This window comes from Vibrio sp. 10N.222.51.C5 (genome assembly GCF_041474575.1).
Taxonomy (GTDB): Bacteria; Pseudomonadota; Gammaproteobacteria; order Enterobacterales; family Vibrionaceae; genus Vibrio; species Vibrio crassostreae_C.
Genome location: NZ_JBFRUJ010000059.1, coordinates 3,760 through 61,430, shown reverse-complemented (window position 1 = coordinate 61,430; position 57,671 = coordinate 3,760). Strand labels below are relative to the sequence as shown.

Annotated in this window: 42 protein-coding genes and 1 pseudogene (1 of these 43 running past the window's edge); 28 read left to right on the top strand and 15 right to left on the bottom strand. The window is 44.8% G+C overall.

Going from position 1 to position 57,671, the window contains the following annotated elements; all coding sequences use genetic code 11:
- A protein-coding gene (locus tag AB4558_RS18400) for a M14-type cytosolic carboxypeptidase (protein ID WP_065583887.1) crosses the window boundary here: on the bottom strand, positions 1 to 985 show its 5' portion. 140 nt of this gene lie to the left of the window's left edge; 985 of the gene's 1,125 nt are visible here — the first part of the coding sequence; its start codon is at positions 983 to 985; its stop codon lies beyond the left edge, outside the window.
- 135 nt (positions 986 to 1,120) lie between these two features.
- A complete protein-coding gene (locus AB4558_RS18395) occupies positions 1,121 to 1,396 on the bottom strand; it encodes a nitrogenase-stabilizing/protective protein NifW (protein ID WP_017060331.1) in 276 nt (91 codons plus the stop codon).
- A gap of 307 nt (positions 1,397 to 1,703) precedes the next feature.
- Between AB4558_RS18395 and AB4558_RS18390 the strand changes: the two genes are divergently transcribed.
- The 3 genes from AB4558_RS18390 (at position 1,704) to AB4558_RS18380 (ending at position 5,622) form a co-directional block, all read left to right on the top strand.
- Positions 1,704 to 2,798: a NapC/NirT family cytochrome c gene (locus AB4558_RS18390; RefSeq protein ID WP_017060332.1), complete on the top strand. Its 1,095-nt coding sequence runs from the start codon at positions 1,704 to 1,706 to the stop codon at positions 2,796 to 2,798.
- Positions 2,799 to 2,820: 22 nt separating this feature from the next.
- On the top strand, positions 2,821 to 5,268 hold the full coding sequence (locus AB4558_RS18385; RefSeq protein ID WP_017060333.1) for a molybdopterin guanine dinucleotide-containing S/N-oxide reductase: 2,448 nt from the start codon (positions 2,821 to 2,823) through the stop codon (positions 5,266 to 5,268).
- A 141-nt stretch (positions 5,269 to 5,409) separates the two neighbouring features.
- Complete coding sequence (locus AB4558_RS18380) at positions 5,410 to 5,622, top strand: TIGR02450 family Trp-rich protein (RefSeq protein ID WP_029236446.1); 213 nt, start codon at positions 5,410 to 5,412, stop codon at positions 5,620 to 5,622.
- Positions 5,623 to 5,671: 49 nt separating this feature from the next.
- Here AB4558_RS18380 and AB4558_RS18375 read toward each other — a convergent pair whose 3' ends face one another.
- Positions 5,672 to 6,409 carry an HAD-IIB family hydrolase gene (locus AB4558_RS18375; RefSeq protein ID WP_017060335.1) on the bottom strand — a complete coding sequence of 246 codons (738 nt, stop codon included), beginning with the start codon at positions 6,407 to 6,409 and terminating at the stop codon, positions 5,672 to 5,674.
- A gap of 639 nt (positions 6,410 to 7,048) precedes the next feature.
- On the opposite strand from AB4558_RS18375, the gene proV reads away from it, so the two are divergent.
- Genes proV through proX form a run of 3 tightly spaced genes read left to right on the top strand, consistent with a single transcriptional unit; the run spans position 7,049 to position 10,334 of the window.
- A complete protein-coding gene (proV, locus tag AB4558_RS18370; RefSeq protein ID WP_017067805.1) occupies positions 7,049 to 8,236 on the top strand; it encodes a glycine betaine/L-proline ABC transporter ATP-binding protein ProV in 1,188 nt (395 codons plus the stop codon).
- 3 nt (positions 8,237 to 8,239) lie between these two features.
- Positions 8,240 to 9,334: a glycine betaine/L-proline ABC transporter permease ProW gene (gene proW, locus AB4558_RS18365; protein ID WP_372158979.1), complete on the top strand. Its 1,095-nt coding sequence runs from the start codon at positions 8,240 to 8,242 to the stop codon at positions 9,332 to 9,334.
- A complete protein-coding gene (gene proX / locus AB4558_RS18360; protein ID WP_017065955.1) occupies positions 9,327 to 10,334 on the top strand; it encodes a glycine betaine/L-proline ABC transporter substrate-binding protein ProX in 1,008 nt (335 codons plus the stop codon). Before proW ends, proX begins: the two co-directional genes overlap by 8 nt.
- Before the next feature lie 204 nt (positions 10,335 to 10,538).
- Here proX and AB4558_RS18355 read toward each other — a convergent pair whose 3' ends face one another.
- Entirely contained in the window at positions 10,539 to 10,913 is a 375-nt protein-coding gene (locus AB4558_RS18355; protein ID WP_017060338.1) for a nuclear transport factor 2 family protein, read from the bottom strand.
- A 141-nt stretch (positions 10,914 to 11,054) separates the two neighbouring features.
- Here AB4558_RS18355 and AB4558_RS18350 point away from each other — a divergent pair, with 141 nt between their 5' ends.
- Positions 11,055 to 11,921 (top strand): LysR family transcriptional regulator, encoded by an 867-nt coding sequence (locus tag AB4558_RS18350; RefSeq protein ID WP_372111049.1) that lies wholly within the window; start codon positions 11,055 to 11,057, stop codon positions 11,919 to 11,921.
- Between the two features lie 28 nt (positions 11,922 to 11,949).
- Here AB4558_RS18350 and AB4558_RS18345 read toward each other — a convergent pair whose 3' ends face one another.
- Entirely contained in the window at positions 11,950 to 13,809 is a 1,860-nt protein-coding gene (locus tag AB4558_RS18345) for a helix-turn-helix domain-containing protein (protein ID WP_372158978.1), read from the bottom strand.
- A gap of 306 nt (positions 13,810 to 14,115) precedes the next feature.
- Between AB4558_RS18345 and AB4558_RS18340 the strand changes: the two genes are divergently transcribed.
- From AB4558_RS18340 to AB4558_RS18330, 3 genes are read left to right on the top strand one after another with little or no spacing between them, the layout of a single operon-like run.
- Positions 14,116 to 24,510: a hypothetical protein gene (locus AB4558_RS18340; protein WP_372158977.1), complete on the top strand. Its 10,395-nt coding sequence runs from the start codon at positions 14,116 to 14,118 to the stop codon at positions 24,508 to 24,510.
- A gap of 27 nt (positions 24,511 to 24,537) precedes the next feature.
- On the top strand, positions 24,538 to 28,053 hold the full coding sequence (locus AB4558_RS18335; protein WP_372158976.1) for a hypothetical protein: 3,516 nt from the start codon (positions 24,538 to 24,540) through the stop codon (positions 28,051 to 28,053).
- A gap of 60 nt (positions 28,054 to 28,113) precedes the next feature.
- Complete coding sequence (locus tag AB4558_RS18330; protein WP_371722140.1) at positions 28,114 to 29,064, top strand: OmpA family protein; 951 nt, start codon at positions 28,114 to 28,116, stop codon at positions 29,062 to 29,064.
- A gap of 106 nt (positions 29,065 to 29,170) precedes the next feature.
- Here AB4558_RS18330 and AB4558_RS18325 read toward each other — a convergent pair whose 3' ends face one another.
- Together AB4558_RS18325 and AB4558_RS18320 are read right to left on the bottom strand one after the other, a co-directional pair.
- The gene (locus tag AB4558_RS18325; protein ID WP_017067227.1) at positions 29,171 to 29,590 is read right to left on the bottom strand and encodes a BLUF domain-containing protein; all 420 of its coding nucleotides are present in this window, start codon (positions 29,588 to 29,590) and stop codon (positions 29,171 to 29,173) included.
- Between the two features lie 206 nt (positions 29,591 to 29,796).
- On the bottom strand, positions 29,797 to 29,988 hold the full coding sequence (locus AB4558_RS18320; RefSeq protein WP_017065380.1) for a hypothetical protein: 192 nt from the start codon (positions 29,986 to 29,988) through the stop codon (positions 29,797 to 29,799).
- 528 nt (positions 29,989 to 30,516) lie between these two features.
- Between AB4558_RS18320 and AB4558_RS18315 the strand changes: the two are divergent.
- The 7 genes and pseudogenes from AB4558_RS18315 (at position 30,517) to AB4558_RS18285 (ending at position 34,639) form a co-directional block, all read left to right on the top strand.
- A pseudogene (locus AB4558_RS18315) lies at positions 30,517 to 30,962 on the top strand (hypothetical protein).
- Between the two features lie 218 nt (positions 30,963 to 31,180).
- Positions 31,181 to 31,993 (top strand): hypothetical protein, encoded by an 813-nt coding sequence (locus AB4558_RS18310; protein WP_372158974.1) that lies wholly within the window; start codon positions 31,181 to 31,183, stop codon positions 31,991 to 31,993.
- 123 nt (positions 31,994 to 32,116) lie between these two features.
- On the top strand, positions 32,117 to 32,368 hold the full coding sequence (locus AB4558_RS18305; protein ID WP_017091136.1) for a TIGR03643 family protein: 252 nt from the start codon (positions 32,117 to 32,119) through the stop codon (positions 32,366 to 32,368).
- 58 nt (positions 32,369 to 32,426) lie between these two features.
- A complete protein-coding gene (locus tag AB4558_RS18300) occupies positions 32,427 to 32,822 on the top strand; it encodes a DUF3465 domain-containing protein (protein WP_372158973.1) in 396 nt (131 codons plus the stop codon).
- Between the two features lie 50 nt (positions 32,823 to 32,872).
- Positions 32,873 to 33,409: a GNAT family N-acetyltransferase gene (locus AB4558_RS18295; protein ID WP_372058829.1), complete on the top strand. Its 537-nt coding sequence runs from the start codon at positions 32,873 to 32,875 to the stop codon at positions 33,407 to 33,409.
- A gap of 14 nt (positions 33,410 to 33,423) precedes the next feature.
- The gene (locus AB4558_RS18290) at positions 33,424 to 34,185 is read left to right on the top strand and encodes a nucleotidyltransferase domain-containing protein (protein WP_372074192.1); all 762 of its coding nucleotides are present in this window, start codon (positions 33,424 to 33,426) and stop codon (positions 34,183 to 34,185) included.
- 61 nt (positions 34,186 to 34,246) lie between these two features.
- Positions 34,247 to 34,639 (top strand): NUDIX hydrolase, encoded by a 393-nt coding sequence (locus tag AB4558_RS18285; RefSeq protein WP_017060354.1) that lies wholly within the window; start codon positions 34,247 to 34,249, stop codon positions 34,637 to 34,639.
- 167 nt (positions 34,640 to 34,806) lie between these two features.
- Here AB4558_RS18285 and rplY read toward each other — a convergent pair whose 3' ends face one another.
- Complete coding sequence (gene rplY / locus AB4558_RS18280) at positions 34,807 to 35,085, bottom strand: 50S ribosomal protein L25 (RefSeq protein WP_048658383.1); 279 nt, start codon at positions 35,083 to 35,085, stop codon at positions 34,807 to 34,809.
- A gap of 367 nt (positions 35,086 to 35,452) precedes the next feature.
- On the opposite strand from rplY, the gene AB4558_RS18275 reads away from it, so the two are divergent.
- Both AB4558_RS18275 and AB4558_RS18270 read left to right on the top strand, forming a co-directional pair.
- Complete coding sequence (locus tag AB4558_RS18275) at positions 35,453 to 36,181, top strand: glycosyltransferase (protein WP_017060374.1); 729 nt, start codon at positions 35,453 to 35,455, stop codon at positions 36,179 to 36,181.
- 14 nt (positions 36,182 to 36,195) lie between these two features.
- On the top strand, positions 36,196 to 37,503 hold the full coding sequence (locus tag AB4558_RS18270; protein WP_017070602.1) for an LssY C-terminal domain-containing protein: 1,308 nt from the start codon (positions 36,196 to 36,198) through the stop codon (positions 37,501 to 37,503).
- A gap of 77 nt (positions 37,504 to 37,580) precedes the next feature.
- Here AB4558_RS18270 and AB4558_RS18265 read toward each other — a convergent pair whose 3' ends face one another.
- The 4 genes from AB4558_RS18265 to AB4558_RS18250 all read right to left on the bottom strand — a co-directional run bounded on the left by AB4558_RS18265 (position 37,581) and on the right by AB4558_RS18250 (position 42,074).
- Positions 37,581 to 38,927, bottom strand: a complete 1,347-nt coding sequence (locus AB4558_RS18265) for an ATP-binding protein (protein ID WP_017068035.1) — start codon at positions 38,925 to 38,927, stop codon at positions 37,581 to 37,583.
- A gap of 104 nt (positions 38,928 to 39,031) precedes the next feature.
- The gene (locus AB4558_RS18260) at positions 39,032 to 39,691 is read right to left on the bottom strand and encodes a response regulator transcription factor (protein ID WP_017060377.1); all 660 of its coding nucleotides are present in this window, start codon (positions 39,689 to 39,691) and stop codon (positions 39,032 to 39,034) included.
- Positions 39,692 to 39,752: 61 nt separating this feature from the next.
- Positions 39,753 to 40,151, bottom strand: a complete 399-nt coding sequence (locus AB4558_RS18255; protein ID WP_017066076.1) for a PepSY domain-containing protein — start codon at positions 40,149 to 40,151, stop codon at positions 39,753 to 39,755.
- Positions 40,152 to 40,331: 180 nt separating this feature from the next.
- Positions 40,332 to 42,074: a DEAD/DEAH box helicase gene (locus AB4558_RS18250; RefSeq protein ID WP_372158972.1), complete on the bottom strand. Its 1,743-nt coding sequence runs from the start codon at positions 42,072 to 42,074 to the stop codon at positions 40,332 to 40,334.
- 97 nt (positions 42,075 to 42,171) lie between these two features.
- On the opposite strand from AB4558_RS18250, the gene rsuA reads away from it, so the two are divergent.
- The 3 genes from rsuA (at position 42,172) to AB4558_RS18235 (ending at position 44,944) form a co-directional block, all read left to right on the top strand.
- The gene (gene rsuA / locus AB4558_RS18245; protein WP_017060380.1) at positions 42,172 to 42,867 is read left to right on the top strand and encodes a 16S rRNA pseudouridine(516) synthase RsuA; all 696 of its coding nucleotides are present in this window, start codon (positions 42,172 to 42,174) and stop codon (positions 42,865 to 42,867) included.
- 200 nt (positions 42,868 to 43,067) lie between these two features.
- Positions 43,068 to 44,285, top strand: coding sequence for a Bcr/CflA family multidrug efflux MFS transporter (locus AB4558_RS18240; RefSeq protein WP_372158971.1), 1,218 nt, complete (start codon positions 43,068 to 43,070; stop codon positions 44,283 to 44,285).
- A complete protein-coding gene (locus tag AB4558_RS18235) occupies positions 44,285 to 44,944 on the top strand; it encodes a DUF2913 family protein (RefSeq protein WP_017060382.1) in 660 nt (219 codons plus the stop codon). Before AB4558_RS18240 ends, AB4558_RS18235 begins: the two co-directional genes overlap by 1 nt.
- A 125-nt stretch (positions 44,945 to 45,069) precedes the next feature.
- Here the strand turns inward: AB4558_RS18235 and AB4558_RS18230 are convergent, their stop codons facing one another.
- Positions 45,070 to 46,500: a DUF2867 domain-containing protein gene (locus tag AB4558_RS18230; protein ID WP_372158970.1), complete on the bottom strand. Its 1,431-nt coding sequence runs from the start codon at positions 46,498 to 46,500 to the stop codon at positions 45,070 to 45,072.
- Between the two features lie 98 nt (positions 46,501 to 46,598).
- Between AB4558_RS18230 and AB4558_RS18225 the strand changes: the two genes are divergently transcribed.
- The 5 genes from AB4558_RS18225 (at position 46,599) to nhaA (ending at position 53,780) form a co-directional block, all read left to right on the top strand.
- Positions 46,599 to 47,972: an MATE family efflux transporter gene (locus tag AB4558_RS18225; protein ID WP_017060384.1), complete on the top strand. Its 1,374-nt coding sequence runs from the start codon at positions 46,599 to 46,601 to the stop codon at positions 47,970 to 47,972.
- Positions 47,973 to 48,094: 122 nt separating this feature from the next.
- A complete protein-coding gene (locus tag AB4558_RS18220; protein ID WP_017060385.1) occupies positions 48,095 to 48,766 on the top strand; it encodes an ABC transporter ATP-binding protein in 672 nt (223 codons plus the stop codon).
- A complete protein-coding gene (locus AB4558_RS18215; protein WP_372158969.1) occupies positions 48,747 to 51,200 on the top strand; it encodes an ABC transporter permease in 2,454 nt (817 codons plus the stop codon). Before AB4558_RS18220 ends, AB4558_RS18215 begins: the two co-directional genes overlap by 20 nt.
- Entirely contained in the window at positions 51,190 to 52,338 is a 1,149-nt protein-coding gene (locus tag AB4558_RS18210) for a lipocalin-like domain-containing protein (RefSeq protein ID WP_372158968.1), read from the top strand. Before AB4558_RS18215 ends, AB4558_RS18210 begins: the two co-directional genes overlap by 11 nt.
- A 275-nt stretch (positions 52,339 to 52,613) precedes the next feature.
- On the top strand, positions 52,614 to 53,780 hold the full coding sequence (nhaA, locus tag AB4558_RS18205; protein WP_010441484.1) for a Na+/H+ antiporter NhaA: 1,167 nt from the start codon (positions 52,614 to 52,616) through the stop codon (positions 53,778 to 53,780).
- Positions 53,781 to 54,000: 220 nt separating this feature from the next.
- On the opposite strand, the gene AB4558_RS18200 is transcribed toward nhaA, so the two are convergent.
- Both AB4558_RS18200 and AB4558_RS18195 read right to left on the bottom strand, forming a co-directional pair.
- Positions 54,001 to 54,612, bottom strand: a complete 612-nt coding sequence (locus tag AB4558_RS18200; RefSeq protein ID WP_372074203.1) for an OmpA family protein — start codon at positions 54,610 to 54,612, stop codon at positions 54,001 to 54,003.
- Positions 54,612 to 55,919, bottom strand: coding sequence for a TolC family outer membrane protein (locus AB4558_RS18195; RefSeq protein ID WP_372074205.1), 1,308 nt, complete (start codon positions 55,917 to 55,919; stop codon positions 54,612 to 54,614). The genes AB4558_RS18200 and AB4558_RS18195 overlap by 1 nt, the downstream gene beginning before the upstream one ends.
- Positions 55,920 to 56,220: 301 nt before the next feature.
- Here AB4558_RS18195 and AB4558_RS18190 point away from each other — a divergent pair.
- Positions 56,221 to 57,671 (top strand): VCBS domain-containing protein (locus tag AB4558_RS18190; protein ID WP_372074207.1); only part of this gene is annotated, 1,451 nt, incomplete at its 3' end.

The following is a 57,671-nucleotide window of genomic DNA, read 5'->3' as shown; positions in this document are numbered from 1 at the left end:
ACTTGAATTGCTCACCAATCCAGTTTGTGCCAACTGTCATGTTTGCTTTGCCTGGTTCGTCTTTATCGTAACCAAATTCATCTTGGAACTCTGGCGTGATAGTCAGCAGTGCTTGCTTGAAGTGGCTCTCTAGCTTCGCGATGCGCTCGTTGTATGAAGGCGTGCCTTCGCTGCCTGCTACAAAGTTATATGGAATCGCTTCATCGCCATGAATATCTAGGCACAGGTCAACGCCCGTTTCTAGCATACGCTCGCGAACAAGGAATACCTCTGGGCTGCGTTCCATAGAAGGTGATTGCCATTCGCGGTTCAGGTTAACACCAATCGCGTTAGTACGCAGGTGACCGCGGATGCTGCCATCTGGGTTCATGTTTGGTACAACGCGGAACACAACGCTGTCTAGAAGAGAGCGACCGACCGTATCTGTTTCATCAAGCAGGCGTTGTAGCAGACCTTCGATTAGCCATTCAGCCATCGTCTCGCCTGGATGTTGGCGACCGATAACCCAGATATTTTTCTTCTCTTCACTTGGCTCGCCGATAGTTAGCAAAGTGATGTCGTTGTTGTCTAGCGTGTGACCTAGAGTTTCAAGCTTACAAGCTGGGTGCGTTTGAGCACTGTGCAGAAGATCTTGGTGACGATCGTATGAGTACGGTGCGAAATACGCGAAGTACATTGAATCGTGTTCAGGGATGATATCGAAGCTTAATGTATCGCCATCGAACTGAGATGGGATACGGAACCACTCTTCACGGTCGTAGGATGCAACCACATCGTAATCTTTCCAGCCTTCAGGGTAGGCAGATGTTGCCAATTGACCGATTTCAAAGTGGTGAGCTTGTTGAGCCTCACTTTCTAAGCGGAAGTGAAACCACTGAGAGATTTCAGTTTGGTAGTCTGCTGGGATAGTCAGTTGAATGTTTTGTGGTGAATCTGCAGAAACGACGTGAATGTTGCCGCTTTCGAAATTGCTGAAAATTTTCATTGTAGTTTTTATCTCGTAGTTGAGTTGCCGTAAGACTAGCACACTTTTTTTCGAGCAAACCACTAACTAAATCGTAATGAGATGTTATTTCAACTATCTACTTTTTAGTTCTCTACTTTGAGCAGTACTTCCTATCTATCGACGCTGACAAGTTGTACACCCACGACAGGCTGAACGTGTGTGGCGATCTAACTTGCTGCGTTGAACCTTACAATAAGCGTTTTTCAGCGCTCTTCGTCCAGAGAACCAATCATCGGGTTTTGACAGGATCAGATAACCATTAAAGCGTTTCATAAGCTCGACTCTATTTTGGTTGATGAACTTGCTATCAAACCCAATTTCGAAGTAATCAAGCGCTTGTTCAATCGAGGTGAAACTCGCCATTTTTTGTTGGAATTCTGTTTGGTTCATTGAGTGAGGAGTTTATGAAAAATAGATAGCCAATATTGTAATAGATTTACAATTTACTTCTTTGACTTAGAAAGCCGTTTTGTCTCGTTGATGTTAGATTAATCAATAATAGATATTTAACCGTCGATTCTTATTTGGTGGGTGCTTGTATCTGGTGGGGAATAATTTCGTGAAGTGCCCTTGGGTTCTCATAAAGGTTCAATTTTTGTTCCTCAGAATGCGATTTATGATCCAAATCAAACTGATCTACCCCTAAAGTACTATTCTGATCTTAATTGTAACCAATTGTTGAAGATGATTAAGAATTATGACAATAAAAAAACGTTATATCGCACTAATAGCGGCGGTTGGTATAGGTATTGGTTGGTTAACCTTAGGGGGAACTGCAGCCGTTATGCACTATACATCGAGCACTGAGTTTTGTGTTTCTTGCCACACAATGGAAGCACCCCACAAAGAATACCAAGGTTCTGTACACTTCAGTAACGCAAAAGGCATTCGAGCTGAATGTGCCGATTGCCACATTCCAACTGATCCGATTGACTACGTGATCACCAAAGTAAGAGCGTCCAAAGACATCTACCACGAATTTATTTCAGGTAAGATAGACACGCCTGAGAAATATGAAGCACACCGTGAAGAGATGGCTGAGACAGTTTGGGCTCAATTCCGCGAGAATGACTCAGCGACTTGTCGCTCTTGTCACGAATTCGATGCAATGGAAGAGTTCGAGCAATCTCGTGATGCAGCAAAAATGCATGCTTATGGTCGTGAAAATAACCAAACGTGTATCGATTGTCACAAAGGCGTTGCACATTTTGCTCCTGAAGCTCAGCTAGATAGCAAAGCGTTCGATACCCTGATCGCATTTACGAAAAACACGCCAGCAGATGCGAAAGTGGTTTACCCAGTAACCGATATCGCAATGGGTGACTTCGGCAGTGTAAACCCAACAGCAGAACTGCAAGTGGTCAAGGCTGAAGGCGACAACCGTACTGTGACTTTGAATGCATTCCAAATGAAAGGTGCAGAGCAAGTGCTTTACTTCGGTGAAGGCCAACGTGCAATCGTTGCGACATTGACAGACAAAGGTCAAGAAGCACTGACTACTGGTGACTATAAAGCCGATGCTTACGGTAACGAGTGGCGTTCAGTTGCGCTAACGGGTGATATCACTTCTCCAGTTGTCGATAAACTAGACCCAATCTGGTCTTACGCAGAAGAGTTGGACAACGTTTACTGTGCAACGTGTCACGCGAAAATTCCTTCAAACCACTTCACTGTGAATGCTTGGGGACCTGTTGCGAAAAGTATGGGCGACCGTACAGACATTTCTGAGCAAAACCTTGAGCTGCTGACTAAGTACTTCCAAAACCACGCGAAAGACGTTGTTGGTCACTAAAGAGAATTAGAAGGATAAAATTATGACTAATATGACACGTCGTGGATTTATGAAAGGCACAGGTATTACAGCTGGTGCGTTGGCATTCACATCTTTGACGCCGATGAGCGCAATTGCTTCGGACAAACGTGGTTCTGGTGTTCTAACATCAGGTCGTATGGGACCAATGCTGTGTGAAGTGAAAGATGGCAAGTTAGTGTCGACGACGAATGCACTGGCACAAACGGTTCCAAATAGCCTGCAGACCACAGGCCCTGATCAAGTACACACCAAAGCGCGTGTTAAGTACCCTATGGTTCGTAAAGGCTACTTGGCTAACCCATCTGCACCTGAAGGTGTACGTGGTAGTGATGAATTTGTTCGTATCTCTTGGGATGAAGTGTACAAATTGATTCACCAACAACACTCACGTATTCGTCAAGAGCACGGTGCGGAATCTGTATTCGCAGGCTCTTATGGCTGGCGTTCAAGTGGTGTTCTGCACAAAGCGCAAACGCTTCTACAACGTTACATGAGCATGGCTGGTGGTTACTCTGGTCACTTAGGTGATTACTCAACAGGTGCTGCGCAAGTTATCATGCCGCACGTTGTGGGTTCGATTGAGGTGTATGAACAGCAGACGACTTACCCAGTTATCCTTGAGCACAGTGATGTGGTGGTACTTTGGGGCCTAAACCCAATTAACACCTTGAAGATCGCTTGGAGCTCAACCGACTGTGCAGGTCTTGAGTTCTTCCACCAGTTGAAGAAGTCGGGCAAGACAGTGATTGCGATTGACCCAATGCGCTCTGAGACTATCGAGTTTTTTGGTGACAACGCAGAGTGGATTGCTCCTCACCCAATGACTGACGTAGCCATGATGATGGGTATCGCACACACGTTAGTGAAACAGGGCAAGCACGATAAAGAATTCTTGGGTAAATACACAACAGGTTACGACGTATTCGAAGCTTACTTGATGGGTAAGGAAGACGGCGTAGAAAAATCTGCTGAGTGGGCGTCTGAGATCTGTGGTGTGCCAGTGAAGCAGCTTGAGCTACTTGCGGATATCTTCAGTAAGAACCGTACTATGCTGATGTCTGGCTGGGGTATGCAGCGTCAACAATACGGTGAACAACGTCACTGGATGTTGGTTACGCTAGCGACAATGCTAGGTCAAGTTGGCTTGCCTGGTGGTGGTTTCGGTCTTTCTTACCACTACTCAAACGGTGGTAACCCTGCTCGTGATGCAGGCGTACTTCCTGCGATTTCAGCGTCACTTGGCGGTGGTTCTTCGGCGGGTAACGATTGGGCTGTTTCAGGATCTGTGAACGCATTCCCTGTAGCGCGTATTGTTGAAGCGCTAGAAAACCCGGGTTCAAGCTACCATCACAATGGTCACAACCTAACGTTCCCAGAGATCAAAATGATCTGGTGGGCAGGCGGTGCGAACTTTACTCACCACCAAGATACCAACCGCTTGATCAAAGCTTGGCAAAAGCCTGAGCTGATTGTTATCTCAGAACCTTACTGGACAGCAGCAGCTAAGCACGCGGATATTGTTCTGCCAATTACTACATCGTTTGAACGTAATGATATGACGATGACGGGTGACTACAGTAACCAACACTTAGTGCCAATGAAGAAAGTGGTTGAGCCACAAGGTGAAGCTCGTAACGATTTCGATGTATTTGCGGACATGTCTGAGTTACTTGCTCCGGGTGGTCGTGATGTGTACACCGAAGGCAAGACCGAGATGGAATGGCTGTATGGTTTCTACAAAACCGCACAGCAAGGTGGTCGTGGTCAGCGTATCGTAATGCCTAACTTCAGCAAGTTCTGGGAAGATAATCAGTTGATCGAGATGAAGTGGAACGAGAAGAACGCACAGTTTGTTCGTTACGCTGATTTTCGTGAGAACCCAATCATGAACCCACTAGGTACACCAAGTGGCAAGTTCGAGATATTCTCAAGAACCATTGAAGGTTACCAACTAGATGATTGCCCAGCACACCCAACTTGGTTAGAACCAACAGAGTACACAGGCAACGCTAAAGATGGCGAACTGCAACTGATGACAGCGCACGCCGCGCACCGTCTGCATAGCCAGTTCAACTACGCGAAGATCCGCGAAGAGTATGCGATTGCAGACCGTGAGCCGATTTCAATTCACCCTGAAGATGCGAAAGCTCGAGGCATTAAAACGGGTGACTTGGTTCGTGCACATAATGGTCGTGGACAAGTATTGGTGGGTGCATTAGTGACGGATGGCATCAAACAAGGCTCTGTATGTATCCATGAAGGCGGTTGGCCTGATTTAGATAAAGACACAGGTCTATGTAAAAACGGTGGCTGTAACGTGCTTACGTTGGATATCCCGACTTCTCGTTTGGCGAATGGCTGTGCTGCAAACTCTGCGCTTGTGAAGATTGAAAAATACACAGGTCCAGTATTAGAACTCACGGCATTTGATCCACCTAAAAACGGCTAATCTTTAACAAGTAATAGCTAACTGAATGAAGCCAGCCTAATCGCTGGCTTTTTTTGATCCTTTTCTTGCGACGAAGACTATTACTCAGTGTCGGCTAGACAATCCATAATAATCAATGACATCTAAGCGAGAAATAAACTCATGAATCGAATCAATCCAAAGAAACTACTTCGCAGTAAATGGACGGCCGTTAGCCCTGTAAAGAAAGAAAAACACTTTATGGTCACAGAGGTAGAGTTTGAAGAAGGGGAGGTTATTCGTTGTTTGATAGAAGCGGTGATGACCAAACGAGAAGAAGACATCAATTGGCGAGAGCTTACTGATAATCAAAATTGGCTCCCAGGCTGGAAGTAGGGCTAGAAGCCTGTTTGATCAGAATCTGTTGTTCATGGTGAACTGCTGTTTATCGGATACTCGACGACTTCTGTTGCCAATATCTGAGCCCTTCAAGAACACCTTCCGCATGGGTTGCTCTACTGGTATACACATTGTCTCGGTCAGAAAGGTGCGCTACTTCAGGGTAATGGTTTGCTACCAAAATCGAGTTAACGCCTTCTATTGTCAACATTGAGGTGTCGTTAGCTGAATCACCGGCAACGCAAACCTGGTCAATGCTCAAGTCGTGTTGCTTCAAAAGATGGTGGATAGCGGTTGCTTTGTTGACTCCCTTTGGTGTGATGTCTAGATACCAGTCGTGTGAATACGTTAGGTGGACATCTAAGCCGTGTGACTGTAAGTGAGATTCGATCAATGCATGTTGTGGCTCAGACAGCTTACCTTCAAACGTCATCTTGTAATCACCTTGATGATTCTCTATACGCTCGCCCATAAAGTCGAGTGGTGCGAGTGCGGACTCTACTTTTGACTTATTCCATGAAGCCTCGAGTTGTTGGTGCCAGATATGGTCGGGCTTTTGAGAATGGTTATGATGAATCCTGGTGCCAACATCGCTGATAATACTGTGTGGTTCCGGGTAGTTGTTTGATGCTAAGCCGTCTTGAATAGAGGGTAACGTTCTTCCTGTTGCGATGATAAAGCGGATATCAGGTTGCTCGGTAAGGTAATCGAAGAATTGGTTAACTCCATGAGAAGAGCCTCCATCCAGCGTTCCGTCAAAGTCACACACCAGCATTTTTATCATTCGAATTCCTTGTCTTTTTCTCTCACTCATCGCGGGGAAATATCTATTTCTTTTATAAAGAATGGCTCAGCAGTGAGCACTCTACAAGTTGAATTCCAGCTTAGGTAATCGCCAATTGAGAGTTTGCAGCAAGTATCACAGTTGGTGTGACGTATTAAAATTCTTGGTTGAAAAGGTTGATTTCAACTCGCTGACTTTAGCCGGTTGACCTTTGGTTTTTAGGTAGAGATTGAGAGTTGATCTTATATTTTTTACCGAGCGAACTTTCGCCTCGGAAACATCATGAAAGCTTAATAAATGGTTCGTACTCGAATTGTTTGTGCACGAACTAATTATGGCTTTTGTTGGTTCATTCAGCCTATTAATCACTCTAATGTAAAATTAATATTCAATAATCTACGACTACGTAATACATAATATTGGCCGTACGCTTATCTAATTTATCCCTTTTATTATCAGTAGCTTGCTTTGTTTTTGCTTATTTTTGGTCTTGTTGTTGCTGGTCTGGTTTCAGTCTGTTGCCTTGTTTTACCGAACGAAGAACCTTGATTTACACGTGTCAATTACTTAGAGTGCTAATTGTTTTTCGGGTTTAAATAACCAATTTAAGTTTAAATAACTGATAAAGGATTAGATTACATGGATCCCATACTGGAAGTTAAGGGACTGTACAAGGTGTTTGGTGAAGACACCGACCGTGCTTTTACAATGATTAATGAAGGCGCAAATAAAGATAAAGTTTTCGAAGAAACAGGGCTAACGATCGGCGTTAACGATGTTTCTCTTAGTATTCAAGAAGGCGAGATTTTCGTCATAATGGGACTGTCAGGATCTGGCAAATCAACCCTAGTACGCCTTCTTAACCGCTTGATCGAACCTACCAAAGGCAATGTGCTTCTTCGAGGCAAAGACATTGCCCACATCTCAGAAGATGAACTCCGCGAAGTTCGCCGCAACAACATCTCCATGGTTTTCCAAAATTTCGCTTTGATGCCGCATATGACGGTTATCGAGAATGCCGCGTTTGGTCTAGAGCTTGCGGGTGTTGAAGTTGAACAACGAAAGCAATCAGCACTTGAAGCACTTGAACGTGTTGGCCTTGGCGCATATTCAGAATCTTACCCAGATGAACTATCTGGTGGTATGAAGCAGCGTGTTGGTTTGGCTCGTGCACTAGCATGTGACCCAGATATCTTGTTGATGGACGAAGCGTTCTCGGCGCTCGATCCTTTGATTCGTACTGAAATGCAAGATGAGCTTATTCGCCTTCAAAATGACGATAAACGAACCATTGTTTTTATCTCGCATGATTTGGATGAAGCGATGCGTATCGGTGACCGAATTGCGATTATGCAAAATGGCGAAGTGGTTCAAGTCGGTACTCCAGACGATATTCTTAGTAACCCAGCGAATGATTATGTCGAAGCTTTCTTCCGTGGTGTGAACGTAGCAAGCGTACTTACTGTGAAAGACATTGCGCGTAAGAAGCCAGCTGCGGTATTTAAAAAATCAGAACACGATGGCCCAGCGTCCGCTCTACAAATTTTGATGGATAACGACCGCGAGTACGGCATCGTAGTTGAGAAGAGCAGCCGTTACTCCGGCATTGTCTCTATCGACTCGCTTCGTAAAGCCCACAAAGAGAACAAATCACTCATCAGCGCACAGCTCGATGATGGACTAACGCTGAACCCTGATTTACCAATCAATGATGTGCTTGGCCTAGTTGGTGGTGTGCCTTACTCAGTGCCTGTTGTGGATGAGCAAGGTAATTACTTTGGCGTGGTGACTAAGTCACGACTGTTACAAACATTGGATAAGGGGTAGATCATGTCGTCTGAACAAACAAATAATGACCCATGGTCACAGTCTGCTCCTGCCGTTCAGCCATCAAGTGATCCTTGGGGTCAAGCCGCTGACACTTCACCATCGGCAGGTTGGCTAAGCAGTGAAACCGTAGAAACCATTCCTTTTGATCCTCTTAATCCTTTTGCAGAGGCAGTTTTGCCTGTTGATACGTGGGTTGAGTCTGGATTGAATTGGCTAGTTGAACACGGACGACCATTGTTTCAAGCAATTCGTGTACCTATCGATTTCATTCTAAGTTCATTTGAAACGGCATTGGTGTCTACGCCAGCCCCATTTATGCTCATCATTTTGTTCTTGGTGGCATGGCAGTTTTCAAACCTGAAACTGGGTGTTGCTACGGCAGTATCTCTTACTATGATTGGTTTGATTGGCGCTTGGTCTGAAGCGATGACCACGCTTTCACTGGTGATGACATCTGTATTCTTCTGCCTGTTGATAGGTTTACCTATGGGGATATGGCTCGCCCGAAGTAACACGGCGGCTAAATTCGTTCGCCCAATTCTGGATGCTATGCAAACAACGCCAGCCTTCGTTTACTTAGTACCCATCGTAATGTTGTTTGGTATCGGTAACGTTCCAGGTGTGGTGGTGACCATTATATTCGCACTGCCACCGGTGGTACGTTTAACCATTCTGGGTATTCAGCAAGTACCGGAAGATTTGATCGAAGCGGGTCATTCATTCGGTGCAAGCAAAAAGCAGATGCTTTACCGAATTCAACTGCCACTTGCATTACCAACCATTATGGCGGGCGTGAACCAAACACTGATGTTGTCGTTATCGATGGTGGTTATCGCATCAATGATTGCGGTAGGTGGTTTAGGTCAAATGGTACTGAGAGGTATTGGCCGTTTGGATATGGGACTGGCCGCTGTTGGTGGTTTAGGCATCGTTATCTTAGCCATCTTATTAGACAGAATCACCCAAGTACTGGGTGTCAATGCTGGTAATACAAAATTACGCTGGTATCGCATGGGACCTGTTTCCCTTGTACTGAATGTACTTAATCGCGGTAACAAATCAGAACTTCAATTAAGGAAAAACACCAATGAATAATTCATGGAAGAGTAAACTCGCAGTAAGCATCGTTTCTACATTAGCGGTATCGACTAACGTGTGGGCAGCAAGCCTACCGGGTGATGGCGTATCAGTTCAGCCTGTTCAATCGTCTGTAGCGGAAGAGACATTCCAAACATTGATCGTTAACCGTGCTCTAGAAGAACTGGGTTATGACGTGAAATCAACTCAAGAAGTGGATTACAACGTAGGTTACACTTCAATTGCAAAGGGTGATGCAACGTTCCTAACAGTAGGTTGGTTCCCGCTTCATGCTGACAAATACACAATGGCTGGTGGTGATGAGAAATTCTACCGTGAAGGCCAATATGTAAGCGGCGCTGCTCAAGGTTACCTAATTGATAAGAAAACGGCTGAAAAGTACAACATCACTAACATTGGTCAATTAACCGATCCAAAAATCGCGAAGCTGTTTGATGCGGACGGTGATGGTAAAGCAGATCTAACAGGCTGTAACCCAGGTTGGGGTTGTGAGATGGTGATTGAACATCAACTTTCAGCGTTCAAACTGGACGATACGGTGACTCACAACCAAGGTAACTACGCTGCAATCATCGCAGACACGATTTCTCGTTACCAAAAGGGTGAATCAATCCTTTACTACACATGGACACCTTACTGGGTAAGTGGCGTACTGGTGCCTAACGAAGATGTGGTTTGGTTAGAAGTACCTTTCTCAGCACTTCCTGGCGAACGTTCGAACGTGGATACGACGTTATCTAACGGTAAAAACTACGGCTTCGAAATGAACTCAATGCGCATCATTGCGAACAAAGAGTTTGCTAAGAACAACCCATCAGCAGCGAAGCTTTTCGAAATCATCAAACTTAACATCAATGATGTAAGTGCTCAGAACATGATGATGAGTAAAGGTAAGAACAGCTCTGCGGATATCGAAGCGCACGTAAACGGTTGGATCAAAGCGAACCAAAGCACGTTCGATGGTTGGATTACAGAAGCGAAGAAAGCTGCACTGTAACTTAGACTTGGATTTGTTCTGTCTTACCAGACATTTTGATTTGAAATGATGAGCGTGTTGAGTGATTGTGTAGAGTCACTCAATCACCTTCAAACCAAGTGAAAGGGCGACAAGAGTGAACATTATAAAGCCAGCAGTCCATTTGGATTGCTGGCTTTTTGTTTTCTGTTTCTATTTTTGAGCTTCTAGCTGTTAATTACAGCTCTAGCGTTCGCCTTGAACTTCGAAGTTGTCGCTGACTAAGCGAGCGCAGCCATCGGCTTCAAGTGCCCAGTGTTCATGATGTACAACGCCAAACGCTTTGTTCATTGTCCAACTCGCGGTAAGAATGTAACCGCCGTCTGGGTGCTCTTCCCATTTTACATCGGTGTAATCAACGTCTTTGAAACCTTGGTCGATGATGTTTTGCCAAAATGCTTGAATCGCTTCATGACCTTCAAAAGTACCAAATGGACGCGCTTCCATTACACAGCTTTTAGTATATTGATCGGCACAACCTTTCGCATCTTGGTTGTTGAAAGCCTTTTGCCACGCGTTAATGCCTTGCTTACATGCTTCTAAAATTTGGTTGTCTAACATTGTCTTTCTCCATAACAGTCTTGTTTCGAGCACTGTCTTTTTTATTTGGTATTTCGATAAGTTGAATTGAGTTTAGTCTTGGAAATTGATTTTAAAAACAGAGATAATAGAAAATACTGTTTGTAAAAAGAGAACAATAAAATGAGTAAGCTAAAGCAGATGTCGATTTTCGCTCATATCGTGGAACAAGGCTCAGTATCGGCCGCGGCTGAAAAACTAGAGTTGTCTAAATCTGTTGTCAGTCAGCATCTAAAAATTTTAGAGCAAGAGCTCGGTGCTTCGCTTCTTAAACGAACAACGCGAAGACAAACCTTGACCAGTATGGGGGAACGTTTCTATCTAAGCTGTAAGGATATTAATGTAATCGCCGAATCGGCATGGGATATGGCGAAAGCTGAGTTGGAAGAACCCCAAGGTCGGATTCGTATTACTGCTCCAAATGCACTGATGGACTTGTTGGTTGCGCCTGTTATTGCGGATTTAATGAAGCAATACCCGAAACTAAAGCCTGAGCTGATCAGTGATGATCAACACTTGGATTTCATGGATCACGATATTGATCTCGCGGTACGAGTGGGTAGCTCGCGCGACAGTAATCTTAAGCAGAAACGGTTAGGCGAGTTTAAAGACGTGTTGTGCGGCGTAGAAAGCATGCGAGAGCGTGAACTTGAATCAATTCCTTATATTGCTAACTCATGGCAGGGAAAACAGGTGACTCATCATTTTAGTTCTCAAACTGAGCAGGACTTTGTCTACCAACAGCAAGCTAGTTGCGTCACCAATTCGTTCCACAGTTGCCTTGCACTGATTAAATCAGGTGTTGGTATCGGTGTGATTCCAGATTTCTGCATTCCTCAGTTATTTGGTGATGTTGTCGACGTGCTGCCAAGCTTTGAATTACCCACCAACACGGTTTATGCGCTAAACCCATTTGCTTCAAATACGCCTATCGCCATCAAGCTGTGTATCCAAGCGTTGGAAGAAAAGCTTAAGCAGAATTTAGTATAAGCTTTCTATCGTTGGTAAAATCCGGTGCTTAACCATATTTACTAATAAAAGAAATAACATGTTTATTACTCAGTAATTCGATCTTGTCGATAGTCAGTACGCAATAGCGGTAGTTTTTGTTTTTGAAGGTGATGTTCGACTTTTGTTCTGTTGGTTCTGAAAACTTCCATATTTCAAATCCGATGTTCTTCATAAGTTCCAATGCACTTGGGTTCTTTATGATCATGGAATACTTTTTAATCTTAGTATTGCTTGCAAGAAGCTTCATATCGGAAATCAGGTTCGCAATAGATTGTTCACGCTTCTCAGAGTGACCGCTAACCACAATGTAATTTAAGTTATGATTAGAATCTAAAGAGCAGGCTTGCTTAATATGTAGATGTTTATTTTGGTATTGCTCGAACACCTCTTCGTTGAAGAAAAAACCTAGGCTATGACTAACAATATCGCCATTAACATCGACCATTTTTCTGCCATGCGCCTTTTTTTCACTGCAATAGAGAAACAGGTCGATGGTATCAAGGGCTGAAGGATCCATCTTTGTATATTGTGAAATCAGCTTTATTCTATCTATTACTGCTTTGTCATTCTGATCTGTCATTAGTGGCATGATCTGACAGTCGCAGCCTTCTTCTATTTCCCCTTTAGAGATAGACGATATTCGGCTTTGAAACGAAAAGAACCTCTCACGAAGGAAGTCTTCAAGTAATGCACTGTCTTCGTTATCTTCTGAATCAAAGGATTTCAACGTTGTATACAAGTCCAGACCAAGGCAGTCCAATAGCTTTAGGGCTTTGTAATTACTTGGTTTTACTTTGCTATTTTCCCATCGATTTATCGTTACGACATCTACAGAGCTGAATTCATCATCTAAGTGATTAATGTATGCCGCAAAATCCTTTTGCGTTAACTTCAATTTCTTGCGCGCTTCGCGCAGTAATTGCGGAAATTTCATCATGGTAGAATATTCATCTTTGATTAGTGACATTACGTTCCGATTAGTCAGATAGTCTATTTTATCAATCGTTAATATACAGTAGCTATAATATTTATTTTTGAATGTAATATTACATTTTTTAGCAGAAGGTTCTGAAAATTTAAATACTTCAAACCCCACACTCTTCAAGAGTCTCATCATATTGGGGTCTTTTACTAAAACAGAATATTTTTTAATGTTTTTGTTCTGAGAAAGTAACTGTATATCTGAAACTATATGCTCAATAACATGATCTTTTGTCTCTGAGTGTGAGCTTATATTAAAATAATTTATGCTTTTGCTTGAATTTAAAGAGCAGGCCATTCTTAGATCTAGCTCTTGAGTTTTTAATGTCTCAAATTGATGGTCTTCAAAGAAAAAGCCTACGTTGTGACTCACAATGTCGCCATCTACATTGATCAGTTTGTGACCATGTGCTTTTTTCTCACAGTAGTAGAGATATAAATCAATTTGGTCCAATGGCGAAATATCGACTTTTGTGAATTTAGAAAGTAGTTTGATTCTGTCGATAACGCCAGTGTCACACGGCTCTGACATTAAAGGCAGTGACTTAAAGTTGCGTTCGCCTTGTTGTTGATTCAGGCCTGATAGAGCTGAAATTCTACTTTGAAATGAGCCATAGGATTCGTTTAAAAACAGTTCGATTAGTGTGTCTTTTTGTTCGGACTTAAAGCTCTTTATTGTCTCAAACAAATCTCCGCCAAGGTGCTGTAAGATCTTGAGTGCTTTGTATGTACTAGGCTTTACCTTACTGTTTTCCCAACGATTTATCGTTACGACGTCAACCGCATTAAACTCATCGTCCAGCTGATTTAAGTAGGTTGCAAACTCTGTTTGTGTAAATTGAAGTTCCTTTCTGAAGTTACGTAACAACTGTGAAAACTCACTCATTAAAACATTAACCTTCTGATAATTAACTCAATGTCTTGATTCTAGTTTAGACATCGGATTCTCTATTTAACATCTTCAGTAATTTGTTTTTTACGGATGTTAATTGTTCGGATTATTTGAACTGTATGTTGCGCATGTCCCTAACAGGCTAAGTGCCAAATTAGTGACGTCAAATCTATGGCTTTTTGCCTAGACACTTGTCAATCTACTGTGAAGTGCGCGTTAATGTTCAGATACAATCTTGCCTTTTTCTTATCCATTCTATTGTTTCCATTTGCCTCCTATGCGGATACAACGGGTCTTGTTATGGATCTGTCTATTGACAGCGTGTCTTACGACAACGACCAAGAGGTGGCTTATACGCTTGTTTTAACGAATGAGTCGGATAAAGCTATCGCTGAGTTGGACGTTAAAGATGAGCTGTTAAATATCTTAACGACAGATGACCAAGGGAATAATGTCAGCGCGTTCTCGCAAGTCTCGACTCAAGCGCAATCCTCCTTCCTGTCATCTCCAGGTGATTACAGTCGCTTCGGAAACTTAGATGCATCAGGTGTGCGTATTGCGGCTGGTGGGTCGGTGACCTACACCATGGTCGCCACCGTTTCTGCTGACGCAGCCGGTACGATTGATAACGTCGCAAGTGCGAGCACTGGACTATTGGATGCTGTTGAATCAAATACAGAATCCATTCAGCGTGGTGTGTACCAACATGATGTTGTTGTTTCAGTCGATAAGACGAACTATCAACTCAATAACAAACTCACCTACAAGATTAAGGTTTCGAACACTGGCGATACGTTTATTCAGACGATCGACGTTCAAGATGTCATTTCAGACATAAAGGCACTCAATATTGAAGGGGCTTTGCAACAAGCCTTTACTGACAACGTTAACTCAGTAAGCAAGGTTGAAGGCAGCAAAAGCGATCCAGGCACCTTCGCCGAATCAGGGGACTTATCAGTAAGTGCTGCGTCGATTGATATAGGTGGGTCAGTGACTTACGAAATTCAAGCGACCGTTGCCGACAATTTAGTCGGCGACATTGTTAATGACGGTATAACCGCTGAAACACGCGATGACTTGGTCACAGTTGATGAGGTTATCACTCCACCCACTGAGCCTAGTATCACCCTGACACATACCTTGAACCAATCGGATAACTACCTAGTCGACGATGAGTTTTCCTATACGGTCACGGTTGCTAACCAAGCAAACACTGGTATCGCGTACCATTATTCGGTTCAGCAGTTTCTTGCGGATCTTGAAACCGATCTAGGCAACGATGTCAGCAACGAAAAGAACGCAACTGACACGGTTGGTAACCCTTACGATTTTTGGACCAATGAAGTGACCTCGATCGGTTCTAATAGCCTTTCTGAACTCAATGTATCTGGAAAGGAGTCCAACAAGTCACTAGAAGACAAAGTGTCTATCTATCCCGGTGAGCAGATTGTTTATTCCGTTGTAGTGGACGTTAGCCCTGTGTCTATTGGTCAAATTCCCCAAGTTGCAGCCCGAGTGGTTGATGCTGATGGCCTCGCAGATTCTGGCGATGCTTTGGCTAATATTCTTGATTCGAAAGGCGTTCTGACGACGTCATCAAGTCAAATTACACGTAATAAGAACACCACAGATACGACTTATGTTCCGGGGATAGTCGGTGATAACGAAGTGGTCTATGACATTGTTATTTCTAACAAGGACACAGAGTTCTTCGCCAACGATATCGAAGTTGTCGATAAATTTGCTTGTATCGTGACAGAGCAAGCGGATGGCTCTAATGCTTCAGCATTTTCCGAGTGGAAGCTTGAAGTCGCTGATAGAAGTGGTGAAGGATCGAATTATGGTTCATTTAATTACAATACTTGGACAACAAACGACATCAATTTGAAAGTCGACCTCGCACCTGAGGGCTTCGTTCATTATAAGCTGACCGCAAAAGTGGCAGATACCAGTGTGGGGCAGATTGTTGATGATGGTACCGATGCCGGCTTGTGCTTAGGGGATAACTTAGGCGAGTCGGGTTCTGGCGTCCAAATGCCAAACTCGAAATTAAAGGTCCAAAAGGAAGTGGATTCTCGTTACTACTCAGCTGGCGGTACCCTGAACTACGACATCACGGTAGAGAATAACGGTGACGGCTATGCGATTGATATACCGGTTTATGATGATTTAGTCTCTGTCATGACTCAGTCTATTAATGATACACCGACTAAAGCGTATTTGAGCTGGATTATTACTGCGAAATCTTATGCCTCTGACGGCTCAATTTCGACAAACAGTGATCCCGGCTTTACTGATGACATAGAAGGTAATCAGAAGAATCAAAAGATCTTAGATGTGAAGGCAAAGCTAGCTCCACACGATAAGATCGTTTATAGCATTGCCGCGATCGTAAACCCCATTGCCGATGATGAAATCCGTAATGAAGTGACGGTTGACAGCGTACTTTATTCCGATAGAGGCTCATACCCACGAGATTACTACTTAGTATTGGATAAGCGTGTTGATGGTCATGACGAACAAAACGCGTATACCGACACCACCAATACTGTCACTTATACGATCAGCATTACCAACCCAGCAGGGAACGGTTTCGCCTCTAACATCAATGTTAAAGATGAAATCAGTACCATAGAAGCAGAGTTACTTCACGAGCCGGGTGAAACCAAGCCCGTGTTCTCTTCGTGGACGATCAGTGCAGAAAGAGAGGCAGACTCCCCGTGGGTGAAAGCCGTGACTGACCCTGGATCGTTCTCGGATAACAATGATCTGGATGCCACCGCTCAGATCCCGCCAGGTGCGACGATTACTTATACCATTGTTGGGACACTCGATCGCAGTGTCGACAGTGAGATTCTTTGGGGAGCATTCACCAATACCGCAACAGTGACGGGACCAGATACTAATCTATCGGATACGGTACGTACCTATCCTAGCGAGCCGAATCTTGTAGTCGCTAAGACCGCTCAAAATACCGACTTTGTTGTAGGTGAGCGCGCTACGTTCGATATTTATATCTATAACCGCGGTGTTGGCTATGCAAATGACGCAACGGTACAAGATAGTATTTCAGCGCTTAACTTCTTTAATAGTTGGACAATTGTAGGTTCGACCAACACAGATAAACCGGGTTCTCGTTACGGTGACATTGCTAACGACACTGACATCGATACCGACGTTGATATCACTCCCGGAGGGTGGGTTCACTATGAGGTGAGCGGCATTGTTAAGTCTGACTATGAAGAAGAACAAGTATCGAACCGTGTTGATGTTTACGATCCTATTACAGACCGTGACCACAGCTCTTCCGCTCAAATAGATAACTCACACAGTACCTATGACATCAATGTTTCATTAGCCAAAACGACCGATGTTGTCCGCTACACGCCGGGTGAAGATCTCACCTACACCATCGTTATTGGCAATAACAGCGACACTGATGAGACCGATCTTATCTTCATGGATCGCCTGAGTGAGATCACTACTACGCTAGCGAATGATAAAGATGGTGAAGTAGAAGATGTTCTTAATCAAAACCCGTTTGACTATTGGTCTGTTGATACTGGCTCTGGTTTCGGCCCTCAAACGACTGAAGATGTGGAGTTCCCAGTTTCAATTCCGGCCAAAGACTTTGTCACGGTGCGTATTAAGGCGCATGTCAAAGACAATGCGGTATCTAACGGTGTAGCGGACAGAGACGGCGGCATAATCCGCAACGAAGCCGTGCTGATTCATGATGATAATGCCGGTTGTACTGACGATTGTGAGTATGCCAAACGTGCCGTGGCTGAAAACCATCAGGTACATAATAACGGCGGCGTTGTTCGCACTACTAACATTAACCGCTACTCTCCGGGAGATGAGTTGACTTATACCATTAGGTACAACTCTCAAGATGGACATGGTTATCGAAACAACGTAGACGTTAACGAACTGATTAATGACATATCAGTGGAGCTACAAGATGGCAATTCAGGTAATCCATTTTTCGATGATTCGGTAGGTTCAAACAAGTTTACGGTGGCGGTTGCTAAGAGCGATCCTGCGAACGCGGGTACAACAGATGGTACCAAAGACGGTGATGTTGCGAACGACACTGACATCGTAACCTCGATTGATATCGATGCTGGCGAAGACGTGACTTACACAGTAACAGGTACCGTAAGACCGGATGCGGTCGGTGATATTCATTATCGAGATACCGTCGTGATTCCCGATGACTACCATTTAGATTTTGATAAAACGACTGATGAAGCGGTGTACGAGCCCGCTCAAACCGTGACCTATCACTTAGTGATTGAGAATGACGGCAAAGGTAATGCTCACGATATTCCAATCGTCGATAACCTCGAAGATATTACGGTCAGCTTAGTGGATGGTAATACAGGACCAGCGTATTCAGATTGGACCATCACATCGATCGCAACTGGAACCGATTCTGAGTATGTGGATGCGGGCGCAGGTGCTGGCAATGTTTACACATCAACCAACAGTAACTTAAATGTTGAAGCCGATATTCCGATGGGCGCTAAGCTTGAGTACCAAGTTGTCGCGACCATCAATGACAAAGCCAATGGCGATGTTGTTAACGTTCTAACCGTTGATGGCGACACCATTTCTCATGATATTCAGCAAGAAGCTCGTAAAGTTGATTTTGAAAAGAACATTCTGGCGTATTACGACACGGATGAAAACGAACTGGTTGGCGCAACTAACTACATGCCAGGTGGTTATGTTGAATATGAAATTTTAATTGAGAACATTGCGAGCGCCCACGTTGATGATATGAGCTTGCGTGATGACATCGACCAAATTAACACTCAATACTTTGATGGAACGCGTGGCCCTGCATTTGATAGCTGGACGATTGAAACATTCACTGATAGCTCAGGTATTTCCAACCCAGATGTTGATAACTCAATCCAAGACAATAAGCCGATTGATACTCACTTCGATATCTCGGCAGACAACTTTGGCCGAGCTGCATCGTCAGCGTTTGTCCGCTATGTCATAAAAGCCAAGATCAGTCCGAAAGCGGTTGGTTCTTTTACCAACAAAGCTTTCATCGACGAAGACAATGGCAATGAGTTGATCGCGGTATCGCCACCATCAACGATGGCAGATCCTGAAGTCACGTTCTCTAAAAAAGCGTTTTATGATGCAGGCTTCTCTTCGCAAAAAACTGAATATTCTCAAGCTTCTGGTGAGAGTGAGGTTTATTACCGCGTTGAGATTAAGAATGCGGGTGATGGTATTGAATATGGTTCTCGCCTAGAAGATGCGATTTCGGAAATTCAAACTCGTATTGCAGAAGACAGCACCACAACAGGTGGTGATCCTGTTGGACAACCGTTCCTGGCTGGCTGGGAAGTTAGCCTAGATAAAACGGTTGCGACAGGCTCTATTACCGACGCGATTGACTTTGTACCGGGCAATAACATCGATATTGATAACGACATTGTTATCGCGCCTCAAGAAAGCCTAACGTTCACTATTCATGCTCAAATTCGTGAAGATGCATTGGGCGATATTCAAAACAAAGCGAATTATGACGGTAAGGTTCGTACTGCGACTCTAATGCCACTAGGAAATAATATCAGTGTTGAAAAACGCGTGGTGTCGATTAACGGCAACCCGTTCAATGATGGGGATACCTATCTGCCGGGTGACGAAGTTGAGTATGAATTTGTGGTCACTAACACTGAAAACGGTTGGGCGAATGATATTCAGATCAAAGACACAATCACAGACATTCAAGTCGAAGTGATTGGCGGTAAAACGGAATCCGCTTTTGTTTCTGGCGATATCACCCATGAAGTCAGCAATGGTATTGATGCCAACGCTGATACTTATGTACCAAGCTACAACACCAGCGGCAACCTTGATATTGATACCGATATTGCCGCGGGAGAAGGGCTGACCTTTAACTTAACCGGTGTCGTTCGTGACGACGCTTTGGGCACGATTGATGCGAACCAAGTGACCGCAGGAAGTGGCTCTGCAACGTCGCAAGTGATCCCCCCTAAAGATGCCGAGCTCGATTACTTCAAAACCTTGGTGTATACCGATGGTGAATCGGCAGGGTGTTCTGTTCCTTCCAACGATGGCATCGGTTGTACTTACGCACCACGTGGTGATGTTGAGTATCAAGTTACGTTAGAGAACACTGGCGATAGCATCGCAAATGACGTGAGTGTTATCGATGCGATTCACACCATCAAAACCGAAGATGGCGATGATGCGTTCTCTAGTTGGACAACGGCTATTGCGGTTGAACCTGTTGGCACTTACGACGTGCAAGGTAACTACAACGGCAGCGTACCATTGAATGCAACTGTCGATCTTCGTCCTGGTGAGCGTATTGTGTTTGACGTGAAAGGCAGAGTTTCTACGTCAGCGACAGGTACCATCACCAATACAGCACAAGTGAATGGCGATAACACCAACGATATTGTCCTCAACCCTGGCCGCTCGAACATTCTAGTTGATAAGTGGACAGATACACCTACGTACGTACCTGGTGGAACAGTGAATTACTACATCGACATCACCAATGACGATGTGGATTCTGGCCTGTTTTCGATTCGTGACATCATCAGCGGCTTTGAAGTCGAAATCGTCGATGGTTCAATGAAAACGGCATTGACAGAATGGACGGTTGATTATGATGTGCTTTATAACTCGGCGCCGTCAGATCTCAACGCTAATGACTTCTCAGAGCTTGATAAGCTAGTTGGTCAAAACAGTCCAGACATCGATTTACCTGTCGAATCGATCAAGATGGCAGGGCGTGACGATGCCGGTACGGGTGGCGGCGATAAGTACACAGTTGTCCGTATTCACGTCCAAGGCAAGGTACGAGATGACGCGATTGGGCGCTTTACCAATACGGCTTATCTACGACATGGTTTGGACGATTCGAAGATCGCTCGCTTACGAGAAGGCTTTATCACTCCGAAGTCGGGTCAATTGGTTCTAACCAAAGAAACGACGCCAATTGCAGAACCTGATGCTAAGTATCAACCGGGTCAACCTATCTCATACAAGATCACCGTGGCTAACACAGGTGAAGGTTACCTTGTCGATCAAGTCCTGACGGATCGCATCGATACCATCATGACAGAGGTGGCTAACAGCCCAGATCAAGAGCAAGCGTTGACAGGTAATTGGATCATTAGCGACGAACAGCTTGATGGCAGTGGCGATCCAGCCCTGAACGCTCGCAAAGATGTGGTTAATAACGCACAGGGTTATAGTGCGACTTACAGCATTCACCCGGGTGACAGTTATTCATTTGTCGTGACCAACACTGTTAATGATAAGGCCAAAGGCGAGATCACTAACGTCGTTAAAGTTGATAGCGACGACGGTGAGCACTCTGCAGACGCGACCTACATTCCAGAAGATGCGCAAGTTGAGATCACTAAAGATGTCGATAAAGCAGAGTACCTTCCGGGAGAAACACTTCAGTACACCGTGACCGTTAAGAATAACGGCTTAGGTTGGGCTGAAGATGTTGCTATTGAAGATGCGCTGAAGTCGGTTGAAACCACGATTGCAGGTGGTACGACTGAACAAGCTTTTGACCCTGCTTCAATCCAAATATCGGCGGTATCGACAACCGGTGAAACCCCAGTACCGGATGCAACCCGTGGTGAAGACCTTCATGAGACGCTCGATATTGCGCCTCAAGACAGTATTGTTTTCACTATTCAAGTTGCGACTAATCCGTTGGCGACAGGCGATATTACTAACATCGCATCAGCGACCTTTGACGGCACAACATTTGATGACAGTGCTACCAGTACACCAGTGTTGGCGACGGTTTCGGTCAAGAAGACGGTTGATACGCCATCGTATGAAGTAACCAAGCTGATTAACTACGACATCACCGTAACCAACAGCTCTGATGCGTTTGCATCTGGTGTTCAACTTCAAGACATCATCAGTGACATTCAAGTCGACACGACCGCGGATAAACAAGAGTCGGCATTCCTACTATGGGAAGTGAGCTTTGACGCCTCGGATGATCGCTCTGTTGTCACTCCCAAGACGTTCGACTTGAGTGAAGATATCGATGTGAGTATGGATGTGGCGCCACAAAGTACCGTGACATTCCATGTTAAGGCGTTGATTCGTACGACGGCGATTGGCGATATCAGTAACACGGCAACCATCACTTATAACGGAACACCACAAGACTCAACGGTAGTCATGACACCGAAAGACTCTGAGTTTGTTGCGACGAAAACTAACGTACAAACCGAGTATGAGCCGGGTGGTGAGCTGGAATTCTTGATTACCATTGAAAACACCTCTAACAACTACATCAGCGATTTAAGTGTTGTCGATGACATGAGCACGATAGAGGTGGGCTATTACGATGGTACCACTGGGCCTGCTTTTGTTGCTGGAACCACTTCTTTGGTTGTTGAGTCAACCACGGTAGGAACGACGACGGAGCAAATTAGCCCGATTGAGTACAGTGTGGATATTGCACCGCACGGCACAGTTGTGTTCCGCTCAAAAGGCACCGTAGTCGATACCGCGACCGGACACATCATTAATACTGCGCAAGTAGATGGCGGCGATGTTATCAGTCCTCCAGTTCAAACAGTTGCGGCTGTGGTTCAAGCTGAGCTGTTTACCGATGCCCCGTATTACGTGCCGGGAGAGCAGGTTGAGTATCACTTAGTGGTGCAAAACATAGGCCGAGGTATAGCCAAAGATGTCGCGCTTTACACCCAGTTCTCTGAATCCATGGGTGATCATATTGATGGTAATTTTAGTAATGCGTTTGATGAATGGACACTAACGGCAACATCAGAAGGGGCTGAAACTCAACCTGGCACCTTTGATGACGACAAAGACCTGTTCACCTTGGTCGACATATCGCCGGGCGGCAAGATTGATTACACGTTCACATTGACGGTCAACGAAGACATGCTGACTAATATCGATGTGCTTGGATACTACCTCGACTTAACTGGTAGCCCAGCGATGCGCGCTCGTTCTAAAGGCATGTTGGCCTCTGAAACCTCGATGCAGGCAGTGGCAGATCAAGTATCTGCTTTGGATTTGCCGCCAGTGGGTGCTGATCTGGTTGTTGAAAAACGTTCTGATAAGCCTGAATACACCGAAGATGACGACAGTGTCACTTATTACTTAGCCGTGACCAACAACGGTCAAGGTAACGCGGCTAATGTTCGTCTAACCGATGAGATCAGTGGACTACAAAACAGCACAGGTAATAAAGTCTTTACCGATTGGACAATTGAAGGTGTGGAAGTCGACGATTCGGGCGCGGTTATTCAGCGTCTTACTTTCCCGTCGAGCAAAGACCTAGACACTACCGTTAACCTGAAATCCAACAAACGAAATGCTTACGCGTTTGAGATCGTGGGTACGCTAGGTAAGGGCTTGGATGACGACATTACCAATACCTTCACGGCGACTGAATCTGACGGTACTGAAACCAGCGACAGTGTAACTACTCATATCAAGAAGATTCCTGATAATTCTGGAGAGTTGGAGCTGACCAAGTCTGCGTTGCAAGATACCGCGCAAGTGGGTGATGCGGTTGAGTACGAGATCATCGTTGAGAACAACAATGAATCTTACTTTAAGAACGTGACTGTGGAAGACCGTTACCCAGGTGGTCTGAAATACATCGTGGATACATCAGAAGTTGTGCTAAGCGGCATTGATGGTGAGTTCGGTACGGAAGACGATCAGGTTATCTCTCAAGATCCATCAGATACGGGCAAGTTAATGTTCACATCGTTGAACTTTGATCCGGGCGAGAAGCTGCGTATTCGTTACTTATTGCGTGTCTCGGTAGGTGCCACTTTTGGTGATTACATCAACACCGCAGTAGCGAAGGTTGATGGCTCGGCTGTTTCTAATGAAGACACCGCCAAAGTGACCATTGAGCCGGACAAGGTGTTCGATACCTCATCGATCATCGGTAAAGTTTTTGAAGATCATAACAAAGATGGATTCCAAGCTGATGCAACCGCGTTTGATGTTGAGCTAACTGCGAACTTATCAACACAAGGCTACATCGCTGATTCGACGCACATCATTCGTGATGGTCAAGACGTTGCTATTCAAGATGGTGCGATAACCACTGCACTTGAACAAGGTTTGGAGCTTGGTGACCTTTGGGGACATTCAGTGAACCGAACACTGCCAGAAACCAGCAAAGTGGTGATTCAATTTAAAACTCGCACACAGCAAAGCTTTGATTTCTACGTCACAACCGATGCGGGCTCTCGTATCGAGTTCGACGCACAAGGTCAGATTCAGTTTAAGCATGAATCGGACAAGAAAAAGGGACTGAGCGCGGAAAACCTCAACGTAACCAGAAACCTGTATCGCGATGGCGAGGATTACCTGTGGGAAATCGTTATCGAGAACAAAGGTATTTACGAAGATGGTATTCCGGGCGTTAAGTTGATGACGGTTGAGGGAATCGTTATTTACACAGACCAGTACGGTCGTTACCACGTGCCCGACCAATGGGTACTCAATAAGAAAGGTAAGAACTTCCTCGTGAAGTTGGACACTGATTCGCTCTCCACCTCCATGGAAGTGGTGAGCGAAAACCCAAAAGTGTTGCGAATTACCCCGAACAAGCTCACCAAGTTCAACTTTAGCGTTCATCGCAAAGACCAACAAAGTGAACAGAAGTAAGCCATTGGAACCGTAACTGGAAATTGTATGAAAGTATTTAGTAAGTCTCGTTTAGCGACGTGTGTGTTAACGGCCATTCCTGTGATGGCGGTAGCGAAAGACACAGGTAAGCTTGAAAAACTCGGTTCTGAGACGACTGGCATTGAAATCACCAAGCCGAACCAAGACCAAGACAGCTCGCGTATTTACTTAGAGCAAGGCGCTATTTGGGCAAGCCGTGACATCACTCGCTTTGACCCAGTATTAGATGTCAGTGTCAGCGATGAATTAGAAGTCGAACAAGGCACACTGCGTGACAGCGTCGGTTTCACCATTACCACCAACTACGGTTACTACATCAAAAAGTACCAGTTGGAAGTGTACCGAGTGGGTGACTTTGGTCTGTCTGAGCCAATCGCTGTGCTTGAAGGCGATAAACTGGCGAACGACTCTGACATCAATTGGGATGGTCAAACTGATGTTGATTATCAGTTTGAGGTCGGTGAGCAGCTGATGTTCCGCCTAAAAGCGTGGGACAAAGATGGCAACATGGATGTGACCACCGTTGGTGTGACTGACTTAGTCAAGCCGGACTCTGAAGTCGATATCGACCGAAACGATAACGACGATGAAGAGAGCAAAGATAAAAGCTACGGCCAAGCTAAGTTGATGCGTCACAACATCCCGACCAATGCGGGCTTAGCGAAATTTATCGGCACCGGCTTAAAGGGCGTAGATAAAGTCATCATCGGTGAAGATGAATTTGATGTCGAAGATGGCAACTTATACGCAGAGCAGTACTTACCTACAGACTCCTACATTTTCCCAACCAAGGTTGTGTTTGATAACGGTGATGAACGCCGTTACAAGCTGTACGTTCGTATTCCAGATACTTACTACGCACAAACCGGCTTGGCTGATCTTTATGTTGGTAAGAACAATGTGTCTGGTAATAGCGATGCATTAAGTGTGGATGACCAGTACCAAGATGACATCTATAACCAAGGTCGTTTAGCGTACTTTGGTCAGGGTAAATTTGGCGACAAACTTCGTGTAACGACTCACTTTGATACGCGAGAAAGTGAAATCAAAGACATGTTCAAACATCCGTTCGCCTCCGACGATTCGGATGTGTTTGATATCCTCGAAGACGACGATGAGCTTTATTACGGCAACTATGGCGATAGCTCAAACATCGAAAAAGTGGTCAACACCAAGGGCAAGGTTTACCTCAATGTGGAATACGATAAGTCTCAATACTTGTGGGGTAACTACAACACGGGTTTAACAGGCACCGAGAACAACGATTACAACCGTAGCCTCTATGGTTTCAAAGCTGACTATCGTACTCGCGATACTACACAATATGGTGAAGATCGCTTGAACGTGGTCGGTTTTACCGCAGAAGCAGATTCGTTGTATGCACACGATGAGTTCTTGGGCACAGGCGGCTCTCTGTACTTCCTTCGTCATGGTGAAGCGGTACCGGGAAGTGACAAAGTTTACGTCAAAGTAAAAGATGAATCTGGCTTAGTGCAGAATGAAATCCCACTTGAGCCGGGCGTCGACTATGACTTTGACCCGTACCAAGGTCGCATTATTTTGACCAAGCCACTCGATAACATTCTATCCGACAGCTTTGGCAGCGTGATTGAAAACGGCGATGATTACGAAAACTTTCTGGTTGTCGACTATGAGTACGTCCCACAAGGTTCAGATTCATTAGATGCGATGTCTTACGGTGGTCGTGCTAAAGGTTGGATCAACGATTACGTTGGTGTTGGCGTGACGTATGCGACTCAAGAAAAGGACAATCAAGATTACGAGTCTTATGGAACGGACTTAACGTTGCGTGCAACAGAAGGTACCTACATTAAGGCTGAGTTTGCACACAGTGAAGGCAGGCAAACCGAGTCGAATTTCGTCTCTACCGATGGTGGTTTAACCTTTACGCCCATTGGCGATACGTTAGAAGATCGCGAGGGTGACAGTATCCAAATAACGGCTGTGACTAGCCTTTACGATCTTGCTCCAACCATCTTTGGTGCCGTTGGCAATGACCTTAAGCTTTGGTACCGAGACAAAGACGCGGGATACAGCTACGCGAGCAGCAGCGATGACCTTGAACAAGAAGCTTACGGTGCTGAACTTCGTTTACAAGCTACCGATCGCTTGGCGGTTCTCTCTCGCTTCTCGACCAATGAAGAGCGCGATGTCGATGGTAATCTAGAAACAGATACTGAAACGATTGAGATTGAGACTCAAGTTAAAATCACCGAGCACATTAAGGTTTCGGCGGCAGGGCAACAAACTGAAGAGCTTAACCAAAACGACGAGCACAGTGATGCCACCTTAGCGGGTGTGCGTTTGGAATACATGTGGGACAGTGAGAACAGCGTTTACGTCAAAGGGCAAAAGACCGTCGACCAGTCGGATGACTATGATGAAAACGACAGCGCGTCGATTGGTGCTGAATTCCAAGTGTTGGAAGACTTGTCTCTTGGTGGCGAATACACCGATGGCGACCGAGGCCAAGTAGCAGAAGCGACTGTGACTTACGATGTAACCGATGACCACTCAACCTACGTAACTTATGTAGATGATAACTACGAAGGTCAAAACAACGTGATTGTTGGTCAGCGTGCAGACCTCACCAGCAGTGTCGATTTTTACCAAGAGAACCAGTTTGTTGATGAAAACGACGGTCATGGCCGTATCGACTCGTACGGCTTTGGTTACGACGTGACGGAAGATGTCGAGATGGGGATCGGTTATCAGCTTGGGGAAATTGAAGATGACCAGAGCATCACCACAGAGCGTGAGTCCATCAGCTTCAATGCTTCAATTGACCTAGATGACATCACCCTAAGCCACAAATTTGAATATCGAGTGGATAAGAGTGAAGACGACCCTGACATCGCTCAGCGAGAGCTGCAACAAATCGTGACGACCAACCGTTACACGCATCACTTAACGGAAGAGTACACATTGTTCGGCAAGTACAACTACTCCATCACCGAAAGTGAAACAACGGGCGAAACCATGGCGCAATTCACTGAAGCGACCGGTGGACTAGCGTATCGTCCGATCTACAACGATCGACTCAACTTACTGAGCCGCTACACCTACATTGCAGATTTCGATCAACTGGATCGCGATGTGGATTATCAAGATGAAACCAGCCAGATCATTGAAGTTGAAGCGATCTATTCAATCGACCAACACTGGGACGTCGGTACTAAGTACGCCCATAAAGACAAACAGCAAGCTTTTGAACGAGCGTCTGGTTCGAATGAGTTGGTCAAAAGCGATATCGACCTATACGGATTAAGTGCTTCTTACCGCGTGATGAAAGAGTGGGATGTGACGGGTGAATACCACTGGAAAACAGACACACTCAACGATGAGCTAGAACACGGTGCGTTAGTTTCGGTGAACAAGCACATCGGCGAGAACTTCAAAATGGGGATTGGTTATAACTTCTCTGCGTTTGATAGTGACTTAACCAATGATGACGACTACGACGCATCCGGCGTGTTTATTAACTTAGTCGGTAAGATCTAAGCCTGCCCAAGTGGGTCGAAAGTTAAGAGTTGAGAATTCAAAGTGACAGTTAAGAGTAAGATGAAAACAATTATTTTCCTAATAAGCGCAGTGATGAGTACTTTGCTGCTTTCCGGCTGTGCAACCGACACCTATGTGAGTCAGGAGAACCGAGACAAGTTTGCTGGCATCGATGTGTCTAAGTTTTTAATAAGCGAGTGTTTGGCGCCAGAGCGTGAGGTGCACATCGCCATCGCAGAGCATTTTGCGTTTGATAAATATCAATTACGCGACCTCGACAAGATCAACTTAGATACCTTTGTTAAAGAGATCAGAGGCTTAAAAGGGCGCATCACGATTGTCGGCCATACTGATTTCAAGGGTTCTCTCGAATATAATGAGCGCCTTTCACAGCGCCGTGCTAAATCGGTCGCAGATTATTTGAAAGGGCAACTAGACCCAACGCAATATGACTGGGAAGTGAAACATCTTGGTGAGACTCAACCTCTTCTGTTTGGTAAGACAGATAAAGACCGAGCGGAGAACCGCCGTGCATTTATCGTGTTTGAAGAAGCTCAGAAGTACGAAGAGATGCCTTTCTGTGAGCCGCCAAAACCAGAACGTAAAGTTTATATGGCAATGACGCCGCACTTCGATTTCGATAAGTCAGTACTCAAGCAAGAAGACCTAACTCAGTTAGATGACTTCACAACTAAGTTGAGCGGCCTGCAAGGTAGCATAATGGTGGCAGGGCACACCGACCAAGCGGGTTCACTTTCTTACAATGAAAAGCTGGCAGAGCGCCGCGCAGAAACGGTGGTTGAATACCTCAAAACCAAACTCGACCCTAAGCAGTTCATCTGGGAAGTGAAGTCATTTGGTAAGTTGCAGCCTGCGATTAATGAACGCTCTGAAAAAGCCGATGCATTAAACCGCCGCGCGTTCATTGTGTTCAAAGAATCTGATATTACCGCCGAACAGCAAGCTCTTGCTGGCAGCGAACAAGAAGCGGTGAGCAGCGAGAGCGATTAGAGTTCACCGAAGAATAACGAATAGTTGCCTTTACAATAAAACGCAAAAAGCCCCATACGTTGGGGCTTTTTGTTGCTCGCTCTACGGATTAAGTCGGGTCGAAGATCTATTCAGATGGCAAATTTTGCTTTAACTCTAAAAGCATTCGATAAGCACTTTCGCCAGACATTTCGTACGGGTTAAATTGATCAGATGTTGAAAACTGTAAATTAACCAGTTCAGTTAGGCTAGATTGTGGAATATCACCCATAGACCAATCACCAAACTGCCTACAATCGATCTCTTTGAAATATAAAATCATGACGTTTTTGTGTCGCGTGTCATTCAAGATATGATTGTAAGTATGGTTCACTGCGGTTCTCGAACCTTCAATACATTGCAGGAAATACTTATCATTGTGGCTTAGAAGGCCTGTTAAATGGCTTTGCTTATTGCGGTCGTGTGAAATCTGAAGAATGTCGTTCAAAGCCTGAGAATCGCAACTTTCACAGAGCGTACTGACATAAATTAACCGAGTTAGGAACACAGGCATCATTTCGAATTTTTGTACAAAGGGTATTAATAAATATAAGCCAAGTTCATGGAATTGCGAGTCATTGATTTAATTGTCACTCGGTGGCTTTTGGAAGAGAAGAGGATGGGGATGAAGTAGAAAAGGGCAGGTTGCAAGATACGCTAAAATGACTCGAATGTTGGCCATTCAATTATTTTAGCGACCTGCTTGTGAGCTCGTTAGTTGTTTAGAGTTGAAATCGATTCAACGTTAGAAGAGGAATCAAATCGAACGTTGACCAACACATTTTCACGTTCGAAAGTCACATCATCAAAGTCAGTCGTTGCGATCTTAAATCCATTTCTTGCGAATAAACTCGTCACCGTTGTTCGTTGTTTCTGTTCCATACCGCATGTCAGTAGTTCGTTCATCGTGGTCTTCATTAGGTAACCGTGTGCATAGTGTAAGCGTACAGACTCTACATTATGAGATCAATTGCTTAATCGATAAGCTATATTGATATGTTCAATTGAGTGATTCAGGTATTTAAAAGCCGGATGGATAGTGGGCAAGGGAGTTATGCGACCTATGACAAGTGGAGCGTTATGTGACCACTGTTCAGCATTCCTTGAACACGAAGTTTGTCGCAAAAATCGCGTTGAAATAAGTGGTTACAAAGCAGGAGGAATTATGCCCGCCGTTTGGTATGTTTGGTCGGTTATTGGAAATATTATCGGCCTATATCTCACTTAACTAAAGTACATCGATTTACGATGAGTAGACTCCTCAATAAGCCTTCTTTTTATTTGAATTTTATATGCTAAGTGGTGTTGTTATAATTGTTATTAATTGCATAGGCTTGATTTTAATATTGGTTTGATTTATAAAACAAGTATTCGTTCATTAACTTCATGATTATATTAGTTTTTACTAACCTTTAAATAACATGGAGAAAGGCGATGAATAAGAACCAAACACGCAACAGGTTAGCGAATTTAGTGCGACTTCGTAGGTCATACAAAGCATCAGACTTTCTGGTGGGTTCTGATGAACTCCGAGTTAAAAAAGATGCGTATAGCTTACGTAAAATCAAACAGTTAGAAATTCGTCAATTGGGTCTTAAAGAAAACGCAATCAATATCGTTTCGTTGGCTTTAGTCCTCTCGGCGGCGACTTGGGCATTTGTTCCTCAGTTCGGTTTACCAATGCTTGCACTGACCTTTATTTTGGCGTTTGTTACATGGCGACGATATGAGTTGCGTGCAGAGTTTAAAGGGGCCGATGAAACTGGCGACCATTGGGTTTCCGTGGCGACCATTGGGTTTCCGTGGCGCGCGGTTGTACTCGAGAAGAGTTCAAAGTATTGAAAAACGTTGAATTGGCTTTACGCGATCAGCTGTCTTAGTGGCTAGATCTGTTAAGGTTAAGGTCTTATAAGCGTTAAGCTCCCATAATCAACAAGGCTCGTCATTGTATGGCGAGCTTTTTATTTTCTGAAAAACACAGGTAGTGCAGGTTACTTTGAGAGGCCAATGCTTATATGTGTAATGGGGGTTGATATGAATCTTAAGTCACGGCGTTTTTGATGCTCTTTGTGGTTTTGAATATAGGGAGAGGGTGGAAATGAATACACGAGTCAGTGAGAGTTCTTTTAAAAGGCTCATCCAGTTAGTTGGTTGTGTTTTGATTATAGTGTTGAGCAATAGTCGACTCTCCAATGCTCAAAGCATCGAGTTTCCTACTTGTGTACAGAGCGAGGTTTTGAATACAGAAATCCACCTTTATGTTGATGAATCGGTGTTAGATGAATATTCCAAAGCATTTATAGCCTCTAAAATAGCGACATGGGAAAGCTATTCGAATCTGGTGTTAAAAAACTCCTGCGTCCCAATGACGAGAAAAGTCACTAAGGTGACTTATACGTCTGAAATCGACAGCCTTTGGTTTCAAGATTTGGGCGCAGCAGAGAGGTTATTAAAACTCTCGATGGAAGAACCGATTCCAGAAACAACAGAAGACGGCGTCCCCATTTTTACTGGGATAGTATTTTCTAATTATAATTTTAGCTTTGAGTCTGATTATTGTGGTATGTCTTCTTCGGTATCCTACTTTTTTTCTTTAGCGATAAACTGCCCTGATTACTTAATGGAGCATGAAATTGGCCATTTAAGTGGTGCTAATCATGACTATAAAACGTTATTGAAAGATTTTGATAGTATAGAAAGTTACATTTCTGGAACGTATCCAAGAGCTCCTCAATATTCCTTCGGTACAATTTGTGCTGACAGAGGCACAGTGATGTCTTATGAGCGAGATGTTATTCCTGTCTACTCTAGCCCTGAAATTAGAGTGAACGGACAGCAATGCGGAGATAACGCACATCACAATAATGCGAGAGTGCTTAGAGAGTTCGCACAAGCTTATTTAACCCCATGATTGCCTAGCTGGTAGCCTGTTGTTTTATCGAACGTTATAACGCGTTCAATTCAAAGTGTTTGTCCTGTGATCTTTAAATTTGGAACGAGCGTATTTCTCCCAGTTTATTAAGGAAGAGTATGTATGATGTTATCCAAAGAGAATGAATCAAGAATTATTGAAATGGCGTGGGAAGACCGAACGCCATTTGAGGCAATAGAGCACCAATTTGGTTTAAATGAATCACAAGTGATTCGTTTCATGCGTAGCCATCTCAAGCTTGGCAGTTTTAAGCTGTGGCGCTCACGTGTTTCTGGGCGCTCGACCAAGCATGTAAAACTACGCAGTTCGGACGTTTCGAGAGGTTATTGTCCAACTCAGTACAAGCATTGTTAAAAGAGGGGATGCCCAACCAGTATCCCAAATCAACACACAGATATGGGAAATGAAAGGAATGAAACAATTTTTCGCTCTACTTATAGTGCTGCTTAGCTTCGGCATCAGTCATGTTCAAGCGAATGATACGCGACTTAAGCAAGCTTACGAAAATCACCAAAGCGACGTTCAGGTGCGCGGATCGGGTACGGTGTATCGAGTACTTCCTGATGATAATAAAGGCTCTCGACATCAGAAATTCATTTTGCGACTCGATAGCGGACAAACCTTGTTAGTCGCACATAATATTGACTTAGCGCCTCGTGTTCAGGGACTGGCAAAGGGCGATCGAGTTGAATTTTATGGTGAATATGAATGGAACAAGAAAGGTGGCGCAATGCACTGGACGCACAAAGACCCTCGTAATCATCACACTCATGGTTGGTTGAAGCATAACGGGAAAGTATACGAGTAAACACCTCTGAGACTTTTCCCTTCAAGGCTATAAGATAAAAAGGAATTTTGATGTTTAAGCTGGAAACTGACAGGTTGATTCTTCGAGATATGAGTATCGAAGACGAGTGTGCCTTTGTTGCGATCTCTCAAGACGCAAAGTATCAGCGTTTCTATGATGAAAGTGATTGCGAACCTAACAAATATCGAGAGCTAACTCAGCTGTTTGTTGCACAGGCTTTGGAAGTACCACGCCAGTCCTATCAGCTAGCGGTTGAAAGCAAAGATTCGGGGAAGTTTATTGGAACCGTTTGTTTACGTCTTGAACGCGATAAACAAGCTTCAATGGGCTGTGCTTTATCGAGGGAAACTCAGGGAAAAGGGCTTTCTATAGAAGCATCTGAAGCCCTCGCTGATTTTGGTTTCTCAGAGTTAGGCATACACCGTATCTACGCCGAAACCATCAGCAAGAACTTGGCTGCGATTAAATTATGTAAGTCACTGGGAATGAAACAAGAAGCGTGTTTTAAAGCTCATCGATTCTTCAAAGGTCAATGGTGGGATACAGTTGTGTTGGCGGTTCTACGTTCTGATTGGAAAAAGGCTTAGTGATGGAAAGTGGTATGCAGAAGCTAGATAGAGGGCTCGATAGAGAAGGGTTCATTCAAAATCTTTATTCGCCAAAGAACATTGCGCCTGAATTTCAAGAAGTGGTGTCAGCAGTCGTTGATTCGCTGCTAAGAGAACTTCCAGGTCAAGTTGATGGTATCTACTTGTATGGAAGCGTGCCTAGAGGAACGGCCATTGTTGGTCGCTCTGATTTGGATGTTTCTATCGTACTTGCTACGCCTGTTGGTCAGAGAGAAAAGGAAGTATTTAACCTACTTTCCGACACCATACCCCAAACCTATCCGCAAGTGACCAAGCTTGATATCGATCCTGGCTTCCTGCGGGATGTTCTGCAACCCACGGAAAAGTATCACTGGCACTTTTGGATCAAGCATTGCTGCTGTTGTGTTTGGGGGAATGATTTATCTAATGAGTTCCCACTATACAAACCAAGCATTGAAATCGCTCAAGCTCTCAATGGTGACTTGTCTACTTTTCTTGAGCAAATGCCCTCGAGTTTCAAAACAATGACTGATGCGGATGTCGCTAAGGTGATTGGAAAGAAGTTGGTTCGAGTTGCGTATTACTTTGTGGCTGAGCAAGACGGCAGCTGGTACACCAACCTGAGCCAGTGTGCTGCAGTCGCCAAGCGCTATTACTCCAATCAAAGCGACGATATTGAGCTAGCTCATCAATACGCTCTCGGAAATTTGATATCTAAAACAGAAGCTTTTGAATTGTATGAAAGGCTGAGTAAAAAGCTTGTTGTAAATTAAGCATTAACACAAGCTAGAACAACAAACTTAACTACCTTTGTAACGGCTTTAGGAAAATTAGATGGATGTCCACGAGTGTGTTTCTTTTATCATGCTGAAGGAATCGCAGGTATTACTAGAAAAGCGTAGTGAGTCTAGGGAGACCGATCCCGGTTTAATCACTATACCTGGCGGCCATATTGAACACGGTGAAAACCAGGTTCAGGCGCTGTTTCGTGAACTTGATGAAGAGCTTAATGTTGTTCCGATTGATTACCAATACTTGTGTTCGCTTTACCATCCTACGAAGGAACTTCAGTTGATTCATTATTTTATCGTGAGTGACTGGAAAGGAGATATCACCGCTCAAGAGACTGATGATGTTAAGTGGTATTCACTAGGTTCAGCTCCTGTTGGTATAGCAGCCGATGGTATTGCTTTGAAAGAAGTAGAGCGCGTGGGTAGGTATCTTTAGTTTGGATTCGATAAGATGTTTTGGACGTTTTTGAGGGCTCAAAAACGGTGAAACCCCGATGTTGGTAGCATCGGGGTTTCGAATTTCTAGATTTCTCGACTGGTAAGATCGATTATCTTTTCTATGCAGAAGGCTGGATTAATCCAATCTTATTCCTTGGTAGGGAATTAGATACGGATGAAGTCCATGTGCTCAACTTTTGGCTTGAACGCGTGACGTTGAACGTCTTGTGGCTTAACCTTAACTTCTGCGCCGTCAATCAGTAGAGTGATTGCTTCGTAGAATTCAGGCTTATCCATTTGGTTGATCACTTCAGCGTGAACAAGTTCGATAGCTACAGCTTCAGCTTCGCCACCGTAGATTACAGCTGGGAATTTACCAGCGTGACGTAGGCGGCGGCTCGCACCTTTACCTAGTTCAGTACGTACTACTGCTTCAAATTTCATAGTTTTACTCTCAAATTAGTAAAAATTAACTTCACACCTCAATGCGACCTTGAGTGTGTGGTAATGCTTAAACATAAAAGTTCATGCTTAAGCGAGCGCGGATACTAACATCACATTCCAATATGAGCAAGTCAGAAGCCCATCTCAAAGTGAATTTCCTTCGATAATGGGTTCGTTTGGAGATAAAACGTTCGCTAACGCTTGTTTAGCGCATTTTACTCCCTTTTACATCGCAATCCTTATCTATTTATATCACTGCTAAATCATCAAGTTAATGAACGGAAAATGAATGTTTGCCTAAGACTTGGTTAAGTCTTAGTTCGTTAATCTTAGTGTCAATTAAACAGCAGAATGAATAGGTGAAAATATGGAACCGGTAAGCATTGTCGTAATTACGCTAAACGAAGAGAAACGCATTAGCCGCTTAATGGAAGAGTTGAGCGTGCAAACCCACCAAGAGTTTGAAGTGATTGTTGTCGACTCGAACAGTGAAGATAACACCAGAGAAGTCGCACAAGCCTATGAAAGTGCATTGCCAAAACTGACAGTCCACCACATGCAAGAACGCGGTGTTAGCCTTGGTCGAAACACCGGGGCTGCTTTGGCGCAATACAACCGAATCCTTTTCTTAGATGCTGACGTGAGCTTGCCTCGAAACTTCCTTGCGAAAGCGCTTTATGAACTAGAAGAGAAGAAGCTTGAAGTGGCGGGTGTGTACATGAGCTCGAAAGGTTTGCCGCTTGTACACAAGTTTGGTTACGGGCTATTTAACGCAGGCTTGTTTACTACTCAGTTCTTTTTCCCGACGGCGATTGGCGCATGTATTTTCTCGACTAAACGGGCGCATGATGAGATCGGCGGTTTTGATGAAGAGATCGTCCTGTGTGAAGATTGTGACTACGTAAAACGTGCGAGCAAAACATGGCGATTTAGATTCCTAAATATGACCTTTGGCTTTGACCCACGTCGATTAGATCAAGATGGTGTTGTGAAGACGGGTTCAACTTACCTTAAAGCCAATGTAAGACGCTTCTTTAAAGGCGAAATGCGTAACAACGAAATGAACTACAAGTTTGGTCACTACAAAGAACAGTAAGCGTTGAGGTTGTTATGTTTGATGGACTAGGGTTGTTTCTGGGAGCATTGGGTGATGCTCTCATTGGCCCAAACCTATTTGTACCGGGAGAGCCGTTCTTTATCGCAGCGGGCTTTCAACTGTATTCAGGTGCATGGATGGCGTTGGTTTTGGTGATGCTAGGTGGTTTGCTTGGTGATCAACTCAGTTATTTCATTGGTTATAAATACGGTGTTAAGGTGCAACGAAGGCTCATTAAGTTTCGCCCTAAAACCAAAAGATTAATTGCGCGCTGCCGCTATCTGGTTGCTCGCAAAGGCACATACATCATTCTTTTTGCTCGTTTATTAGGGCCTATCGCTTGGGTTGTGCCATTTATAGCTGGCTCGCATCGTGTACCGTGGCGTAATTTTAGTGTGTTGGCGTTTATCGGTTTGGCCCTTGGTGGAGGGCAGTTCATTGCTTGGGGCATGTTACTGGCGCACGGCGTTGAAAACTTCCCGTGGCTTAATAGCCTTAAGATATTTATCTCGGAGCATAATAGCTTGATCGTTGGTGTGTTCGCGGTATTAGTCTTCACCATTATCGGTTACCGAATGAAGTGGCGATGCTTAGTACTTAAGTCTAGTGCGCTGTTGTTGGCGTGGGTATTGTTTGCGAACTACGCTCACTTTTTCTGGAAAGCGGATGACTTTCAGAATCAACCAGAGACGGCTCAAATAAACAAAGTCGACTGGAACTCGGTTACCTATAAAGCGTTCCCCGGTAAATCTTCGTTCTACTCGGCGCAAGCGATCAACGTAATTTATGTTGGAGCAACCCCAAGAGACTTAATGAAGCAATTAGGCTGGATAGAGAATCAAACCTTCTCTCGAAATGAGATTGAATGGGTTGGTTATCTCGCATTGCTTAGAGAAAAAACGCCGCCAGTGTCTGATTTATATTGGCGAGACAAGCCGCAAGATATGGCTTTTCAATTGCCGGGTAACCTGATGAAGCGCAGCCATATTCGTTGGTGGCGTGCAGGTGTTGATATTAAAACTAACCAGCCTCAGTGGTTAGGCGCAATTAGCTATGATGATGGCCTTAAAGTCACGCCTTACTCAGGCATTGTGACCGTGCTTCATAACATTGACCCTAATGTTGATGAAGAGCGAGATCGGCTTGCTAATCAGATACGAACGTTACTACCAGACATCGAGTTAGACAAGTACCCATTAGCAACGGTGGAAGTGATCAATGACGATCATGACTATTACACTGATGGCCGGGTATTAACGATTGGAGCAACGACCCTTAGTGATAATTCACAAACTTTGGATGTTGCTGTGAACGATATATAGAGTTGTATATAAGGTCGATAGAATTAAGCCCTAGCATTACGTTAGGGCTTATTGTGTTTAACTTTTACTTAGCTTGTTCAGCCTTTACTTACTTTAAGCACCAGAGAAGCTTTTAAGCCGCCCATTGAGCTCTTGCTGAGCGTTAGGCTGCCTCGGTAACTGTGTGCCATTTCATTTACGATATTAAGCCCTAAGCCTGTTCCTGGTGTGGTTTCATCAAGTCGGACGCCACGTTTGGTCACTTGCTCAAGCTTCTCTTCAGGAATGCCTTGGCCATCATCTTCAATCACCAACTCTATGTTGCCATCGTCGAGTTCATTTGCATGGACGCGAATAATGCTGCCAGCCCACTTGTAACTGTTCTCGAGTAGGTTGCCGACCATTTCATCAAGGTCGGTTTTTTCTACCGCCACTTCAATCTCAGAGTCTAGCTCGTTAATCATGGTGACTTCATTGGCAGCGTAGACTTTATCAAACGCCATTGAGATAGCTTCAACACGCTCACAAGGTGAAGACTTCACCGAAAGAATGTTCATTGCACCTGCCATACGAGCGCGGCCAAGGTGATAATCAATTTGGCTTTGAATCTGATGAATGGGCTGTTGCAGCAGTGCCTTGTCATCCTCTGGAAGTCGCTCTATCTCATTTTTTAGAACTGAAAGCGGTGTTTTCAACGCATGAGATAAGTTACCCGCGTGGTTACGAGCTCGTTCTAATAACTCTTGATAGTGAAAGAGCAGGGCATTGAGGTCAGAGACTAATGGAGAAACCTCTTTCGGGTAGTTATCGCTTAACCCTTGTTGCTCGCCGTTTCTTAGCATTACCAGTTCGCGTTGCATCTTGCTGAGCGGTAATAACGACCAACTGACTTGAATACCGATCAACATCAGCACGCCAACAAACAGCAACATTAGGATCAACCAGACTTGACCAGTAAGCTCTGTCAGTGTGGATTCTAATGGATCTTCATCAATACCAATGGTGATCGTGACAGGGTCGCTCAGTTCAGGCAGGTAGATATCTTGCTCGATGTAAATCAGCTTTTCTTTCTCTGGCCCTTTGACTGATGTGTGAATCGGTGAACGCTTGATGGTGAGGTCTTTATCCCATAGCGAGCGAGATCGAATGATCTGCTCTTGGGTAGCGGCGCGCCAATAAATACCACTGTAGGGCTGGTTGAACCTAGGATCAGACAGACGCTCTGCCATGATCAGGTTACCACTGTCATTGGTTTCGATATTGGCGGTTAACTCATCCATGGTTAAGCCAAGCTGCTGCTTCATGTCATCGACGAGGTAGTCGTTAACCAGTTTCGGAATCCCGACACCAGCCGCTAATATCATCGCACCTAGCCAAAAAGCCGCAGCAAGGAGCAAGCGGCTTTTTAAACTGATGTTTTTAAGTGTTCGTTTCTTTAGATTCATGCATTTCCAACCTGCCTTTGCTCATCGTAACTTATCGTATTGCGATGATCAGAACAGGCTGTCCACTTAATTAATGGTTGCTCTTGGCGTGATTGACGACTGAGCTACTCAGCATTCAGTTGGTAGCCAAGGCCACGAACGGTTTTGATGATCTTTGGTGCGATTTTCTTACGAATACGACCGATGAACACTTCAACCGTGTTTGAGTCTCGGTCGAAGTCTTGCTTGTAGATATGCTCAACCAACTCAGTGCGCGAGATAACCTTGTTTTGGTTATGCATGAAGTACGCGACAACTTTATATTCCAGCGCCGTGAGGCTAACTGCTTGACCTTGCCACAACACTTTAGAACTGCGTGTGTCTAGGCTTAGATCACCGATTTGAAGTATCGGAGCAGCACTGCCTGATGCTCGGCGCAGTTGAGCTCGGATACGGGCAATCAGCTCGACCATCTCAAATGGCTTAGTTAGGTAGTCATCAGCACCGGCGTTCAAGCCCTCAACACGTTGAGTTAGCGTGTCACGAGCACTTAAGATAATCACTGGCGTGTTGATGTTTTCGTCTCGAATGCCTTTTAATACCGTTAGGCCGTCAAGCTTAGGTAAACCTAAATCGAGGACAATCGCGTCCCATTCTTCTGACGTTGCACGGTAGAGTGCGTCGATACCATCTTGAGAGAGCTCTGGAACCCAGTCGGCCCCCTCAAGTGTTTCAATAATTTGTTGGCCCAAACGAGGCTCATCTTCAACGACTAAAATTTTCATAATTGTTCTTCTAATTTCTTCTAATGACTGTTCGTCGTGCTTAGCTCTTCGTCGTACGTAACTAGTCGCCGTGTTTAATTGCGTCTTTAAAGTTGCGGCCTTTGATCATAAGCATTTCTAACGTCTCAGCGTTGTATTCGACTTTGATGATGTTGTTTTGGTAATTGATTTTTAGTTCATACACCCAAATGTCGTCATCTTCTTCTAGTTCTACTTTAATGATTCTGCCATGAAGATCGTTTTCAACCGCCGCATACATTTCTGAGAAAGGGCGAATGTAGCCTTCTCGTACGGCTTCATAGACTTCGTCTTGATCTTCTTCAAATTCGATGCTGGTTCCTGCTTTATGAACGTCCTGCACTAATTCATGACCATTATGATGTGAGTCAGCCCATGCTCCAGCAGAAACAAATAAGCCTAAGCTTATAGAAAACAAAGAAATCATAGCTTTACTAAACATAGCGAATCCTAGAGAAGGTTGATAGCGTTCAGTATAAAAAAGTAATTCTGAACAGAAAGTGAACCTGATTAATAATTAGAATTTGATACCGAAAAACTTAACGCTTAAATGGCGCAGGCTTTAATACATAAGATTAATTGCCGAGTGTTAAGAACGTAAGACTTACTTTTATTCTTAACCTTAACGCTGCTGTAGTTCGTCTTCGAATATCTTGTCTCTCATTTTCCAAAAGCGTCCGACTTTACGGGCAATCACGAATTGAGGTGGGCGGAATCTATGTTGGTGAGCAACCACTTTCGTCGGTGAGGCTTCTTCGAAAGGGCGATGTCTGTCTGCAAGGTGAGGGCGAACAAACTGGTCTTTGAAGTTCTGCTTCTGCTTTTTGCTGGTTAATGACCAAAACTCATGCACTTGCGCTTGGTTTTCTCCGCGATAGGTGACCTTAAGTTGTGATTTACCTTTCTCGTCTTTAAGCACGTTGAGGTCCATTTCCAAGCATTCAAATACCAAGGCATCTTTTAGGTTCAGTGCTTCTTTTAGCTTTTTGTCTGGGTCGACTAAGGTTGCATCGCACTCATGACAAATGCGCGCAGCAATGTCATTATCAGCACCACATTCACCGCAATATTTCGCTCGGAAGCGATAATTACAGTGCTCGCGCTCGCCCGTGTCTTCATCGGTAAAGTAGCCTTGGCATTTGCGCCCAAAGTGCTCAAGCAAGAAGCCATTGCTGTCTAGCTTGCCCCAAAAGTTATTATTGAAGCCGCACGCAGGGCAAGGGATGGTGATGATTTCACTGTCTGAATCGGGTTTAGGGTCGCCAACCTCAGGTTGGTAGAGGTCGTAACTGTTGCCCGCATAGTCGAGCACCAAACACTCTTTTTTACCCGGAGATAGGCGTAAGCCACGGCCAACGATTTGTTGATACAAACTGATGGATTCTGTCGGGCGCAAAATCGCGATTAAATCGACGTGTGGCGCATCAAAACCTGTGGTTAATACCGATACGTTAACCAAAAACTTGATTTTACGTTCTTTGAAGTCGCTGATAATTTGGTCACGTTCGAGAGTTGGTGTATCACCAATCACAATTGAAGCTTCACCTTCTGGCAATAAGCCGAGGATCTCTTGCGCGTGTCGAACGGTCGCAGCGAATACCATGATGCCTAGTTTATCTTGGGCTAGGTGAATAATCTGATCGACAATCTGTGGGGTCGCTCGTTTCGATTGCTCGATCACCATGTCGAGTTCTGCTTCTTTGTAGCGACCAGTGCTCGCGGGCTTTAACTGCGAAAAGTCATAGCTCAACACGGGTGCATCAATCATGCGTGCAGGAGTTAAGAAACCTTCATCGAGCAGGTAACGAATCGGCAGCTCAAAGATACAGTCGCGGAAGAAACGTGGCTCATCTGAACGCACTTGACCGCGAGTGTGGTATTGATAAATCCAACCCATCCCAAGACGATATGGGGTCGCTGTTAATCCAAGCACCTTGATGCCCGAATTATTCTCGCGTAAGTGAGTGATGACTTTCTGATAACTACTGGTCTTTTCATCGGGAACACGGTGGCATTCGTCGATAACCAACAGCGAAAATTGGTTAGAGAATGAATCGAGATTTCGCACCACAGATTGCACCGAAGCAAACACGACTTGTTGGTCGGTCTCTTTGCGTCCTAAACCCGCAGAGAAAATCGAGCCTTTCAGCCCGTAACCTTCATACTTTTCATGGTTCTGTTCAACCAACTCTTTTACGTGAGCAAGCACCAACACTCGACCTTTCGCAAGCCTTGCTAACTCTGCAATCACAAGGCTTTTTCCTGCACCTGTCGGAAGCACGAGCACTGCCGGAGTTTGGTGTTTTCTGAAGTAATGAATCACTGATTTTACAGAATCAGTTTGGTACGGGCGGAGTGTATACATATCGCGTCTTGTAAGAAGGAAAACAAATAGTGTGAAATAGCTCAACTAATTGAGCAAAGGTGACTATAATACCCGACTTAGATTAGTTGAGGTATTCATGCGTTTAGATAAATTTCTGTGCGATGCATTAGGCGTCACTCGAAGAGAAGCAACACACTTATTAAAATCCAAGGCAGTGACAGTAAATGATGTCATTCAAAAAAGCGGTTCACTCAAGGTAACTGAAGAGTGCGTTGTCGAATGGCAAGGCAATGAACTGAATGTTCACGGCCCACGTTACATCATGCTTTATAAGCCTGAAGGCTTTGTTTGTTCGCATGAAGATGGCGCAAATCGTATCGCGTTTGAATTACTTGATGAAATCAAAATGGACAAGCTGCACTTTGCTGGCCGTCTAGATATTGATACAACAGGTCTTGTATTGATTACCGACGATGGTAAGTGGTCTCACCGTATCACTTCGCCAAAGCACAAGTGCGAGAAGACGTACCGTGTTTGGTTGGTTGAACCTGTTGAAGACGATTACGTTGAAAAATTCAAAGAGGGCATCCAGCTTAAGAGCGAAGATGGCCTAACACTTCCTGCACACCTAGAAGTTCGTGCAGAGCGTGAAGTATTGCTAACGATTCACGAAGGCAAATACCACCAAGTTAAACGTATGTTTGCTGCTCTTGGTAACAAGGTAGAAGCACTACACCGTGAACGTATTGGCGAAATTGAGATGGACGAATCTTTAGAGTTAGGTGAATACCGTTACCTAACGCAAGAAGAAGTCGATTCAATCTGGAAGTAGTCCTTAGCTAGAAGTTGCTCTTAACAAGAAATTGTTCTTAACAAGAGACCACTTTTGCTGGAAATAGCCCTTTCGTTGTAAAGCCGACCATGGATAGCGTCGGCTGATGATGTTGACTGGTACTAGGAAAGTCTCAGCCAATCTTTGACTCGCGTACTCACGCTAGTCCCTAGCTCTATCAGTTGAACATTCGGAGAACCATGCAAACATCGACCTCACAGAGCCAAAGCTCCCAACTAGAAACACCTCAATTAGGCTTAGTGCTGTTTTTGATTCTAGGTGCGATTGGTGCACTTACTCCGCTAGCCATTGATATGTATCTGCCAGCGATGCCGACCATTGCTAAAGATCTTGGTGTGACGGCGGGTGAGGTACAAATCACGCTAACAGCCTATACCGCAGGTTTCGCGCTGGGGCAGTTGCTGCATGGCCCGTTGGCGGATAGCTATGGTCGCAAGCCTGTACTGCTTATTGGTGTGTTCTTGTTTGCTATCGCTTCTATGGTGAGTGCGACAACTCATGGCATTGAAGCGCTGACTTACATCCGTACCGCTCAAGGTTTTGCTGGTGCTGCGGCGGCCGTTATCATCCAAGCGGTGGTAAGAGATATGTTCGATCGTGAAGATTTCGCAAGAACCATGTCTTTCGTTACTTTGGTGATGACAGTTGCGCCATTGGTTGCTCCGATGATTGGCGGTTACTTAGCGTTGTGGTTCGGTTGGCGTTCAATTTTCTGGGTTCTGGCTATTTTTGCGGTGATCGTGATTCTGGCGGTATCGATGAAGATCCCAGAAACGCTTCCTGCAGAAAACCGACAACCATTGCGCTTTAAAACAACGATTCGTAACTATGCTCGACTGTGTAAGAACCCAACGGCGATGGGCCTGATTTTCTCTGGTGCATTCTCATTTTCAGGGATGTTTGCGTTCTTAACGGCAGGTTCATTCGTTTACATCGATATCTATGGCGTTCGCCCTGATCTGTTTGGCTACCTGTTCGGCTTGAATATTGTTGCTATGATCTTGATGACGAGCATCAACGGTCGAATCGTTAAGAAAGTGGGCTCTCACGCTATGCTCAGAGTCGGTTTAACCATTCAACTGTTTGCGGGCTTAGGTCTGTTAGTCGGTTGGATGTTAGATATCGGTTTGTGGGGTATTGTGCCATTCGTGATGCTGTTTATCGGCACACTGTCTACCATTGGTAGTAACTCAATGGCACTGCTTTTAAGCGGATACCCGAATATGGCCGGCACAGCTTCTTCGCTTGCAGGCACATTAAGATTTGGTACTGGTTCTGTAGTGGGGGCAATTGTTGCTATGCTACCAAGTGACACTGCAGGGCCAATGGCTATGGTGATGGCAGCATGTGCAGTAATGTCAGCATTACTATATTGGACATTAGGAAAGAAGGCATAATGTCAAAATACTATATTGAAATTCAGAAGTTAGTGAACGATGCGCTGGGCGAGCTATATGCTCTGCATAAGTCTGGCAAAGCGATCGACGCGCCTATCGCGAACAACCTTTATCTTGTTCGTTGGGTAACAAAAGCGATTAAATCTCAAGCTTATGATCGCGTGATTGTGCCTGACTTAGTTCGCTGGCAGAAACAGGGTCGCTCAAAAGGCAACAACTCTGATTTAACTTTTACCTTTAAACGTATTTCTGCGTTTTACGGACGTTTTTTCCCTGAAGGCGAAGAGCCTAAAACGCTAAAAGACAGTGATGTTGAAGCGTTCATGGACAAAATGTACGAGATGGGTTGGAGCGTATCGAGTGAAGACGAGCTAACGACTGGCGGCAAGATTCAATTCTTCACCGATGGCGAGCACTCTTTTGCTTTATGCGGTAAACAGTGTGACGACTCTTTCGACGGGGAGTTGATGGTTAAGCCAATGAACTGGTTTGTTCGTGGCAACCATGCTGAGTTCATCCAAGCGGCGATGGAAGCGGGCTTCATGCTTCACAAAGTAACGGACTATAAGTCTGCGGTGAAGTATCACGGTGAATACATCGTTTACCCTGCTAACCAAGGCAACCAACTGGCTGAGATCCCAATTAGCGTTATCGGCTAATAGCGGATTCGAGATGAGAGATACGAAGAGCGGAATTATCCGCTCTTTTTTGTCTCTCATAGCGCGTGTCGCTAATTTGCTGTTAAGTCTTTTCGCATCCCGTTACCCGAATCTCGCATCTGCTTTTAATCCTGTTCTTTAGCCTGCTTCTCAATTGCCTTCACCATGCCTTTAAAAATAAACAGGTGGGCTGGCATCATAGCAAACCAATACAGTAACCCTAGAAACCCCTTTGGATGCCACCAAGCCGAGATATTCAGCTCGCGAGAGTCACCGTGGTCAGAGACAGTAATCTCGAGTCGCCCTAAACCGGGGCCTTTCATACCGAAAAGCAGAGATAAAAACTGATTCTCTTCACAGCGAATGACCTTCCATGAATCGATTTTGTCACCGACTTTTAGGTTGGGCCCTTCTGGCATTTGTCGAACCGGTACACCGCCACCGAAAAGAACATCCAACCATTCGCGTGTGCGCCATAAAGTGTTAGCAAAGAAGTAACCTTGCTTCGGGCTTCCGATTTGCTGAGCAACATGCCAAAGCGATTCCAATGAAGCGCTTGAGGTGATACTTGCGCCTGTTTTCTTCGGGTAATAGCCATACCCAGCTTGCCAGCGTTTGAATGCGGTTTTATCAAAGCCCCATACATTGCTTTTGACAAAGTTTCCTTCAGCGTGAATGGCTTGTTCAACCATATTTTCGAACGAGATAAGCTTCTGAGGGTACTTTTCTCTAATGATGGTCGAACTGGCGATGAAGTCGTGCTTTAAGCCTGCAAGTAGTGCTCTACCTATGTTAGACGGTACAGAAGTCACCACACCTAACCAATATGAAGCAATCTTTGGTGTCAGTAGCGATGTCGCCCATAGTTTGAGTGGACGATCGGCGGTTTTAGCAATATGAGCAAATTGGTTTCGGTAAGAGACAATATCCGGCCCGCCAACCTCAAAGGTTTGGCTTTCGCTAGGCGTGTCTTGTGCGAGTTTTAGTAAATAGTGGTTCAGGTTCTGCAAAGCAATCGGGTTGGCTTTAGAGTCAACCCATTTTGGCGCAATCATAATCGGCAAGTTGTACACGAAATCTCGCATGATCTCGAATGCCGCAGATCCTGGGCCAATGATCACGCCAGCTTGAAGTTCGGTAACGGGTACAGGCCCTTTACGAAGCAATTCGCCGGTTTTCTTTCTCGCTTGAAGGTGCTCTGAATCACCAGTCTGAGGCTGTAAAGAACTCAGGTAGATGACGTGTTGATTCTTTGGCCCAAGAGCAAAAACAAAGTTACGGGCTAAGTTCAGCTCATAATCGATAAAGTCGTGGCCTTCTGCCATGCCATGGACGAGAAAGAAGATAAGATCAAAGTCGGGGACTAAGGCTTGTGTCGCAGCTTGATCGGCCAGATCAAGATACTCAAGCGATAAGCTTTCGTGAGGCTCGGTCCGTGCCTTTAAATAGTCGATATGCCTTGCTGCTGCCGTGACTTGATAGCCTTGCTCAAGCAGGAGAGGGAGGAGTTGCGAACCAACATATCCAGAAGCGCCTAAAACCAGTACTTTCTTCATTGTTACTCCATTTATATCTGTGGTTAAAAACCGAACATTGATATAATAGCGCGATATTTATCTTTATTCATCAATACGTTCCGTTTAGGTATCTCTCTATGTTGCTCTCTTCAATTATTCATCACACACGAGGTGATTTTGTTCGCAGGCTTATTGCGATTGCACTGCCCATCACCTTGCAGAGCATTATGTTTTCAAGCCGAGGCTTGGTGGATGTATTGATGTTGGGTCAACTTGGCGAAGCAGACATCGCAGCTGTGGGTGTAGCGAGCCGAGCGATGTTCGTGACGACCATTATGCTGGTGGGTGTGACCACGGGCGGTGCTCTTCTTACTGCTCAATATTGGGGCGCGGGTAATAGACAAGGTGTGAGAGAAAGCACTGCGCTGACGTGGCTGGTGTCGACACTGTTTGCTTTACTGACTATCGCGTTTTTCGTTTCATTTCCTGCACAAATCATGGGCGTGACGACCGACTCTCAAGAGGTCATCAACTTAGGCGTTGAATACATCGTAATTACGTCATTTAGCATGCTAGCGGTATCGTGTGTCAGCAGTATGGCTGTGGGTTTGAGAGCGATGCACAAACCCGGGCTAAGTACATTTTTCAGCGGTATCGGCATCCTGTCTAACGTGTTCTTAAACTGGGTGCTGATCTTCGGTAACTTAGGCTTTCCTGCGCTTGGAATCAAAGGTGCGGCGATTGCGACGGTACTGAGTGGCGCGATTGAAGTCGCGACTTTGTTTGGTTATCTCTATTTCTCTAAGCATTTATTAGCATTTAAGTTTTGCGATATTAAAGCGGCAGCTTCGATTGATAAGGTGGTTCGCTTCTTGAAGCTGTCTCTGCCGACCACGTTTAACTTCTTAGCATGGGCGGGTGGTTTGTTTGCTTACCACGCGATCATGGGGCAATCGGGCGTTCAAGGTCTGGCTGCGCTATCGGTCATGACGCCGGTTGAATCAATCTCATTGAGTTTATTGATTGGCCTTTCGAATGCGGCAGCTGTTTTGGTGGGTAATCAACTTGGTGCGAAAAACAATGAAGCGGTTTACTATCAAGCGCTTGGCTTAACAATTTTGTGTTTCTTAACTAGTATTGTTGTAGCCGTTTTTCTCTATTTCGTTCAAACGCCAATACTTAATGCCTTTAGCGCACTGACGGAAGAAACCAGAGCCCTCTCAGAGAAGTTCATTCTGATCCTCTGTGTGGGTATTGTCATTCGCTCGGTGCCATTGACTGTGATCGTTGGGGTGTTGAGAGCGGGTGGTGATGTGAAGTTCTGCCTCTATCAAGATTTGATTGCTCAGTGGGTGATCGGTATCCCATTGGCAGCCATCGCGGCTATCTATTTTAAGTTTCCACCTGAGTGGGTATATCTGCTTTTCCTAACGGAAGAAGTCCTCAAGTGGGGCGGGTCGCTCTATCGCATGAAAACAAGAAAATGGATTAAAAACTTGATAGGAAGTTGAAGTAGGGCGCACCAATCGCATCACTTTATCGTTGGCGTGTGATCTATCTTTCAAAATACTTCCTCCTAACAGGGAATTAGTGTAGATTCTCCTTCCAAATTCTAACTAATGCGAGCTGTTTAATGTTAAAGCTGTCAGACCTATGTAAAGGCTATGTCGATGGGGGGGAGTTTCACCCTGTTTTGCAAGGTGCTGAATTAACATTAAACCAAGGTGACCAGCTGGCATTAATGGGAGAAAGCGGTTCAGGTAAAAGTACTTTACTGAATCTTATCGCGGGCTTAGACCTAGCGGACTCAGGTGAAATCGCTTTTCCTCACTTCAATATGCACGACTCAACCGAGCGTGACCGCACCGCTTATCGCAGAAACAACATTGGCCATATTTTTCAGCAATTCAACTTACTGCCAACGTTAAATATTGCCGATAACATCCGTTTTTGCCGCCAGTTAAAAGGCTTACCTGAAGACAAAGGTCTCTGGAGACAGATTCTCTCTGCTTTAGATCTTATGCCTTTACTTGGCCGTTACCCTGAAGAAGCGTCTGGTGGCCAACAACAACGTGCGGCCATTGCGCGTGCGCTGTATATGGAACCAAAAATATTGCTGGCCGATGAGCCGACCGGTAGTTTAGATGAGCGTAATGCAGAAGCGGTAATGCGTTTGCTGACCTCTTTGGCTCGTCAATTAGAATGTACGTTGCTGTTGGTAACACACAGTGAAAAAGTAGCTCTGCATATGGATGGTAGGATCCGTCTGCAAGGAGGGCAACTGCATGTTATGGCCCGTAGTTAAGGCACTACTCGGTCACTATCGACGTTACCCACTGCAGATTATTTTGGTATGGCTTGGTTTAACCCTCGGCGTATCACTTTTGGTTGGTGTTACTGCTATCAACCAACACGCCAAGCAAAGCTATGCGCATGGCGAAAAACTCTTTTCGAATCCTCTTCCTTACCGTATTCGACCAAAACACAACGCCAATAAAATCCCGCAAGGCTTTTATATCCAACTTCGCCGTGAAGGTTTTCAACAGTGTTCTCCTCTTGAACACCATCGTATCACTGATGAAAATGGCGCAAACTTCATGGTTGTCGGTATAGATCCTGTTTCTATGCTTCAGCTACAACCTGGTATAGCGTTAAAAGATCTCACCGCTTTGAATCTCATGAAGCCACCATATCCAATCCTTGTCAGTGATGATCTTGCTGAACACATGGAATGGCACAACGGCGATTACATCCCTTTGATGGATGGTTCTGAACTTGGTCCTGTGGTTGTTGATCAAAATAATATGATTAATGGTACAAGGTTGATTGCGGATATCTCCTTGCTCCGAATGCTTAAACGCAGTGCTGGGCTTTCAGTGATTGCTTGTTCAGACATGCCCACTGAGAAGTTTGAACGTCTTAAAAATATGTTACCTAATGGTTTGACGATCTCTCGTAGCTCTAAGGCAGAGCTTGAGTCGCTGACCAGTGCGTTCCACTTAAACCTAAAAGCGATGGGTATGCTGTCGTTTGTGGTTGGTTTATTTATTTTCTATCAAGCGATGTCGTTGTCATTTATTCAGCGCCAACCGTTAGTCGGAATCTTAAGACAAACAGGTGTATCGGGCTGGCAATTGGCTAAAGCGCTTTGCTTAGAATTGTTGATATTGGTCGTACTGAGCTGGATCTGCGGTAATTTATTCGGTGTCATGTTAGCCAACCAATTGTTACCAGCGGTATCTTCAAGCTTAGGCGACTTATACGACGCCAACGTTGGCTTAACGATCGACTGGAATTGGCGATGGAGCGGCTACAGCTTATTGATGGCGTTACTTGGTGCGTTTTTAGCGTGCGCTTGGCCATTGGTGCGCTTGCTTAGATCACAACCGATTCGTTTGACCTCTCGCTTATCTTTGATGCGCTTTGCGGGTACGGAGTTTACTTGGCAAGCATTGATTGGCTGTGGTTTCTTGGTTGCCGCTGTCGCCGTGTATCAAGCCCCTCAGACTCAAGAGACGGGTTTTGCGATTATCGCGCTAATGCTGATCAGTGTGGCGCTATTTACCCCGTTTTTGATGTGGAAGTTATTTAACAGCCTCTCTTATTCGTTGCGTTGGGTTCGCGCTCGCTGGTTCTTTGCTGATGCTGCTTCCAGTATGAGTTACCGTGGCGTGGCGACGATGGCGTTTATGTTGGCCTTAACAGCCAATATTGGTGTAGAAACCATGGTCGGTAGCTTTAGAGATACCACTGATAAATGGCTAACACAGCGTTTGGCTGCCGATCTGTATATCTACCCAACCAACAATGCCGCTGCTCGTATGAGTAATTGGTTATCCGACCAACCTGAAGTGGATTCGGTTTGGTGGCGTTGGGAGAAAGATGTGGCGTCTCCAGTTGGTAGCATTCAGGTGATCAGTACGGGTCCTTCTGAAGGTGAGCTAGAAGCGCTGACGATCAAATTAGGTATTCCGAATTACTGGTATCACTTACATCACTCTAAAGGTGTGTTGATCAGTGAATCGATGTCTCTCAAGCTGGGGATTCGCCCTGGCGACTACATTGACCTCTATGACAGTCTCGGCTCTGGTTGGCAGGTTGTCGGTGTTTATTACGATTATGGTAACCCTTACCATCAAGTCATGATGTCGCATCGAAACTGGCTGTATGGGTTTGCAGGGCGGGGTAATGTCGGACTTGGCGTAATACTCAAAGACGATGTGAATTCATTAGGGCTTCGCAGTCGATTGGAAAGCGTATTCAGGCTTGGCTCCGAGCGCGTTTTCGATAACAACAACATCCACAGTCAAGCGATGCGGGTGTTCGATAGGACGTTCGCGATTGCAGATACATTAGGTAACATCACCTTGGTTATCGCCGTCTTCGGTATTTTCTTTGCGACGGTTGCGGGAGAAGTGTCTCGCCAAAGGCATATTTCCTTGCAGCGCTGTTTGGGTGTCTCGGCGAAAGAACTGATCCTGACAGGTAGTTTGCAGTTGTTTGTGTTTGGGCTTATTTCCTCCTTAATTGCGATTCCGCTCGGATTAGCGCTAGCGAGCCTAATTGTTGATATCGTGATAAAGCAGTCTTTTGGGTGGTCACTTGAGTTACAAGTGATTCCTTGGGACTATTTGCAGACATTTGCATGGGCCATGGCAGCATTGATGCTAGCTGGTGCTTTACCAGTGATGAGAATGATTCGGAACACTCCGATGAAGTCACTGAGGGATGCGCTTTAGTATGTTTTTACGGAATACCTCAAATAAGTTAAGACAACGAATCCTGTCTTCTCTGCTATTAATCAGTTTCTTCGGCATCTTTTTAAGTGTTTTGGGTTATTACTCCTATTTCATCGATCCTGGTGAAAAGGGCGTGAATGAAGTTAACTCAATATTGGTTAATGAACACTTCAATGTGTTCGAACCTGTTTTGCCAGACCGTAATGTTTCGCTACCACAAGATTTTAAGTTCCACCCAGAGTTTCAGCACGAGTGGTGGCATTACTTCGCGTCTTTGAAAGGTGATGATGGTAAAGACTATTCGGTTCAGTGGAGTTTTTTTCGTATCGCAACGGACGAACGTGAAACACCGGGGTGGCAAAGCCCTCAAGTCTATATCTCAAATGTGGTGGTCTCTTCTAAGTCCAAAGTATGGAAAGAACAGCGCATGGCTCGTGGCGGTATTGGCCAAGCGGGAATGACTAATCGTCCATTCAGACTTTGGATTGATAACTGGAACTGGCGTGCACTCGGCAACACCCCATTCCCCGGGCGCCTTCAAGTGCAAACTGATACGTTTGGACTAGAACTCGACACCATTGCAAAAGGGCCCTATGTGCTCAACGGCGATAACGGTTATCAGAAAAAGCACGACTTATTACCTGTCGCGTCTTATAACTTCAGCGCTCCATTTTTATCGTTGAGCGGTGTGTTGAACCTAGACGGCGTTACCAAGGAAGTGGAAGGAACTGCGTGGGTACATAAAGAGTGGGGCAGTGGCTTACTTGGAGTGGGCCAACAAGGTTGGGATTGGTTTGTATTTAACCTCGATGACGGCACAGCGCTGAGCATTAACCGCTATCGTCATAACCAACAGTTGCCTTACATATTCGGGACATTAGCAACGCGCTCAGGCAAAGTTTACCAATTAACGGAATCCGACATTTCCATTCAACCATTGCAAAATACAACGTTGATGAATGGAAGACGGATGCCTTTGCAGTGGATCATTAACGTCCCTAAGCATGATATCAACCTCACAACGCGTATTATACGCAGGGATATGTGGCTTCCATTTGTCATACCATATTGGGAAGGGCCGATTAAGGCGAGCGGGAGCCATGAAGCGACAGGCTTTATGCAGTTAACTGGCTACTAAAAAACACCTAAGGCTATAATTTGATAGCCTTTTTTTATGCCTGCGCCTTTTAGCGTCCCCCAATGAATTGTGCATACAGGTTCGATGATCTCATCTATACTTAATTCATGGTGCATAACAACATTATGGAATATACGACGTATTGTTTAGTATTTGTAGGAAAAACCGAAGTTAAACATCCGAAGAAGTGATTATCTATCAATTAAACTTGGATATAAACTCGTGGTTATTCTTTGTTATTCGTTTATTTAAATAATAAATATAAGGGCGAAATCATGACCGACGTCATCCGTGACTTCTTTAAAATGGAATCTGCTGGCGGCATCATACTAGTCATCGCTGCGGCGATCGCAATGTTTGTAGCAAACTCACCACTGAACGAAATGTACCAAGGTGTACTTCACAGTTACGTTCTTGGTATGTCTGTGTCTCACTGGATTAACGATGGCTTAATGGCTGTCTTCTTCCTTCTAATCGGCTTAGAAGTTAAGCGCGAACTTTTAGAAGGCGCATTAAAGTCTAAAGAGACAGCAATCTTCCCAGCTATCGCAGCCGTTGGCGGTATGCTAGCTCCTGCACTTATTTACGTGCTATTTAATTCAAGTAACCCTGAAGCGCTTCAAGGTTGGGCTATCCCAGCAGCGACTGATATCGCATTCGCATTGGGTATTATGGCTCTTCTTGGTAACCGTGTACCGGTAAGCTTGAAGGTATTCCTACTAGCATTGGCAATTATCGATGACCTAGGTGTTGTTGTTATCATTGCACTGTTCTACTCAGGCGACCTATCAACACTTGCACTTACAGTTGGCTTCATCGCGACTGGTGTGTTGTTCATGCTAAACAACAAGCATGTGACTAAGCTGAGTGTTTATCTTATTGTTGGTGCAATTCTGTGGTTCGCAGTATTGAAGTCTGGTGTTCATGCAACGCTGGCTGGTGTAGTAATTGGTTTTGCTATCCCACTGAAAGGCAATAAAGGTGAACATTCTCCGCTGAAGCATCTAGAACATGCTCTGCACCCATACGTCGCTTTTGCAATCTTGCCAGTCTTTGCTTTTGCAAACGCAGGTATTTCATTGGAAGGTATCTCAATCTCAAGCCTAACAGGTATGCTACCGCTTGGTATCGCTATGGGTCTATTGATTGGTAAGCCTCTTGGTATCTTTGCATTCAGCTGGGGTGCGGTGAAATTGGGTGTTGCTAAGCTCCCTGAAGGTGTGAACTTTATGAACATCTTCGCAGTATCTGTCCTGTGTGGTATTGGTTTTACAATGTCTATCTTTATTTCATCACTAGCATTTGGCCCAACGAATGTAGAGTTTGACACACTAGCTCGACTAGGCATCCTGATGGGATCTACAACAGCTGCAATTCTAGGTTACTTCCTGCTAAGCGTTTCTTTACCGAAAACAGCAAAGCAACAAGAAGTAAAACTATAATCAGCGGTAGACTCGTTTAACGGCGAGCCTATTCACTGATTAACAAGCTAACTTCTGAGTAGCAAGACGAGTCACAGAGTCTCCCTCGACTCATGTGACGACAAAGAACAAAAAAGCCGTGATGGGCAACCCTATCACGGCTTTATTGATCTTATAACTAAGCTGCTGTTGTTCGACACTCGCTCTATGTCACATCTAGATCCACAGTGACAATGTCACGCTACTTTTCAAGCGTGGTAAATATGGTCCACTCCTCGACGATCTGTTCGCTTAGTCCGACAACTGTGGCTGTTACTCGGCGGTTCAGTGCATGAGACGTAGCATCGTTGCCATCGCTCTCTAAGCGGTTTTCACCGTAACCAACAACTCTTACTCGGCTCGGGTCGATACCATTCGACAACAGTTCATCTTCAACGTGGTGAGCGCGTTTCTTTGATAGCTCTAAGTTGTATTGACTCGCGCCGACTTTACTGGCGTAACCTTGAATCTCTATCGATGCACTTTGGTAGGTTTCTAAGAACTCAGCCATAGTGGTGATTTGATCTGAGAAGATAGGGTTAACTTCATAGGAGTCATTGGCGAAAAGGATGTTCAGCCGTCTGACTTCTTGCGAGCTAACCGTCTCTCCACAGCCTTCGTTGTCTACCAGAGACGACTCTGGTGTGCCAGGACAGGTGTCTCGTGCATTCACCACACCATCTCTATCATCGTCTTGCAGGTCTGCAATCTGTTCTGCTTCAGGTGTCTCGATATAAGCCTCTTCCTGCTGGTTTGAACAGGCAAATAAAGTCATCGTTAACACGGGAAGTAATAAGTAAGGTATTTTCATCATTAATACTCCACTGCCGTTGTCCACTCGTCTGGAATGTCGACCAGTAGAGCGTTCAATAGAGAGCCTGTCGCGTTCATTACACGGTATTTAGCGTACTGTTCAGAGTAATGCGCATCTAAGTAATCTTTGCGGGCTTCAAACAATTCGTTTTCAGTGTTAAGCAGATCAAGTAGCGTACGTTTGCCGATTCGATATTGTTTCTCATAAGCGATAACGGTTTCTGACGCCGAATCCACGTGATCAGACAAGAAGTTCTTTTGTTGTAACGTCAGATCCAATGCACTCCAAGAGAGGCGAAGGCCTTCTTCAACTTGTCGATAAGCACGATCTCTTAGATCTTTTGCTTTATTGAGTTGGTAAGCTGCAGCTTCTGAATTAGCACTATCGGTACCACCGTTGTAGAGGTTGTATCGCATTCTCAACATTGCCAAAGTCTCTTGGCTCGAACCTTCATCGCCTCCAGCATCATCTCGCCATGACTGAGATGCTTCAATAGAGAAGGTAGGGTAGTTCACGCCCTTTGATTGTTTGTATTGGAAGTGGGCTGAATCGACATCTGCGTTTGCAACTTTGATCACTGGGTGTTGGTCTAATGCATCGACAATGGCGTCCGTTAACGACAAAGGAATTTTAGAAATATCGGCTCTTGGGTAAATTAAGCCTAGGGGTTCTTGACCCACCACTCGTCTAAACTGGGTGTGGGTGTCGATCAAATTATTCTGTGCGGCCAACAGATTACCATGAGCCTTCGCAATCCTAGCTTCTACCTGCGATACATCAGCTGTCGAACCTATGCCTGAATTCGCTCGTTTCTTTATGTCTTTATAGATTTTCTTGTGTATTGAAAGATTACTTTCTGACAGTGCCAGCACTTCAGTGGCTTTCACTGCATCTAGATAGATTTGTGTTACCTCTAGCGCTTTGTCTTCGGCATCCGCGAGCAATTGCAAACGAACCGATTCTGCTTCTGCGGCAGTACGATCAATATCATTGAGAGTCGATGAACCATCCCACAGCAACTGAGTGAGGGAAATCGTCGCTTCCTTTCTTGTGAGATCGGTATCGGGGCCGTTATTTGGTGCAGGGTTTATGCCTTCGTAACCAATACCAGCATCAAGGTCGATACTCGGCCTATAAGCACCACCTGCGGCATCGTTTCGTTTTTGTACACTCACAAACTCATTAAAAATACTTTTTATCTCAGGATTCGTCGCCAAGGTAATGGCAACAGCCTGTTCTAAAGTCTGAGCAGAGAGTGGGGTTGCAATAGCTAAGCAACAGATGATGGGTAATTTAAACAGTCTCAAAGTAGGTCTCCTTCTACTTTTAAAAGCTCCCGCCTCCTCCCAACTAGCGTTTAACTACTTAATTGAGAAGGGTATTAAACGAAGCTTAGGACATCTGCTAGAAATTGCTAAGTTTGTTGATTTTTTTTTGAATGTAAGTCGCTATTGCTATTGACTAATTTTCAAAGTACCAGATTTACCAACTTTTAGTGAGTTGATTATCAATAGTGCCACTACTAGATTTATTGTAGGAAATAGCCACAGCGCAGGGTGGGATTGATTCCGCGTTTGGCGTGTTCTGGGCAGAAGTGGGAATATGGATATGGGAAATATCAACCTAAATATACTAGGTCTTGCTAGTAGGAGTGTAGTGCTCGACGCTCAAGGCCAAGTTAGACGTTTGTCTCCGGGCGAACAACCAGCCGCTAGCGATGTAATCATCAGTTTTGATACTAGCGAAGAGAGTGTACCAAGTGTTTCTGCACGTTTTGTAGATAACCAGGGCCAACAAAATGTGCTAGATACTGATGACGCGATCGCTCAAGTTCAGCGTGCTATTGAAGAAGGATTTGATCCAACGGAACTAGGAGATGAGTTTGATACTGCCGCTGGTGAGGAAGGCTCTAGTTTGACCAACAGCGGTAGGATTGAACGTACTGGGGCTGAAACTCAAGCTGCCACAAATTTTGAAACTGACGGGTTTGAGTCTCAAGGTCTGTCGGAAACTCAAAGTCTTGCTCTTTTTGATATTATCGCCTTTGCGCTTATTTCAGGTGAAACTAATGTTATTGAGTTTGAGCAGGATGAACCTATTGAAACTGGGGGCGCTTTAACGAGTGAAGACCCAGACGTTACCTTTATTGTTAAAGAGGTCGCTGGGGATAATGATCTCGGTACTTTTGTTGTAAACGAAGATGGTACTTGGACCTTCGTGGCCAACAGTCCTTATGATGAGCTTGCGGATGGTGAGCAAATTCAAGACTCGACGACAGTACAAACCTCCGATGGAGGCGAACAAGTCATTACAGTAACGATAATTGGTACTGATGATGCAGCTGTGGCTACTGATGACTCGGGCAGTGTGACTGAGGACATTGATGTAGATGAAATCACCAATCAATTAGTGACATCCGGTCAGATTGTGATTACAGATGTAGACAGCGACACTCCTACTTTTTCAGCTGACGGTGAGTTTAACCTCGTAGGTTCAACAAACGAATCACAGCTAGGTGTATTGAGCATCGACCCTGATGGTGCTTGGACTTACGTAGTTAACAACGATGACGTTCAGTACTTGGATGACGATGAGTTCGTTACTGAAGTTTATACTGTGACAGCAAGTGACGGTACTACGAGTGAGGTGATCATCACTATTAACGGTGCCGATGACCCATCTGATATAACCGTAGGTGAAGGTGATTCAGACACTGGTGAAGTGACTGAGGATGTTAATGTTGACCAAGAGAGCAACAACTTAATTACTTCTGGGACACTAACGATCACCGATGTCGACGATAACGACGTCGCTGCTTTTCAACCTAACGGTGTGTTTAATCCTGAAGGCTCAACCAATGATACCGCGTTAGGTATGTTGACCATAACCGACGATGGCGAATGGACGTACGTTGTAGATAACGATGATGTGCAATATCTTGATGACGATGAGTTCGTTACCGAGGTTTACACAGTTACTGCGATTGACGGAACCACAAGTGAAGTGACCATCACCATCAACGGTGCCGATGATCCGTCTGAGATTACTGTTGGTGAAGG

Excerpts from the sequence above, each read along its gene's own strand:
- AB4558_RS18395 (WP_017060331.1), bottom strand. The coding sequence starts at position 1,396 with ATGAACCAAACAGAATTCCAACAAAAAATGGCGAGTTTCACCTCGATT.
- AB4558_RS18390 (WP_017060332.1), top strand. The coding sequence starts at position 1,704 with ATGACAATAAAAAAACGTTATATCGCACTAATAGCGGCGGTTGGTATA.
- AB4558_RS18385 (WP_017060333.1), top strand. The coding sequence starts at position 2,821 with ATGACTAATATGACACGTCGTGGATTTATGAAAGGCACAGGTATTACA.
- AB4558_RS18380 (WP_029236446.1), top strand. The coding sequence starts at position 5,410 with ATGAATCGAATCAATCCAAAGAAACTACTTCGCAGTAAATGGACGGCC.
- AB4558_RS18375 (WP_017060335.1), bottom strand. The coding sequence starts at position 6,409 with ATGATAAAAATGCTGGTGTGTGACTTTGACGGAACGCTGGATGGAGGC.
- proV (WP_017067805.1), top strand. The coding sequence starts at position 7,049 with ATGGATCCCATACTGGAAGTTAAGGGACTGTACAAGGTGTTTGGTGAA.
- proW (WP_372158979.1), top strand. The coding sequence starts at position 8,240 with ATGTCGTCTGAACAAACAAATAATGACCCATGGTCACAGTCTGCTCCT.
- proX (WP_017065955.1), top strand. The coding sequence starts at position 9,327 with ATGAATAATTCATGGAAGAGTAAACTCGCAGTAAGCATCGTTTCTACA.
- AB4558_RS18355 (WP_017060338.1), bottom strand. The coding sequence starts at position 10,913 with ATGTTAGACAACCAAATTTTAGAAGCATGTAAGCAAGGCATTAACGCG.
- AB4558_RS18350 (WP_372111049.1), top strand. The coding sequence starts at position 11,055 with ATGAGTAAGCTAAAGCAGATGTCGATTTTCGCTCATATCGTGGAACAA.
- AB4558_RS18345 (WP_372158978.1), bottom strand. The coding sequence starts at position 13,809 with ATGAGTGAGTTTTCACAGTTGTTACGTAACTTCAGAAAGGAACTTCAA.
- AB4558_RS18340 (WP_372158977.1), top strand. The coding sequence starts at position 14,116 with ATGGATCTGTCTATTGACAGCGTGTCTTACGACAACGACCAAGAGGTG.
- AB4558_RS18335 (WP_372158976.1), top strand. The coding sequence starts at position 24,538 with ATGAAAGTATTTAGTAAGTCTCGTTTAGCGACGTGTGTGTTAACGGCC.
- AB4558_RS18330 (WP_371722140.1), top strand. The coding sequence starts at position 28,114 with ATGAAAACAATTATTTTCCTAATAAGCGCAGTGATGAGTACTTTGCTG.
- AB4558_RS18320 (WP_017065380.1), bottom strand. The coding sequence starts at position 29,988 with ATGAACGAACTACTGACATGCGGTATGGAACAGAAACAACGAACAACG.
- AB4558_RS18310 (WP_372158974.1), top strand. The coding sequence starts at position 31,181 with ATGAATACACGAGTCAGTGAGAGTTCTTTTAAAAGGCTCATCCAGTTA.
- AB4558_RS18305 (WP_017091136.1), top strand. The coding sequence starts at position 32,117 with ATGATGTTATCCAAAGAGAATGAATCAAGAATTATTGAAATGGCGTGG.
- AB4558_RS18300 (WP_372158973.1), top strand. The coding sequence starts at position 32,427 with ATGAAACAATTTTTCGCTCTACTTATAGTGCTGCTTAGCTTCGGCATC.
- AB4558_RS18295 (WP_372058829.1), top strand. The coding sequence starts at position 32,873 with ATGTTTAAGCTGGAAACTGACAGGTTGATTCTTCGAGATATGAGTATC.
- AB4558_RS18290 (WP_372074192.1), top strand. The coding sequence starts at position 33,424 with ATGCAGAAGCTAGATAGAGGGCTCGATAGAGAAGGGTTCATTCAAAAT.
- AB4558_RS18285 (WP_017060354.1), top strand. The coding sequence starts at position 34,247 with ATGGATGTCCACGAGTGTGTTTCTTTTATCATGCTGAAGGAATCGCAG.
- rplY (WP_048658383.1), bottom strand. The coding sequence starts at position 35,085 with ATGAAATTTGAAGCAGTAGTACGTACTGAACTAGGTAAAGGTGCGAGC.
- AB4558_RS18275 (WP_017060374.1), top strand. The coding sequence starts at position 35,453 with ATGGAACCGGTAAGCATTGTCGTAATTACGCTAAACGAAGAGAAACGC.
- AB4558_RS18270 (WP_017070602.1), top strand. The coding sequence starts at position 36,196 with ATGTTTGATGGACTAGGGTTGTTTCTGGGAGCATTGGGTGATGCTCTC.
- AB4558_RS18265 (WP_017068035.1), bottom strand. The coding sequence starts at position 38,927 with ATGAATCTAAAGAAACGAACACTTAAAAACATCAGTTTAAAAAGCCGC.
- AB4558_RS18260 (WP_017060377.1), bottom strand. The coding sequence starts at position 39,691 with ATGAAAATTTTAGTCGTTGAAGATGAGCCTCGTTTGGGCCAACAAATT.
- AB4558_RS18255 (WP_017066076.1), bottom strand. The coding sequence starts at position 40,151 with ATGTTTAGTAAAGCTATGATTTCTTTGTTTTCTATAAGCTTAGGCTTA.
- AB4558_RS18250 (WP_372158972.1), bottom strand. The coding sequence starts at position 42,074 with ATGTATACACTCCGCCCGTACCAAACTGATTCTGTAAAATCAGTGATT.
- rsuA (WP_017060380.1), top strand. The coding sequence starts at position 42,172 with ATGCGTTTAGATAAATTTCTGTGCGATGCATTAGGCGTCACTCGAAGA.
- AB4558_RS18240 (WP_372158971.1), top strand. The coding sequence starts at position 43,068 with ATGCAAACATCGACCTCACAGAGCCAAAGCTCCCAACTAGAAACACCT.
- AB4558_RS18235 (WP_017060382.1), top strand. The coding sequence starts at position 44,285 with ATGTCAAAATACTATATTGAAATTCAGAAGTTAGTGAACGATGCGCTG.
- AB4558_RS18230 (WP_372158970.1), bottom strand. The coding sequence starts at position 46,500 with ATGAAGAAAGTACTGGTTTTAGGCGCTTCTGGATATGTTGGTTCGCAA.
- AB4558_RS18225 (WP_017060384.1), top strand. The coding sequence starts at position 46,599 with ATGTTGCTCTCTTCAATTATTCATCACACACGAGGTGATTTTGTTCGC.
- AB4558_RS18220 (WP_017060385.1), top strand. The coding sequence starts at position 48,095 with ATGTTAAAGCTGTCAGACCTATGTAAAGGCTATGTCGATGGGGGGGAG.
- AB4558_RS18215 (WP_372158969.1), top strand. The coding sequence starts at position 48,747 with ATGTTATGGCCCGTAGTTAAGGCACTACTCGGTCACTATCGACGTTAC.
- AB4558_RS18210 (WP_372158968.1), top strand. The coding sequence starts at position 51,190 with ATGCGCTTTAGTATGTTTTTACGGAATACCTCAAATAAGTTAAGACAA.
- nhaA (WP_010441484.1), top strand. The coding sequence starts at position 52,614 with ATGACCGACGTCATCCGTGACTTCTTTAAAATGGAATCTGCTGGCGGC.
- AB4558_RS18200 (WP_372074203.1), bottom strand. The coding sequence starts at position 54,612 with ATGATGAAAATACCTTACTTATTACTTCCCGTGTTAACGATGACTTTA.